Genomic DNA, 57,671 nt, shown 5'->3' with positions numbered 1-57,671 from the left:
AGGCCAAGCCGGCTCAGTGTCATACAATCACAGTTCAAACCCAAATCCCAAATGGCTTAGTGGCTATCTTGAATCAATCAAATCTAACTCTGTTAGCACAAGGTCAAGATTATAAGTTATGGATACCCCTACAGCTTGAATTAGATGAATTTGGTGGCTTGAGGCCCAATTTAGGCACGCCAGAGGTGATTGATGCCAATGGTCGGGATAGGAGTTGGCGAGTCAATATGCCCCTAGATGTGACTCTCTGGGATCACGCAGACAAGTTACAGGTGAATATTTTATCTCTTTCTTCGACGGGACTCATGGTGAGTATGCAAGATGTTAGCTATCCCACAGAGAGCTTGTTTGGCAAGGTGTTAAACTTGCACCTTCCTAATGAGATTCTAGTCGAGCTGGAGTTGGAGCCTGTAAGAGTCGATAGTCATATTTTTGGGGCAAGGTTTAAGTGCTTAGGTCAGGGACAAGACTCCATCAGGAAGTTCCTGTTTAACCTTCATCGCAGCCGAAATGCGAACTTGTATCGAGACATAGGCTTGGAGCCTTAAATTAATCTGTATTGATCCTGATAAGCCTGGCTCTAAGGGATAAAAAATCTGGCTCGATTGCGAGTAAAATGGAATATAGCGGCTTTGATTGATAAAATTTGACGGCTAAAAATAAAGCCACTGTCTCAGAGAGTTCAGTAGCTTGAGTATGCATCCTTGAGCACTATGTTTGTTTAACCACAACACTTCTTATATTTCTTAGCGCTACCACAGGGGCAAGGCTCATTCCTGTTGGGCGTTTTCTCGATTCGAGCCGTCACAGGCTTGTTTAAGATGCCATCTAGTTCGATGATATCTTCAACCCCATCGGCATTAACTTCTATGTTTGCCAATAAGCCATGCTGCTCAAGAATAGCCTCGACCTCTAATTTACGCTCATCTGAAACCACAGTTAAATTCAGTGGATTTTGACTGGTGCCAGATTTCTGGGTGCGTTTAGTGTTAAAGCCATAGCTTTCGTGCTTAGGTTTTGGAGTTTTACGCCCCATAAAGAAAAACTTATCTGACATGATTTGTTCCAGAGTTAACGGTTAGAAATGGGATAAAGCAGATTTGTGTGAGCTTATACTATAAATGCGCCTAGATTTCCAATTAATCCCTATTCTATAGCGAATTAAGAACAGCATTGAGCTGCTAAAACTTAACGTTTAGTCCAATAGTATAATTTTAGTGCAGAGATTAGCTGCGAATATTTTGCTCAGCAGTAACCCAAAGTAGCAGTCCGAGTGAAAGGATAACAGTTGCGCTAATGGGCTATGATATAGATGAAACCTTTCTTTCCTTGCTTAATGGGTACACCGTTGAAATGCAAAAAAATAGTCCATAAGAGACAAAGGAAAATAGGGAGTAGAAAGACTTTTGCCATTGTGTATCCTTCTGTATTGCAAGTCAGATTTCTAGATGCGGTAAGTATAATACTATATGACTGATTTTGAACAGGCTATTCGAAAACAAGCCGCGAAAGCGGCTTGTTTTAACAGAGGGATTGGCAGACTTAACTTCTTGCTTCTTGCTCTAGGGGCTTATCTTCTGTGGCGTAGAACATCTTTTCATCTAGTTGTCCTTCAGACTTGCCAATTACCACAGCTGTCATCATATCGCCTGTCACATTGGTGCAGGTACGCATCATATCGATAATACGATCAATGGCGGCGATAAAGGCGATACCTTCTAAGGGTAAACCCACAACACCCAGAGTCACAGATAACATGACCATGGCACTTCCTGGAACACCTGCCGTGCCTACAGAGGCTACAGTTGCAGTCACAGCGATAAGCATGTAATCGGTCATATCTAAGTGGATGCCATAGATTTGAGCGATAAATATAGCTGCAATGGCCGGATAAATACCGCCACAGCCGTCCATGTTCATGGTTGCGCCAAGGGGCAATACGAAAGAGGCGTAGCGTTTCGAAACACCCATAGACTCAGTGCTGCGAGTACTGGCTGGCAGAGTACCGAAGCTGGAAGCTGTGGTAAATGCAACAATTTGTGCAGGCAGGGCTTTGCGGAAAAACTGGATCGGGCTAAGTTTGGCGACAAATTTAATCAAGCCACCATAGACTAAGGTGATATGGATAAAGGCTGCGATATAGATGGCTGCGATGAACTTTCCTAAGGGCAGTAAGGTAGACAGACCATATTCACCCACGACCCAGGCCATCAAGCCAAAGACACCGATAGGAGTCAGTTTCAAGACCATACGGGTCAGTTGAAACATCACCTCAGCACCAGCTTCGAAAGTGCGTTTTAATGGCTCGGCCTTCTCACCGACCTTGTTGATGGCTATGCCTATCAAGGCGGCAAATATGATGATTTGCAGTACCTTACCTTCGGCCAGAGAAGCAAATGGGTTAATTGGGATCATGTCCAGCAAGACTTGTGCAAAGCCGGGGACATTGCGCTCTCTGACTTCAGTAGCAACCAGATCCATGCTGCCGCCCATGTCGATAAGTGAACCTACGGTTAACCCTATCAAGGAGGCTAAGGTACCGGTAAACATAAACATGGCCAATGTTTTAAAGCTTAAACGCTTCAAGCTTACCTGTGAGCCTAGCGCTGTGATGCTAACAACGATGGCACAAAATACCAAAGGTGCCACTAGCATCTTAATTGCACCTATGAATAGGTCGCCTAGAGGTTTAAGTATCGTGGCTGATTCGCCAAAGATAACACCTATCATTGCCCCTAAAAAAAAGCCTGCTAAGACTTTTTGCCAAAAGGGGATCTGTTTAATGGTTTGCCACATCATGTAATTCCAAGTGATTTTTATTATTAAGGTTCAAAAAGCCTCGAACACTAGCTTAAGCTTTTAAGAAAAAATTAGATCAGACAATTATCCGATGTCGCATTGTATAGACAGAGTGACTTGCAAAACAAACCGATTTCGTTATAACTTATTGTGATAATTAAGTTTGTTTTAATAACTTTAAGGGTTAACACTTGAGTAACATGGCTTTTTATCTCTTGGTTTATCACAAAATATCACGCTTTTTCATTAGGTAAGCTTTTATGACAGAGTTATGCTTGATGTTTAGTGCGGCGTTTATTGCCGCAACCTTGTTACCAGGTGGATCAGAAGTTTTACTGGTAGCTTTATTAAATAATGACACTTCGAACTGGTTGGCCCTAGTTATCCTTGCCAGTGTGGGAAATACATTAGGATCGATAACCAGCTATTATCTTGGGACTTTAGGTCGTTTTGCCCGCAGTCCACAGGAGATGGCTAAAGGAAAATACAAGCGTTCTGTGGGCCTCATCGAAAAATATGGTTATTGGGCCTTATTGTTAGCCTGGATGCCGGTTATCGGTGACCTTTTGTGTTTATTAGCAGGCTGGATGAAACTTCCCTTACTCAAATCGACTCTGATAATCTTAGTCGGTAAGAGTGTGCGTTATTTATTAGTCGCAGGGCTGACCTTGCACTGGTTATAACATGGACCATGTGTAACTTTAATTTTTATGCTTGCCGGTCTCGTCCTGCTGGGTTTATAAACGATACAAGATGTAGCTTGAGTTTATTAGTTGCCAGTCTTGTAGGTCTCGCCTTGCACTGGTTATAACATGGACCATGTGTAGCTTTAATTTTTATGCTTGCCGGTCTCGTCCTGGTGGGTTTATAAACGATACAAGATGTAGCTTGAGTTTATTAGTTGCCAGTCTTGTCGGTTTCGCCCTGCAGGGGTTATAAACGACGCAAGATGTAACTTGAATTTTATTGGTTGTTGGTCTCGCCTTGCATGGGTTATAAATATTGACCATGTGTAGCTTGAATTTTATGAGTTGCCAGCTGGGGTTATAAACGGACTCATGTGTGGATTAATTTTTTATTCGTTGTCGGTCTTACCCCGCATTGGCTATAAATAGCCTGCTTATGCTTCAGCACTTATGGGCTGAGATAGCACTGGATTGGTTTTAATATAACTTCAGATAATTTGATATTAAGGATTTTAAATTGAAAAAATGGATATTAGCAGCAGCCATTTCCGCTGCCTTAGCGGGTTGTGCCAGTCAGGAGTCACCATCAAATCTTCCTTCGGGAGTGACGCTATTAGAAACGGTTAAGCTGGCCGAGTCTGAGATAGGCATTCCTTACAAGAAGTTCCAGCTTGCCAATGGACTCATAGTCATTCTCCATCAGGACAAGTCAGATCCATTAGTCCATGTGGATGTGACCTATCATGTGGGCTCAGCCAGAGAGTTTGAGGGCCGTTCGGGTTTTGCTCACTTGTTTGAGCACATGATGTTTCAGGGCTCGCAGCATGTTGGTGACGAGCAGCATTTTAAAACCGTCACCGAAGCAGGTGGTACGCTTAATGGCACCACCAATACCGACAGAACAAATTATTTCGAGACAGTGCCCAGTAACCAGCTAGAAAAAATGCTTTGGCTCGAGTCTGATCGTATGGGTTTTTTCCTGCCGGCCTTAACGGAAGAGAAGTTCGAAGTTCAGCGTGAGACAGTTAAGAACGAGAGAGCCCAGCGCATAGATAATCAGCCTTACGGGCGTATGGGGGAGAAATTTAATCAAGCTTTCTATCCTCAAACTCATCAGTACTCTTGGCCTGTCATAGGTTGGCCGGATGATCTGGAACGAGCCAGTCTCGATGATGTGAAGCACTTCTTCCAACGCTGGTATGGTCCCAACAATGCCACTCTTACCATAGGTGGTGATTTTGAAGAATTCCAGACCTTGGCTTGGGTTAACAAATATTTTGGTGAGATCCCCGCAGGTCCAGCAGTTAAATCAGCTGAGAAGCACTTAGTGACCTTAGACAAGACTCGCTATATCTCAATGGAAGATAAGGTTCATCTTCCCTTGCTACGCATCTCTTTTCCAACGGTTTACGCCCGCCATAAGGATGAGGCAGCCCTAGATCTACTGTCTAATATCTTAGGGGGTGGCAAGACCTCAATTTTTTACAAGAATCTAGTCAAAGATGGCTTCGCGGTTCAGGCTGGTGTGAGTCACCCTTGTCAGGAGTTGGCCTGTCAGTTCTCCATGTACGCCTTGGCAAATCCTGCCAAAGGAGGCAATTTAGCCGACATAGAGAAGCTAATGATGCAATCTATAGCCGAATTTGAGCTGCGCGGTGTTACCGATGACGACCTGAAAAAGGTCAAAGTGCAGTTCGAAGCCGGGACTGTTTTCGGTTTGCAGAGTGTCTCGGGCAAGGTTGCTACCTTAGCCTTTAACCAGACATTTTCCGGTAACCCAGACATGATCTCAGCGGATCTTAAGCGCTATGCCAGTGTGACTAAGGCCGATGTGATGCGTGTGTTTGAAAAGTATATTAAGAACAAACCTATGGTGGTCATGAGCGTGGTCCCCGAGGGACAAATGCAACTGATTGCCCACGAAGATACGTTCACGCCTCCAGCGTTATCTGTATCTACCACTGCGGTAGATGGTGTGGCTGCACATGAGCAAATCGTTTCAGACTTCGATCGCACAGTAATGCCAGATGTGGGAGCTGCACCTGTACTTAAAGTGCCAACATTGTGGACTGGAAAATTGGCTAATAATATCCAGGTCATGGGCACCGAGAGTGAGGAAACTCCAACGGTGGAGCTTATCATCTATCTTAATGGTGGCCATAGATTAGTGCCTGTCGAGGAGGCTGGGCTTGCGGGATTAACCGCTGCCATGCTCAATGAATCGAGTATGAAGCACAGCTCAGAAGAGCTTGCTCAAGCATTAGAGATGCTAGGCAGTAGCGTCAGCTTCGGTTCCAGTGCTTATCAGAGTTATGTGAAAGTCTCGAGTCTGACTTCTCACCTAGATGAGACTCTGGCAATCGTGGAGGAGCGTTTATTTGAGCCGGCCTTTAAGGCCGAAGATTTCGACCGACTCAAACAGCAGCAGTTGCAGAGCCTGCAGCACATGATGTCTGATCCTAACTTCTTGGCCAATACGGCCTTCGATAGTTTGATGTATGGCAGCCATAGTCCTTTGGGAGTGAGCGGTAGCGGTACATTAGAGTCAGTGTCTTCATTAACCTTAGATGATGTTAAAGCTTTCTATCAAAAGCAGTATCGAGCCGGCAATGCACAAATTATTGCGGTGAGTGATCTGAGTGAATCTGAAATTATGCTTAAGTTGGCTGGCCTTAGTCATTGGAAAGGCGAAGCGACTCCTCTGCCTAAATTGGCCGATTTACCTAAACTTCAGGGAGGCAAAATCTATATCTTAGATAAGCCCGGCGCGGCTCAATCTGTGATAAAAATTGGTAAGCGTGCGCTGCCCTATGATGCAACGGGAGAGTATTTTAAATCTTATCTGATGAATTATGCTTTAGGTGGTGCATTCAATAGCCGTATTAACCTTAATCTACGTGAAGATAAAGGATATACCTATGGTGCCCGTAGCTACTTTGCCGGTGGCATTGAACAGGGTGTTTTTAAAGCCCAAGCCAGTGTGCGAACGGATGTCACATCCAAGGCTTTGGTGGAATTCTTTAATGAGATAACCAAGTACAGCCAGTCGGGAATGACAGATGAAGAGGTGGCATTTATGCGAGCCTCAATTTCCCAAGGTAATGCACTGGATTATGAGACGCCCTATCAAAAAGCGGGCTTTATGCGCCGCATACAGCGTTATCAACTCGATGCAAGCTTCACCGAGCAACAGACCAAGATCACCAATTCAATCACCAAAGATGAATTGAATAAGCTGGCTAGAAAACAGTTAGATCTAAATAGTATGCTGGTATTGGTCGTGGGTGATAAAGCGTCAATCGAGGCGAATATTAAAGCACTCGGTTATCCAGTGGAAAATTTAGAGTTGTAATTGCTGAATTAGGCCATATATCTAGTAGTGAGTCGCGACATCTTGTTAGCACGGATGTCGCTGCTTTATGGCTTAGAAAAGATGACTTGCCTGAGGGAGTAAAGCGCCGTCGATTGTGTCAATGAAACAACATGCACAGTTAGCGGAACTGTTCCTGACAAGCCAAAATGATGACAAAAAATTAGAGAATAAAATATTGAACTCTTTCAATGCATTGATCGAACATCTCTCTGACTCTGAGGGGCGTAAAGCACTACAGGGGATGCAACGCGGCATCGAACGCGAAGCATTAAGAATAGGTGCTTCAGGCTCTCTGGCGACAGATGCTCATCCCATAGCACTAGGTGCTGCGCTCACACATTCCAGAATAACCACTGACTATAGTGAATCTCTGCTTGAATTTATCACTCCTGTTTTCAGCGATGTTGATGACCTGCTTGAAGATTTGACCTATACCCACGCATTTACGGTGCAAAACCTGCCTCAGCAAGGTCTATGGCCCGTGAGCATGCCCTGTTATGTCCCTGATGTGAACCAGATCCCTATTGCAAAATACGGTAGCTCAAATTCAGGGCAGATGAAGAGTTTATATCGTAAGGGACTCACCTATCGATACGGCGCTCAGATGCAGATTATTTCTGGGGTTCATTTTAACTTCTCCGTATCTCAGTCACTTTGGGATAACTTGTATCTTTTAAGCGATCAGCTGGGGTCAAAAACCGACTTTATTTCAGAGTCCTACCTAGGGCTCATTCGTAACTATCGGCGCCTGGTTTGGGTATTGCCTTATCTTTTTGGCGCTTCCCCGGCCTTGTGTAGTTCCTTCATAAAAGATCAGCAAACAGATATAGAGTTTGAAAAAATAGGCAAGGGGACTCTGTACCTTCCCTATGCAACCTCATTGAGAATGAGTGACCTTGGCTACACCAACAAGGAACAAGACAAATTAAGCATCAGCTATGATTCACTAGATAAGTTTCTAGAAGGAATGCAAAACGCCATCAATATGCCTTCGTCTAATTTTGAGAAAATAGGCGTTAAGGTCGATGGAGAGTTTAGACAGCTTAATGCTAATGTGCTGCAGATAGAGAATGAATTCTATTCACCAATCAGAGCAAAGCGAGTCACTCTCGATGGTGAGAAACCTTCACAGGCGTTGGCGCGAGCCGGAGTCGAATATATTGAAGTACGCGCCTTAGATGTTAATCCATACAGCGCGATAGGCATAGAAGCATCTCAAGTGCGCTTCTTAGATATGTTCCTTCTTTATTGCTTGTTGAGCGACTCTCCCTTATCCGCTGAGGACGAAGAAGCCGAAATATCCGCTAACTTGAATCGCGTCATTCTGGAAGGGCGCAAGCCGGGTCTAGAATTAAGCAATAATGGACATTCAGTCCTTATGACCGATTGGATGAAGCAGATTTTTTCATCTTTAAGCTCCATTGCCGAGCTGTTGGACAGTGATGGCGAAAATCATTACCGTCAGGCATTAGATACCTGGCTAGCCGCGGTCAAGAATCCTGATTTAACCCTGTCTGGAAGGGTGATGTCTAACTTGCAGGAGAGTCAAAGTGATCATGGTTTGTGGGTCAAGAGCTTAGCCAAGCAATATCATAAGATGTTGAGTGAATATGAGCTGCCCGAGCAGGTTAGCAGTCGATACCGACAGGCTGCGTTAGACTCCTTATCCAAGCAAGCTAAGATGGAAGCCGAGTCTACTCAGAGTTTTGAGGCATTTCTGGAAGATTACTTCCAAGATGAAACCCAGGTAAAATCAGTACCTAAGGTCGCTATCCCTTCATAAATAGTAAACCCACAGGCTAAAGGATTTTTAGCTTGTGGGTTTGATCTTGTGCGTCGACATTTAATGATGAATTAGATAAAACTTTTCCTTGAGAGTGAAGATTTGAAACCATTACTCCTTCTATGTTCCATGTTTATGTTACTTTCCGGCTGCGCCTCACAGTCAGATCGTGGTCTGGAATGTGGTGTCGTCTCAGGTTATCTCGACCCAGATTTGAGTCAAGACCTCTATAGAGCCGTCGTGACGCATTTAGACGGCAAGCCCGTCATCTCTAAACCGAATTACTACCTTTCTACAGGTGAACATACCTTTACCTTTGCTGAATTGATCAGTGCACCATCTCTGAAGGTTAAGTTAGCCGCCAGGATGCCTAAAGACCTAGTGATCAGAGTCGAGGCTAATCGCAGATATCATTTTGCCGCTAAATTTAATACCAATAAAAATTATCGTGGCAATGACTCTAAATTTTGGCAACCGGTTATTTGGCTTGAAGAAGCCCATGAGTGTGAATTACCAGTGAACTAACCTGTAATAAAAGGTTAATGCCGGACACTTTTCAACAAGGTTAATTGCTTCTTTTATCTAAGGATGTGACACTAACGTTTTGATTAATCCCACGACTTATTAAGTCCAGTCTGCATTACACATGGTATCCGCACATATGAAAGGATTTTCGGTTTTAACAGCAGCTTTTTTAGCATTATTACTTTCAGGTTGCGCCACGGCTCCGCCGGAAAATCCTGAAAACCTGTGTTCCATCTACCAGGAGAATCGCGACTGGTATAGCGCCGCACAGAAAACTCAAGAAAAGTGGGGCGTACCTGTTCATGTCCCCCTGGCCATGATGTATCAGGAGAGCTCCTTTAAGCACAATGCTGCGCCACCTATGCAGTATTTTCTCGGCTTCATTCCCATTGGACGTGCCAGTGATGCCTACGGCTATGCCCAGGCTAAGACCATGACTTGGGATGATTATGTCAAAGAGACTGGTAATTATTGGTCTAGTCGCAGTGATTTCGATGACGCCATGGATTTTATGGGCTGGTTTATCTATAAAACCAATAAAATTAATGGGGTCTCTAAGTGGGATGCTAGGAATCAGTATCTGAACTATCACGAAGGCTGGGGCGGCTATAAGCGCAAGAGTTATAACCAAAAAGCCTGGTTGGTAAAAGTGGCCGATAAAGTGGATGCCAGATCTAGACGCTACGCAGCACAATACCAGACCTGTAAAAAAGATCTCGACTCCTCTTGGCTATGGCGTTTATTTTTTGGCTAAGACAGTTGCCGAACCCAGAGTTTGGCACAGTTTGGCATAATGCAGGCACAGCCTGAAAATATAGCCTGAGATATTAAACTCATAGTTCGACATAAAAATGGCTTGTGTAATTCGGTTACAGAAGCCATTTTTTTAAGCTCATTTTTTATCGTTACTTTTCGTCTTTCAGGTAGATCTTTTGAGCCGGGATCCAGTGACCTCTGCTATTAGAAAATGTCATAGAAGCTCATAACTTCATTGTTACCTAACGCTTCCCAGCAGGGCAGGCGGCTAATAACAGCTAAGTTAACGTATTCAGTCAATCAAATAACTAATCCAGCCAAATAAGTTCATTAAAAGGATACTTAGAACTTGTTATCTGACGACACAATTGTTTGCTACACACAATTGTTTGCTACACACAATTGTGTTTTTGTTATTAGTCAGTAGGCATTAGTTATTTGCAGTGAGGATCAAGCTGGGTGATAATTAGGGACAGGTTTGGGGGAGCCATTTACTCCAAGTGTATTATTTCATTATAATACACCGATAATTATAACTAATTCTAAGCTATACCCTACATAAGGATTAAAAATGAGCAAACCATTCGTTGCTGTCTTGATGGGATCTGATTCTGATTTACCCACTATGCAAGTTACCCTAGAGGTGCTTAAGGGCTTTGGTATTCGATTCGAAGCTAAGGTGACTTCGGCTCACCGTACTCCCGCTGCGACTCACGCCTATGTGCATGATGCAGAAGAACGCGGTTGTAAGGTGTTCATTTGTGCCGCCGGTCTGGCTGCCCACTTGGCCGGTGCTGTTGCCGGTATAACAACCCGTCCAGTGATTGGAGTCCCTGTGGACTGTGGTCCACTTCAAGGTCATGATGCTCTTCTATCTACTGTGATGATGCCTGGCGGCGTACCTGTTGCCACTGTGGCTATCGGCAGCGCTGGTGCCAAAAATGCGGGTTACTTAGCGGCACAAATGCTAGCCGTGGGTGATGACGATTTGGCCATAGCGGTAAAAGAGGAACGTGCTAAGTCAGCTGCTGCAGTTGAAGCTAAAGATGCTAAGTTGCAAGAGAAATTGGCTAACTTCTAAGCCTATCAGCAAGCGCTGAGCGCTTGCTGATATAGTTTGACTAAACGTCACTGAGTCTCAAGGCTGAGTGGCGTTTTTTTATGTTTATAAATCGGTTTATAAATCGGTTCGTTTCTCTATCTTATCTAAAATAACCCTTTTAGCTTTTGTCTGCGTTTATAAGATTATTAACAGATAAAAGGACAGGGTCATGGCTTATTCAAAAGCAGAACCAGCTCAAGATTCAACATCTCACTGTGCAGTTTACTTCCCTTCGAAACTGAAAAGTGTGCAAGGGTTTGGATTATCACTCATCTCGGTTTCGCTATTATTGGCCTTGACGGCTTGCGGTGAACAGCAAACTGCTGCAGAAAAAGAGCGTGAATCTGTGGCTAAGCAAGAGATTACCGAAGCTAGAGATGTCGAGCTTAAAACGTCTGAAGGCAACGCCCCACAGAGCCTGCCGATGAGGGTGCAAGCCAATGATGCCATGATTGAGCATAGAACATTGGCCGAGCAAGCCATCTCAGATGATAAATCTGCCGACATGTCTATTGATGTATCGAGTCGCTCCTATGAGGCTGGTAAGCAGGCGAGTGAGCGCATGATTAAGATGAAATCTTTGAGCCGCAATCATATCATGGGGCAGATGAGTGCTCCGGGTTTACCAGCGTTTAGAGAAGCGAGCAGTAGCGATAATTTTAAGCGCCAGACAGCCAATGGCATCATGGTGGCGGGGGAAATTCCGGTATCTACTTTCTCAATCGATACCGATACCGGCAGCTATACCACACTGAGACGTTGGATAAATCAGGGACGCTTGCCAGAGAAGGGTACGGTTAGAGTCGAGGAGATGATCAATTATTTTAATTATCAATATTCTACTCCCTCTACAGTCGAGCAGCCATTCAGTGTCAATACCGAGCTGGCACCGTCTCCTTACAATGACCATAAGATGTTGCTCAGGATTGGTCTCAAGGGATATGAAGTCGATAAGTCCCAGCTGGGAGCAAGCAACTTAGTCTTCCTGCTCGATGTCTCCGGCTCGATGAATTCGCGAGATAAGCTGCCACTGCTAAAGACATCATTAAAGATGTTATCCCAGCAACTGAGTGAGCAAGATCATGTCTCCATCGTTGTCTATGCTGGCGCATCGGGTGTGGTGCTCGACGGGGTAAAAGGCAATGACATTTATGCAATCAACCAGGCATTGAATAATCTTAAGGCCGGGGGCTCGACCAATGGAGGCGCCGGGATCCAGCAGGCCTATGGACTCGCCCAGAAACATTTCATTCAAGGTGGTGTCAATCGGGTGATCTTGGCTACCGATGGTGATTTTAATGTGGGCACGACAGACCATCAGGCCTTGATGGACCTGATAGCTAGCAAACGTGACCAAGGTATAGCACTAACGACCTTAGGGTTTGGCCAAGGAAACTATAACGATCACCTGATGGAGCAACTTGCCGATAAGGGCAATGGTCATTATGCCTACATAGATACCCTCAATGAGGCGCGTAAGGTGCTGGTGGATGAGCTGAGTTCGACCCTATTGACCATAGCCAAAGATGTGAAGATTCAAGTGGAGTTTAATCCGGCAATTGTCTCCGAATATCGTTTAATAGGTTATGAAAATCGAACCCTCAATCGTGAAGACTTTAATAATGATAAGGTCGATGCGGGCGAGATAGGCGCGGGCCACAGGGTCACAGCTCTCTATGAGATAAGCTATGTCGATAGCCCGAATCAGGCCAACGACAAGCTCAGATATGGTTATGATGCTGCCACAGGTGTGGAAAAATACAGCCGGGATGAGATAGCCTTTCTCAAGTTGAGATATAAACCTATAGGGGAAGATACCAGCCGTTTGATCTCATATGCTATCAAACGGAACTCAGGGATTAACACCTTAGCTCAGGCAAGCGATGATTATAGATTTTCCGCCGCGGTAGCCGGACTCGGTCAATTGATTAATCACAATCTCTATACCCATGATCTGAGCTATTCCAAGATGATCGAACTGGCTAAATCTGCAATGGGCCAAGATGCGTTTGGTTATCGTCATGAGTTTGTGCAGCTCGCTAAAACTGCTCGCCTTTTGGCTGGGCAAGAGGCTGTTGTTGAAGGTGAAAACATCTCTAGGGTCATTATTCCCAAGGATCTCATGCCTAAACCTTTGCTGGAGGTTCAACCAAAATACATAGCGCCTCACATAAAATCTGCCGAATATCAGCTTGAGATAGACAAAGGTGTTCAGGGGGTGCAAACTTTCCGTGACTAGTTTATCTATAGTCTCTCTTTCGATAGGTTTAGGATCGAAGGAAGAGGCGTTTCAGCAGGAGAGGTGTGTGGCACAAGCGTTAGGGCAAGATAAAGCGACAGAGACGGAAATAGATCAGTGTTTAATGCTGAACTATGCCAAAGGAGACACCTCGGCATTTGAAACTCTCTATCTAAAACATAAGGGTGGCTTGTATCGTTATTTTGTCCGCCAGATAGGGGATAAACAGCTTGCAGAAGACCTCTATCAGGAGACGTGGGGGCGGATCATCAAATCCGCATCCAGCTATCAGGCCGATGCTAAATTTACTACCTGGCTCTATCGGATAGCGCATAACTTGCTTATCGATCACGTCAGGGCGGTAAAACCTGTGGATCTGTTTAGCGAAACATTCGCCGAAGAGCAAGACGGCGAAGCGTTTCTTCCCAGTGATCAGATGTCACCGGACAGGGCGATGGAAGATAGTGCCAAGGCTAACCTGCTTAAACGTTGCATAGCATTATTGCCTACGGTGCAGAAAGAAGCCTTGTTATTGAATATGGAGGCGGGCTTTACCGCCGGTGCCATTGCAGACATAGTCGGCGTGACGCTCGAAGCGACCAAGAGTCGTATTCGCTATGCAAACCAAGGTCTGAAAGCCTGTGTGATGAATAAGTGGCAGGAGGTTCAAAATGAAAGATGATCAACACCATAAGCCTGCTACAGAGCAAGCTGAGGAATTCGATATTGAGCTGCAGACTTGGTATAAGTTGCAGGCCAAAGAGGAACCTAGCAGAGAACTCGATGAAACCATTATAAAAATGGCCAAAGAGTCGAGCGCCGTGAGTAATAAAGTTTCAACTGAAAACAGTCAGCATAAGGCGCAATTGACCGGTGATAAACGTGCTGACAACGTGGTGAGAGTGGATAAAAGTTTTTGGCGAAACAATAGATGGGCATTGTCATCGGCGGCTTCCGTGATGCTGGTGGTCACTGTGATCATGTTAAATCCTCATAGCTCTCAAATAAGTTTATCCGATGATATCCCCATGATGATGGAGATGATTGAGCCTAGACTGGCTGATGCAGTCGATGACGATATTTTTGAAGCTAGTCACAGTGCCAATATGAAGAGTGAGTCATTAGGCTCAGATTATAGTGCAAGCTTTGAAGCTAGTAACAGTGACAGTATGAAGAGTGAATCATTAGGCTCAGGTGTTAGCGATGGTGCAAGATTTGAAGGTAATATTGAAGGTAATAAAAGTGCCAATATGAAGAGTGCACTCAGGCAAGCACCAAGAGCGCAGAGCGCCGCTATGCCAGCATCGGCTCCGAAGTTTACTGGGGCTGACGAGGCGAAAATGAAGCAGGCGGGTGAAGTCTATCGCACTGAATATCGCAATGGTCATGGCACTGAACACAGTGCTAAGCTAGGCGCCGAGGCTCCGAGTAAACTGACATTGCCGAACAAGACGTCAGATGAGCAGACATCATCAAGCCATGCTTCATCAAACGATGTTTCATCAAACTATGCTTCACCAAATCAAGCTTCATTAAAAAGTGCGCTATCAAGTAATGGCTTACCTAATAAGAGTGTGCCACAACGAGAGGCCGTAGTGAGTGCCAAACAGGCATTGAATCATCTGCAACATTTAATCGATTCGAAGCAGTGGGCTGAGGCTGAGAAGCTAGCTACCAAGATTGCCAAGCAATATCCTCGTCTCAAAGAGGTTGAGCATCCTCAGCATCAAAGGTGGAATGAGTTTAAGGCTGAAATAATCGAACACTAGCTGGCAGTAGTCGTTCAGCATATTCCATTCCTCTGTGATTTAAGAGGATAAAGGCAGTTATCCATATGATAGCTGCCTTTTTTTGTGGGTATCTTTCTGTTTGTGCGAACGTCCCATCCCCCATGTGATTTAAGAGGATAAGTATTAGTGAGGATAAAGACAGATTTCGATATGTTAGCTGTCTTGACTAGTTCGCATACTTGCTAATCATTTCAGTTCATCACATGCCATTTCCTCTGTTATTTAACCGGCTAGCTGTGGTTACTCGCTTGTACACACTTGCTAATGATTTGGGTGCTAGTTTTTACTGTTTGATTGATAAAAGTTTGCTACCTTGTTTACCTTGGAAATTATATTAATAATAAATACGAGTTAATCATGAAACTTCGCTTTTCTGTTGCCTGTACCTTGATAGCGCTTGGCAGCCTTAGTTCTTTGTCGGCTTTTTCAGCAGATACCATTCATCCTGGTTATTTTCGCGCCCCAGCACTGAGCGGTAATACCTTAGTGTTTACCGCCGAGGGCGATCTCTGGACCAAGAAACTCGATCAGGTCCAGGCGCAAAGGTTGACCAGTTTACCGGCACAAGAGTTAGGGGCTAGTGTATCGAAAGATGGCAACTGGGTAGCCTATGTGGCTAACTACGAAGGCAGTAGCGAAGTTTATGTTATCCCTATCACAGGTGGTCAGGCAAAGAGGATCAGTTTCGAAAATAGCCGAGTGCGAGTTCAGGGCTGGACGGCGGATGGTCAGGTCTTGTATGGCACGGATAATGCCTTAGGTCCTGCCAACTATTGGGTGCTCAGAAGTGTTAACCCTGAGACCTTAGAGACTCAAGACCTGCCTCTTGCCGATGCCATCGAAGGCACTATCGATGATAAAGGCGAGTATCTGTATTTCACTCGTTTTGGCTTACAGGCTACCGGTGACAACGCCAAGGTTTATCGCGGCGGTGCTAAAGGTGAGCTTTGGCGTTTCAAATTGGGTTCTAAGGTCGAAGCTCAGCGCTTAACATCGGATCATACCGGCTCAGTGCGCCAACCTATGCTCTGGGATAATCGCCTCTATTTCATCAGTGACAGCGATGGCAATGACAATATCTGGTCGATGACATTAGCTGGCAAAGATTTTAAGCAGCATACTCAATTTACCGATTGGCAGGTACGCGGTGCACGCATAGATAATGGTCGCATAGTGTTTCAGCAGGGCGCCGATATTAAGCTCTATGATATCGCAGCCAATAGCAGCCACACATTAGATATCAAGCTAGTGTCAGATTTTCCACAGCGCCGTGAACATTGGGTCAACGACCCGATGAAATATGCCACTTCGACTCGTCTTTCACCTTCTGGGAATAAGGTCGTGATAACGGCAAGAAGTCATGTGGCCGTAGCGGGCACTGATGGTTCACGTCTGGTGGAAATCGCACTCCCTGGTAACAGTCGCATCCGCAATGCTGTGATGAGTCCTGATGGGAAATGGGTCTATGGCATCAGCGATGCCTCCGGTGAACAAGAGATCTGGCGCTTCCCCGCCGATGGTGGCAATGGTGCTAAACAGTTAACCGATAATGGACATACCTTGCGTATGTCGCTCAGTGTGTCACCAGATGGAAGATACATTGCCAGTGATGATTATGACGGTAACATCTGGTTACTGGATCTGAGAAATAATCGACACAAGAAGATCATCACCCGAGGTGAGGGGCTGGGCCCTTATGCCGATATTGTCTGGTCCGGTGACAGTCGATTTATGGCTTTAACTAAGTCAGAAATCGGTAAATCCAGACCAAAAATAGTGCTTTACTCGTTAGCTAAACAGCGTGCTGAGACCCTGACCAGTGACAAGTATGAATCATATTCCCCCGCGTTTAGTACCGATGGTAACTGGCTCTATTTCCTCTCCGATAGGCAGTTTAATTCTACACCTACCTCGCCCTGGGGCGATCGTAATTTAGGCCCCATGTTCGACAAACGCAGTCAAATATTTGCCTTGGCACTAGATAAAAATGCCAGGTTTGCTTTTCAAAAACCTAATGAATTACTTAAGCCTGAAGCTGATGATAAAGACAAAAAATCATCGAATAAGGTGACAGTCGACTGGAGTGGCCTGAGCCAGAGACTGTGGCAGGTCCCAGTCCCATCTGGTAACTATTCAGCATTGACGGCGAACAAGGATGGCCTCTATTTTCTTGACCGCGCCGTTACTCGTGGCAGTAAGCCCAGCCTGAAACGGCTGAAATACGATCCTCTAAGCCCTAAAGTAGAAACATTTGCTAAAGATGTTGCCAGTTACAGCTTGTCGGCAGCGGGTGATAAGTTATTTCTTCGCCAGTCTAATCATGGCGGCAAAGATATGCTCATTGTCGATGCCGGTGATAAATTGCCTAAAGAACTGACCAATGCCAAGGTGCAAATACAACAATGGCAGCTGGCCATAGAGCCAAGGCTTGAATGGCAACAGATGTTTGAAGATGCCTGGTTAATGCACAGAGACTCTTTCTACGATAAGAAGATGCGTGGCCTAGACTGGCAGGCGACCAAGGCGAAATACCAGCCTATGGTTGATAGACTCACGGATAGACACGAACTCAACGATCTGTTTAAGCAGATGATGGGAGAGCTAGACTCTCTTCACTCTCAGGTTCGCGGTGGCGATCTGGATAAAGATAAGCAGATGGCTAAAGCCGCCAGTTTAGGTGCGCGTCTCGAGCAGACGAAAGCCGGGGTTAAGATCACTCATATTTATCAGAATGATCCCGAGTTACCCGCTCAAGCAGCGCCACTGGCTAAGGTGAGTGTCGATGCCGAAGTAGGGGACATAATCGTAGCCATCAATGGCAAGAAGGTAACCAATGTTGCCGATGTGACCCATTTCCTGAGAAATCAGGCGAAGAAGCAGGTATTACTCCAACTTAAACGTGGCAATAAACAGCATAAAACCATAGTCAAGCCAGTGACGATTCGCAGTGATGCCAAGCTTAGATACTTAGACTGGGTTAACCATAACGGCATTAAGGTGAGTGACACGAGTGAAGGTAAAATTGGTTACCTGCACCTCTATGCCATGGGCAGTGGTGATATTGCCAGCTTCGCCCGTGAGTTTTACGCCAACTATGAGAAAGAAGGTTTGATCATAGATGTGCGTCGTAATCGTGGCGGTAATATCGACAGCTGGATCATCGAAAAATTACTGCGCCGTACTTGGGCATTTTGGCAACCGACTCGTGGCACACCAAATGCGAATATGCAGCAGACTTTCCGTGGCCATTTGGTTGTCTTGACCGATGAGCTCACCTATTCAGATGGTGAGACCTTCTCTGCCGGCATCAAGGCCCTAGGCATAGCGCCTCTTATCGGTAAACAGACTGCGGGGGCGGGTGTCTGGCTGTCGGGACGCAACTCATTGACGGACAAAGGTATGGCACGCGTCGCCGAGTATCCTCAATATGCTATGGACGGTCGTTGGATCCTCGAAGGCCGGGGAGTGAGCCCAGATATTGAGGTGGATAACTTACCCTATGCCACCTTTACCGGCCACGACGCTCAGCTTGAGAAGGCTATTTCATACCTTAAAGATGAGCTGGTGCAGAAGCCTATAAAGCCACTAAAGGCATTGCCGCTGCCAGGAAAAGGCATGGCCGATGACATTAGTAGTAAGTAATAATTGAGTAATTAAGGGATCGTTAAATAAAATTAATTAGTTAAAGATATATGGATAATGCATATTGATGCTTATCCAAGATCTTTTTTATGACAGGCATGGCTTATGTCTGTTTCGGTTCTCTCACCAAGGCCGAAATTTTTAGGAGGTTATCAGCCAAGCAGTTCCCAGGCTGGTAGCTTCCGATTTTCTTTTCTCTGCTATTTCTCTCTTCATTTCAGTCTTAAGCATGTCTAAATTGACTTGATTGGTATTATTGAGCAGAGCGCTCATATCCTACGCTCTACTCTTTACTGATTAGCCCTAGTGATTAAGGCTATTTAGCCTCATAGATAAGCTTATCTTGTTTAATGGTCTCCATGACCCGAATGTCCTTTACCTTGTCCATACTGTCGCCGGCAGCGACTGTGATGGGGTTCTTATCTAAGATCACAAAATCTGCCAGTAGCCCAGGTTTTATCATTCCTTTGCGATCCTCTTCAAACACCTGATAAGCGGGGCCTGTTGTCAAACCTTGCAGTGCCGTGTAAGCATCCACTCTTTGCTCTGCACCGATGACTTGTCCAGTCCTTGAAGTTCGTGACATGGCTGTCCACATGACGAACATAGGGTCTAGCGGGGTGACATTAAAGTCGGTGTGATTGGAGTAAATTAGGCCAAGTTCGGTGGCGGACTTTATCGGGCTGATGAAGTTGGCAGCTTCTTTGCCTATGTTCTTGATATGCACATCTCCCCAGAAGAAGGTGTGGTTAGTGAAGTATGAAGGCGTCATGCCTAGATCTTTATATTTTTGTAGATGCTCGGGGCGTTGGAACTGTGAATGTATGACTGTGGTTCTTCTGTCGTCTTTGGCGGTGATCCCCGCTTTTTCCACCGCAGTTATCACCTCATCTATGGTCGCGTCGCCGTTGGCGTGGACGAACACTTGAATCTTGTTATCCAGCGCTCTCTTCACCAGAGTATCGAACTCTGCTTCTGGTAAGGTGGGTTCACCTTTCCAGTTTTCCTGTCCGTCGGGTCCACCTGTGAGGTAGGGATGACTCACATAGGCCGTTTTTCCTTGAGGCGAACCATCTTGAACAAACTTTACTCCTTGGAATTTTAGTTTATTGGTATATTCGCCGAAGGGGAACTCAGGCTTGTTGAGCCATTCATCCATCTCGAGGAAAAGTGGCAGGGAGACGATATCCAGATAGATCTTTCCTTTTGCGGCCGCTTCTTGCAAGAAGCGCATGTCTTTGACATGGGTCGCTCCCTCTTGTGCATGAGTGTAACCTTCGCTGGCATACATCTGTTGCGCCTGGTCCATCAGGGCGAACATGTCTGATTTACTCGGTTGGGGCATCTTGGAAAACACAGGTAGATAAGCGGTTTCCATCAATAATCCAGCTGGCTCTTGTGAGCCTTCTACCCTAGCGATGACGCCGCCTGGTGGTGTAGGCGTCGATGCATCTATGCCAGCCCATTCAAAGGCCTTAGAGTTGAGTACGGCACCATGGCCTGAAACATGGATGATCATGACCTTATGATTAGGAAGCGCCGCATCCAGATCGGTTTTTAGTACATGGCGCTGCTCAGCAAGTCCTTCATTATCATAGCCCCAGCCTACTACCCATTCTCCTTCGGGGATTTTATTGTCTTGCTGATATTGTTTGAGCTTAGCCTGTAGGCTAGGAATATCTGTGATTTTCCCAACAGGGGGCAAGGCGACATTGACCTGTTTAACCATCTGCAGAGCGAACATGAAGTGACCATGGGGATCGATAAACCCTGGCAACATGGTCTTGCCATTAAGGTCTATGACGCGAGTCGAATCTCCCTTAAATTGGCTGATACTTTCCAGGGAACCAACCGCTTGAATTTTACCATTACGCACAGTAACGGCTTCGACATAGTTAGGCTTATCACCATCCATGGTGAGTATTTCGCCATTCTTATACAAGGTATCGGCAAATAGCACAGCTTTTGAGGGCATGGCTTGTTTATCTGCCGAGTTAGTCTGTGTAACTGTTTTTTGTCCACAAGCCGATAAACTGAGTCCTAGCATGACGGCAAATAGGGTAGGGAGCTTTAAATTCATCATCTTTGATCCGTGATTTATTAAATTGGCTAGAAATTTCTCATGTCCATTCTCTTTTTACAAGTGATTTACGAGTGATTTACAAGTGAGTTAACCAGCAATGTTTACGCATGACTCTTTGTGGGGAGCTGGAGTCTTGGCATAACATCTTGTTCAGTACCTATACTTGTTATTTAAGCTAGTTATCTAAGCCGGTTATTCAGCTTTCAGTTCGCTGGTAATAGGAGATATTAGCTTGAAGAAAACCAGCAAGGTTAGCGCTTGTGAATAGTATTTTTAGCAGGTTTAAAAGTAAGGTTATAGGAGAAAAGATGAGTGCTCAACATCAAGACACATCAGATTGGTTTACTCGAGGTGCCGTCGATGCGGTAATTAAAATTGCGGTTATCTTCTTGGTAGCGATCTGGTGTTTTGAGATCATAAAACCTTTCATCATGCCCATAGTTTGGGGCGGGATTATTGCGGTCACACTTTTCCCCTTGGTGTCTCAATTATCGAAAAAATCCAGCCTGAGTTTAGCTCGCGCAAGCGCACTAGTGACCTTAGTGTCTTTGGCCCTACTGCTTATTCCAGCATTTCTGTTCTCTGGTGCTCTGGTCAGCAGTACTCAAGATTTTATTGGTGAGATTCAGCAAGGCACTTTGGTTATTCCCCCGCCTAAAGAATCGGTGGCGGAGCTGCCTCTGATAGGTAATAAACTCTATAGTTTCTGGGACCAGTCTTCGACTAATTTAGCCAGTGTCATTAAGACCCACTCTGTAGAGATTAAAGCTGTTCTGGCTAAAGCCGTCTCTGCCTTGGGTGGTTTTGGTATGACAGTGTTGCAGTTTGTTATCTCCATCATCATTGCCGGTGTGCTTATGACCAATGCTAAGGGGGCCAGTGAGGTATGCCAGAAAATAGCCATCAGATTAGCGGGTTCATACGGTAAAGAGTTGACGAAACTCTCGGTGGCGACGGTGCGCAGCGTGGTACAAGGGGTTATTGGGGTCGCCTTTATTCAATCGATTCTCTCCGGCATTGGCATGGGAGTCGTGGGTGTGCCCGCCACAGGTATCTGGATGTTGGTTGTGCTGCTTCTGGCTATCGTTCAACTGCCTCCCATCTTGATTTTGGCCCCCATCATGGTGTATGTATTCTCGGTCGAGTCCACCTCAGTGGCTATCATGTTTATGGTATGGGGCATCTTAGTCAGTGCCAGTGACGCCATACTTAAGCCTATGTTGATGGGGCGTGGTGTCGATATTCCTATGCTGGTTATTTTACTCGGCGCCATAGGTGGCATGCTGATGTCTGGCGTTGTTGGCCTGTTTGTTGGGGCTGTGGTGATGGGGCTGGGATATAAGTTGTTTATTGCCTGGATAGACGCGGAGCCTGAAACGGTGAAAACGAACCAAACGTCCTCTGGCGAAGCAGAGGATCTATGAAAATAACCAGCTTAAGTTTTAATAGATGACTTCAATCTCGGTGGATAAACTATTGGCTATAAAGCAATTAGCATGTGCCTTCTGATGAATCTTGCTCAAGACTTCTTCACTCACCTCAAGATCCGTATCGAAGATAACCACAGGTTTTAAGATGATTTTTGAGATGGCGATCTTCCCCGCCTCATTTTTACCGAGTTCAGCTGTCGCGACATCTTTATAGCTCAACACCTTTAACCGTTTGAGGTGAGCAATAGTGAGAAAAGTCAGCATATGACATGAGCTCAAAGCGCCAAGTAATTGTTCTTCTGGATTAACCTTAGTGTCGCAGCCCTTGTACTCTGGAGCCGATGACGCTGGTATTATTTGGCCGCTGCCAAAGTGGATCCTGTGGTCTCGACAAAAATCCCCATCGTCTATGGGGCGGTTATCTGATTCCCAGTCCACTTCCAAGGTGAAAGCCATATTATTTCCTACTCATGTTTTTAAGCTGTAATGCCTGCAGGTTAGCATGATTGCTATTTATAAAGCGCTTTTGAGGTAAAAGCCTGAGTCGTACATTAACCAGGTTGAACCATGACTGAACTCAATCATAATTAAGCCAATGCTAGCTCATAGTTTAAATTGCTTATGTAGCTATCAAGTAGCCCTGGCTAGCGACTAAAGCTGACACCATGAATATGGCTAAAAATTTAGTGCGGTAACTGAGTGTCAGGATAACTAAAAGTCCTGCCACAGAAAGTACCCCGGTAAAGAATATGGTTCCATAAGCCATGCCATGTTCACTGACACTCAGATAGTAACTTAAGGCAAGGGTGAGCCATCCAGACCAATATAAGCTTCTGCTCTGCAGCGGCGTTGGAGCTTGTTTAAAGATGTCTCGAAAGTTGGAAAACATGGCTAAGGCCAAACAGCCGAAGGCAAGATAGCTAATGCATAAGGTACTGACAATCATTAAGTAAGATAGCATGTTTATGCACCTCCTCTTGTCTTGGTCATCAATGTATTATCTTCCCTAGACCTCTGGATGCTAGCTTGTTTAGTCTTGCTTAACTGACTTATTTTTTCTAATCGAGTTAAGGCAAAAAATAAACCTAATCCGATTAAAATCGATAAGCTGTCGAATCCAACCAATGCCCATTGGTGACTGACAATATTGCTAAACAAGTTACTCGGTGACGTCATAGCATTGAGCACAGGTATAGAGGTAAATCCAAGTCCACCAAGGCCTAAAACCAAGCGCCAGCTGCTTAAGCTTCGATTAAAGCAGGCTAATATGCCGACTAAGCCTAAGGTGATAAAGAAACTATTGGCTTCCCATTGTGCTCTTTCTAACATGCCTACAGGCAGTAAGCGATTAGCGAAGAAGAAAACGCTTGTCCCAAGAGGCAAGCCGGCAATGAAGGTGAGGTTGAGTCCTTCTACGAGGCGCAGGCCTAGACTGGCAGCCACTCCTTTTTTGATTTTTTTCTGTTGCTTCTGGCGTATTTTCACCGCCCAGAGTAAGGCTCCTGTGGCTATCATGGCACAACCCATTAAACCGCAGACAAAGAAGAAACCACGTAAAATATAATCGGCAAAACGAACCGTATGCAGTGCCATCAAAGTATCAAGGGTAGCTTGTGTGGCCGACTCTTCCTGTGGTGTCATGGTGAGTAATTCACCGGTTACCCCGCTGAAGACTATTTGGGTTCGCTTATCTGTGACTAATTGCTCGTTGTTACGATAAAAGCTGATGCGGCTATTAGTGTCATAGGGAGAGGAGATGACCACTTGCTTGATAGGGGCATCTCCCCAGTAGCGCTTAACCTGAGGTAGTAATGTCGCCGCCGAGAGTAACTGAGCCGGTTCGCCTGTAGGTTTAGCCTCTATGCGGCTTGGATTTAAATCGGCACGAAATGCCTGAGAATCGCCATCATAATTTGCCACCACGCCCCAGGGCATATACATAAACATCAGGGTGATGAGTCCTGTATAGGTGATCATCAGATGATAGGGTAGGGCTAATACTGAGCTGACATTGTGGGCATCTAGCCATGAACGGCTGCCCTTGTTTCGCCTGAAGTTGAAGAAGTCTTTGAAGATACGCTTGTGGATCACTATCCCGCTGATCAAAGCGATAAGCATAAACATGGTACAGAAACCCACTATCCAGCGAGCCCACTGGCCTGGCATATAATGCAGGTTGAAGTGCAATCTATAGAAGAAATCACCACCCTTTGACTCTCGCCCGTCGCTAATCATCCTTGTGCCATCGGCACTGACAATATGCTGGGTAAATTGTCCTCGTCTTTGTTCTGGCTCTGGTTGAGTCTGCCAGCCGTAGCTCAGATAGGGCTTACGCTCTGTGGGCAGATAGATACGCCAATCCCGGGCATTGGGAGCTTGTGTATTTAGATACTCCTGACCTGCGACAAGCTGGTTTGCAAGCTTGCTTTCTTGATAATTCTGCATGACACCTGAATGCAGTTCAGGTTTAGTCCAAAGAGATATTTCATGACGAAAATAGCTGATACTGCCAGTAAAAAAGACAAAGAGTAATACCCAGCAAACGAGTAGACCTACCCAAGTGTGCAGCCAGGTCATGGTGCGGAAAAAAGTATCTTTCATTATTAACTCAGTAGAGAAATGGTGACGTAGAAGGAGCTGCTCACTATGAGTAATTCTAACCAGACTTGAGTTAAAGATTTTACACAGAAGGCGCGGATGGCTGCACAGGCATAAATGGCGAAGGAGAGCATAGTGGCGACTAAGGTTGCATCAACAGGGGAAAGTGGCAATAACACAGAGAGGAGTCCGCAAGCACTCGCGGCAACCAGATACCCGCCGAATATGCTTGCCAGCACTCGAGAAAGTAAGGCTGTTTGTGCTGGATAATGGCTTAACACTTTTTGCATGATAGTTAATTGCTTAACTTGAGAGTCTGTCACTTTTTGGCTGTCCGTTTAACCTGCTAGAAAACAGGTAGATCAAATGGTGGTCAGGATTTTACATCAGGAGTGTAAATCTGGTAACTGTTTTCATTCTCATTTGCGTTTAAATTTACATAGTGAGAACTGCTTCTCATTTTCGGCGTATGACATAAATGATTCGGTGTGAAGAAAAATTAATCATCATAGGGAGCGAGTATGGTTTATGCTTAATTTTAGTGGGTCAATTATCAGTCTTTTGAGTGATGAAAATATCAACGTTTTGTTTGTTTTTATGACATTTATCTTAGTTTTGTGTTTATTTTAGTCATTGGATATAGCCGAGGCTTGCATTTGTCTAACATCAGGAGTAAATATTAAGACAGCTGGTTTGGAACTGTTTTTGGTGATTAATCACGTGTGATAAGCATACCTTATAGGTGCCTTGTCATACCTGCCCATTGGCACTTTCATCTTTAAACGTTCACTTACTACAATGGTAATAGTTAGGATGGATATAGGGCTACCAGGTCTGTATGAGTATGAAACTACTCTATTAACCGAGTTAGTAATAACTTGCTAGCGTAAATTTTTAAATTAATTTTATGTTAGCCCTTGAGATGTTGAATCTCAGACCCCAGTTCTATTATTAGAAGTAATTCTTAAAAGGAAAACCTATGAAAATAAATCTTTCTGGTCACCACGTAGATGTTACAGATTCAATCAAAGAACATTTGAACGAAAAGTTTTCCAAAATAGCCACTCATTTCCCGACACTAATCTCGTTAGATGTCACCATCTCTAAAGAGCATGGCGAGTATCAGGTTGAGTTGCGCACTAATTATGAAGGTAGTCGAATCTCTGCATCGGGGACAAACGATGTCATGTATCCGGCTATAGCGATTACCAAGAAGAAGCTCGAGGCTGCGCTCAAGCACCGTAAGGGTCAGCTTAAAGCTGATAAACATGAGAAGCCAGTAAGTACTACGCCAGAAATTGCTCATGAAATAATCCAAGAGATGAAGCTAGTTTAAGGCTATTTTCTTGCAGAGAATAGACGCTGATATAGAAGCCACCTAGGGTGGCTTTTTTGTATTCAGGCTGTAGGTTTTAAAACTTTAACACCCAGGGTAACTAGTTAGCTCTCGCAAGGCAGTAAGAGAATGCTGCAGAAATTGCTCATGAGGCTGCTTATGAACGAGTCAAGAGATGAAGCTGGTTTAAGACCATTTCCTTGTAGGTATAGAAGTTGATATAGCAGTTGATGTAGAAGCCACCTTAGGGTGGCTTTTTTGTATTCAGGCTTTAGGTTTTAAAACTTTAACACCCAGGGTAACTAGTTAGCTCTCGCAAGGCAGTAAGAGAATGCTGCAGAAATTGCTCATGAGGCTGCTTATGAAGTGAGTCAAGAGATGAAGCTGGTTTAAGGCTCACTTTAAGATTTAAGATAAAAAGAAAGCCATCATAGAGATGGCTTTATTCTGGTTAGATCTTTTGGTTAAGCTATTTGCTTAGCGCAGGTTTAAAATCTAATGCTTAACGGGAAACAGCTTACCCTCGAATACTGTGCCATACACTTGGATATCCTTGAGGCTATCCAGTTCAACCTTGTAAGGGTTTTGTTCTAGTATGGTGAAGTTGGCTATTTTTCCTGTCTTGATGCTTCCTAGAGACTCTTCCATCTGCCATGAGTAGGCTGCCTCTATAGTAATACCGCGTAGAGCCGCGTCACGGGATAGACTCAGGTCTTTACGCAGTGTGTTGCCATCGTTGGTATGTCTGGTTGCCGCGCTCCAAGCAAGATAGAGAGGGTCTGATGGTGCTATGGGCAGATCAGAATGCAGAGATACTGGGATCTGCTCCTTCTCTATTGTCGCTAGTCTCACCATTGAGTGAGCGCGCTGCTCACCTAAGCCAAGCTCACCGAACTTATCGCCGAAGCCTGTGACATAGTAAGGGTTCACACTGATGATGACTCCGAGTTTCTTGAGTTCACGTACCTGCTCATCGGTAGAGTTAGCAAAGTGGACTAAGGTGAACCTGTGATCTTCTCGGGGAAACTCGGCCTGACGTTTCTTGAGAATTTTAATCAGCTCTTCGACGCCTAAGTCGCCGTTAACATGAACATGGATCTGATAGCCTTTCTCCCAAAATATCTTAGTGATGGCATCGACCTCTTCCGGGGTCTGGATCCATTCACCATGGTGACCGTCAAGATAGCCATCTTTCATCTGCATTAGCTGAGAGATGATGGCACCATCCATCATGATTTTCACTTGTTTATCGAAAAAACGAACCTTAGTGCTGCTGCCGAACATCTTAGTGGTCTTCTCGACCTCGGCGGCGACCCCTTCTTTGCCTGAGCGGTAGAAGGCTAGCTTGCTCTCTGGGGTGAAGAAGGAATACATAGGCGTAGTTTCAGCGCCCAAGATTGCCTTGTAAAGTTCCACCGCATTAGGTGGGATAAAGGCTCCAGGCTCGTTGTAAGCTGTGACTCCTCGCATATGTAATAGGGTAACCATCTGCTTCAGACCGGATATCATGCGCTCGGCACTGGCAAGATCGGCGTAGATTTTCGGCAGTAGGTACACCATGAAACCAGACTCGTAGAAATGTCCCTTCTCAAGGTTGACCTGTTTTGCCACGGCGGCCCCGGATTTGTCGATATCTGCCTGAGTGATCTTGAGGCGGGAGATCATGGCCGAGTTTAGGTAAAATTCATGGGCAGATCTATGCCATATGGCCATGGGCCGAGACGATGAGATCTTATCTAGCATATCTCGGTCGATATCACCGTGAAAATAACCGTTATAACCCCAGCTCCATAGAATGTCTTGTTGGTCTGCTGTCACGCCGCTGGCCTTATCTTCGGCCTGCATATTAGCCTCAAGATGGGTCAAGGCCTTGATGTAACTTAGGTGATCCGACACCGCGGGCCAGGTTTTATTGGGTAATTTCCACTCTTCCGGTGCTATGACTGGCATGCTTAGGGTAAGTGCAGCCAGTACTGGGTGCAGGTGTTGCTCGATAAAACCTGGCATCAAGGTTTTACCCGCCAGATCCATGGTGCGCGAAGCCGGAAATTGTTTGAGGGCGTCACTCTTATCGCCGACAAATAGAATTTTGCCTTTATCACTGGCGACTACGGCCTCGGCGGTGGGCTGAGATCTTTCCATGGTGACAATGTCGCCGCCATAGTAAGTGGTGTATTGCGACTTAGTTTGGCCATTATCAGCGGCGAAAGTACTCAAAGAAAACAGGCTGGCACCGGCCATAATCAGAGCCATTACCAGAGGTGTTTTCTTCATCTTGTTAGCAGTTGTCATAGTTTGACCTTAAAGAGAGAGGGGGGAGCTGGGAGACAAGCTGGCAGTGCCAGTTTAGCTCCCTAGAGGGCTTACCAAGAGTATTGAATACCCACAGAAACTGTGGTGTCAGTATCCGGAGCTAGATCGACTCCCCGATAGATAAAGTCATAGTGCTTCTGATGCTCGAATCTGGCATTGACCCAGAGCTTGCCGTCATCTGTGATAGGGGCGCCGACTCTGAATTGCAACTTGACATAGGTTGCCTCACTGCCGCCATCTCCATCTGCGGTAAAGTATTCTGGCAGCAAGGTGACGTAGGCGCCGTTATCGGCGATCTGTCTGCGCACGATAGGCATAAAATAGAGTCCGGTGAACTTATCTGATCCAAGGTTGAACATGCCATCCTTGCCCATATCACCGTTGAACACATAGTTGAGTTGCGGCATAAACATCCACTTACCCATGCGGTAGGTAGAGACTATACCGGCCGAATCGAAGCTGTAGCCAAATTTGCCGTTATCATTATTTACCGCAGCCATATTGCGGCTGAGGCCGAAATAGTTCCAGCCGACAGATAATTCCTTGGTTACCGACCATTGTTGAGAAAATTGGCCACGGATTTGTAATAGGTCATCGCCATAGGGAAGGCCTGGATTGTCAGACTTAGAGCCGTTGAGCTTGCCAAATACACCTTCGACAAAGCCAAAGTAGGTGCTGTTACCGAGTCTACCCATGGCATAGGTATCAAACATTAGGTTTTGACTGGAGACAGTTTTTGAGTCATCACCATTGCTGGTGGTAGACACACTTGATTGTTGTTGAAAATAGGTCGAGCTGTGCACGAAGTAACTTTGCCAGAATGGTGATTCGTCTTGTTGTTTTTCCCCAGCATATACGCCAAAAGAGAGGGGTCCAGCTAGAGCGGCCATGATCATCATTTTATTTTTATAGTTCATTTTTTTAATTCGCCTTTCACACTTGGGTGATGTTTTTCTAATATCGAACCGATGAATTAATCTAATAGAAACAAATGGATCAAAGCAATAACATGGCCAAAAGAGCTAAACGTATGGCCGCAAGTATCAAAAAAGTAGGCAAATACTTGCATTCTTGTTTAAAACATTCCTCAAAAATATAACAGTTGTCTAATTCGGGAAAATGTTTGACCTGTTCGGGAAAATGTTATCGGTGGATTCTCATATTCTAGAGACAAGGTCAATTCGGGGGTTTTTCCTGAGTTGCAGATTTAGAAATCATGAAGGAAATACCGAATGAATAATTCAGATTGCAGTGATTTATGGAAAGAAAGTGTTAACGACAAACTCGTATCACTTTCAGAGGCAGCGGCCAAGATAAAGTCAGGCCATAAACTTTATGTTGGTGGTTATCTGTCTGTGCCCGTCAGCTTTTTATTGGAGCTGGAGAAAACTGCTCTGGAGTTGGACAACGCCGAGATATATGCTGGCTTGCTAACCTATCCCTACAAATTTCTTCAAGCCGAGTATATTGGTCACTTGACCTACCGTACTCTGTTTATGGGCCCATTGGAGCGTAAGTTCCAGAACAAGGGTAATGTAGAGACGATTCCTTATCACCTGTCTAATGTGGATGAGATCCTTAAGAGTGTCGGTGCAAATGTCGCAGTTGTCGAAGTGACGCCACCGAACAGCGAAGGATATGTGAGCATGGGTGCCTGTGGCGGCATAGGCAACAAGGGCGTGATCGAAAGCGCTGAGCTAGTGATTGGAGTGATTAATAAACATCAACCCTTCATTGGCAACGCCGATAACCTAGTGCATATCGACCGTTTCGATTTCCTAACCGAAGGTCATCATCCTATTGCTGGCCCTAAGGCTGCAGCTCCATCTGATATCGAAGTTGAGATTGCTAAGCACATCCTACCTTATGTGAAAGATGGTGCGACCATACAGATTGGCATCGGCAATATCTCTAATGCTGTTGGCATGGGTCTGAAGAGCAAATCAAACCTTGGTATTCATACCGAGATGTTCACCGAGTCTATGTATGAGCTGTGTAAGAGCGGCACCATAGATGGCAGCAAGAAGAATCACAAACCTAATAAGATAGTCGCAGCCTTCGCAGCTGGCTCTCAGGATCTACTGGATTTTATCGACAACAACCCTCAGGTTGAGATTGGTGATATCTGTGAGGTCAATGACCCTAACGAGATTGGCAAGAATGATAACTTCGTGTCTATCAATACTTGCATCATGACAGATCTTACTGGTCAGGTTGCTTCAGAAGGCGTTGGCCATACCCAGATCTCAGGTTCTGGTGGCCAGGTTGATTTCGTCCGCGGTGCAAAATTATCCAAGGGTGGCATCTCTATCATAGCCTTAGCTTCTAGCCACAAGGGTAAGACGGGTCCAGAATCTACCATATGTTTGGCGCTTCCTCATGGCACGCCAGTCACTACATTAAGAAACGATGCCCAGCTGATCGTCACCGAATACGGTGTTGCCGATCTGCGTGGTCTATCTACTAAGCAAAGAGCTAAAGCCCTAATCGGTATCGCTCATCCGGATTTCAGGGAAGAGTTAGCGCAGCAAGCCAGCCAGTGTGGCTTATAACTTCCCAATTCATATAGGAATACAGATATGTTCCAAGGTCAATATTTTCAACTGGTCCCTCGAGACCAATTCGCCGAGCTGATTTTTGATTCTCAGACCGACGGTGTTAACACCTTAAACCGTGCGGCGCTAGAAGAGCTAGAGCAAGCGATAGCTATCATTGCCGCAACAGACATCAGCGGCCTGATCATACGTTCAGGTAAGGCGCTGTTTAGTGCTGGCGCCGATGTAAAAGCATTCAGAGACTTGTTTAATGAGTCTGATGAGACTGTCGATGAATACCTTAGTTGGGTTCACGGCATCTACAACAGTCTTGAGGCGTTGCCAATCCCTAAAGTTGCACTGCTTAACGGCGTTGCAGCTGGCGGTGGAGTCGAGCTATCTCTGTTGGCTGAGTATCGCTTAGGCACCAAAGATATCAAGCTAAGCTTGCCTGAAGTTAAACTTGGCATCATGCCTGGTTGGGGCGGTATGACCCGTCTACCTAGAGTTCTAGGTCTGGATACTTCTCTTGAGTGGTTGACCACTGGCAAGACATTCAGAGCTGATAAAGCCTTAACTCATCATTTCATCGATGGGATTATCGACAGCGAAAAATTTGATCCACTAGAGCAAGCTGAAGCGTTATTGAAGTCTTGTATCGACGGCGATCTAGATTGGAAAGTGAGACAGACAGAGAAGCAGTCGCCATTGACCTTGAGTCAGTACGAGCTTGAGATGTCTCTTAGTGTTGCTGGTGGCATGGTTGCTAAAGTTGCCGGTAAACATTACCCAGCTCCTAGAATCATGCTAGAAGTGATTAAAGAAGCTGCTGGCTGTGAACTTGATGCCGCATTGGCAATCGAGCGTCGCGGTATCATCAAGTGTATCAGAAGCGGTGTGGCTGATGCTCTAGTGTCTTTCTTCCTTAGCGATATGGCCGTTAAAGCCAAGAGCAAGAAGTTAGCCAAGCAGGCTAAGGCCTACAGTGATTCAGACATTAATGAAGTTGGCGTTATTGGCGCTGGCATCATGGGCGGCGGCATTGCTTATGTCACGGCTGACAGAGGCATGTCGGTTGTTCTGAAAGATATTAATAAAGCTGGATTGGCTTTAGGCTTGAGTGAAGCTAACAAGTTGCTGGCTAAGCAAGTTGAGAAGCGTAGAAAGACGCCGATTGAGATGGGTAATACCTTGAATCGCATCGTACCTACTCTACATAATGCTCCCTTGGCTAGCACAGATTTAGTCATCGAGGCAGTCGTTGAGAACCCAGTCGTTAAGGCTAAGGTACTTGCTGAACTCGAAGAGCTTGCTCCTAATGCAATCATAGCGTCGAATACTTCGACTCTTGAGATTTCTGGACTTGCTAAGTCGCTAAAACGCCCTGAAAACTTCTGTGGTATTCACTTCTTCAATCCAGTGCACAAGATGCCATTGGTTGAAGTCATCAAGGGTGAGAAAACCAGCGATGAGACCTTGGCTAAGGCAGTGAGCTATGTGAACAAGCTTGGTAAGACACCTATCGTAGTCAACGATTGCGCAGGTTTCTTGGTTAACCGATGCCTGACTCCTTATTTCCATGCCTTCAATCAGTTAATGACCGATGGTGGTCAGCTAGCTGTTATTGATAAGGTAATGAGTAAAGGCTTTGGTTGGCCTATGGGACCGGCTCTGTTACTTGACGTGATTGGCCTAGATACAGCTGCACATTGTATTGATGTGATGGCTGAAGCTTTCCCAGAACGCATGTACAAGCCTGAGATCAACTTGATTCAGACCTTGGCTGACCGCAAAGACTTTGGTCAAAAAACTGGTCAAGGTTTCTATCGTCACAGTGCCGATAGACGAGGCCGTATTAAGCCTAGCAATTGTCCTGAGTCAAATGAATTGATCGAAAGTATGGTCAAGCCTACCCAGGAATTTGATGCAGAAACGATCACTATGCGCATGATGTTGCCTATGATGTTTGAAGCCATTCGTTGTTTAGATGAAGGCGTTGTAGCATCGGCTCAAGAAGCGGATATCGCTTTGGTTTATGGTACAGGATTCCCTCCATTCAGAGGTGGTATCTTCTACTACATGGATCAGATTGGTGCCCAAGGTCTATTAGACCTAGCTGAGCGCTATCAAGATCTTGGAGCCTTATATCACGCGCCAGAAAGCCTGATCGAACGAGCCAAGTCTAACCGTAAATTTTACGCCTAATAGGAGCAAGAAAATGAGAGATGTAGTTATTATCGATGCAGTTCGAACTCCTATGGGACGTTCAAAGAAAGGGGTTTTCCGTCATACCCGTGCCGACGACCTGTCAGCTCACTTGATGAAAGCCATACTTAAGCGTCAGCCTAATCTTGATGCCGCTCAGATTGACGATGTTATTTGGGGCTGTGTACAGCAGACCGAAGAGCAAGGTGTTAACTTGGCAAGAAATGCGTCACTGCTAGCCGGATTACCGCCAGAAGTACCAGCCACAACAGTCAATCGTCTGTGTGGTTCATCTATGGATGCGCTGCATATGGCAACGCGTGCTATTAAGGCTGAAGACGCAGATATTATCTTGGTTGGTGGTGTTGAGCATATGGGTCATATCCCTATGACCAAAGGGCTCAATTTCAACCCGAGCAATGATAAGGTCATGGCTCAAGCATCAGCTATGATGGGCCTAACTGCCGAAGCGTTAAGTAAGCTGCACAATGTAAGCCGTGAAGCTCAAGATGCTCTGGCTGAGCGCTCTCACAGACTCGCTCATAAGGCGACGTTGGAAGGCAAGTTTGACAACGAGATTGTGCCAACTTTAGGTCACGATGTCTCTGGCAGACTTATCTTAGTTAAGCATGATGAAGTCATTCGTCCTGAAACAACTATGGAATCTTTGGCTAAGCTGCGTCCAGCCTTCGATCCTATAGCTGGTACAGTCACAGCTGGTACATCTTCGGCTCTGTCTGATGGTGCATCTTGTCTTTTGGTAATGAGTGCAGAGAAAGCGAAAGAACTAGGACTAACACCTAGAGCTAAAGTTATCTCGGCAACTACTGCCGGTTTGCCTGCTGCTATCATGGGTTTCGGTCCAGTACCAGCGAGTCAAAAAGCCTTAGCTAAGGCCGGTTTGACCATAGATGATATCGATTTTGCTGAAGTCAATGAAGCCTTCGCGGCTCAGGCTATTCCCTGCCTAAAAGAACTAGGTTTGTGGGATGTGGTTGAAGAGAAAGTAAACCTACACGGTGGCGCTATTTCACTGGGCCATCCATTAGGTTGTTCTGGTGCTCGTATCGTCGGTTCTCTGATTAACATCATGGAGCAAAGAGATGGTCGTTATGGCCTAGCGACTATGTGTATCGGTATGGGACAAGGAATCGCAACTATTATCGAAAGAGTTTAAAGAATTAATCATTCTTAGATTTATCGGTAATATTTGATCCACCCTCATAAAAATGCCGCCTGATTATCAGGCGGCATTTTTTTTGCCATTTTGGCGGATATGCTCCCCTCAAAAAAGACAGAAAATACCAATCTCACTAAATAGCCGCTCAACACGAAATCCACTCAAACAGACTTAATAACTTCAGCGCCTAATCAAGACTCTCAAAGCATTTAAGCCTATGCCAATCTAAGTGGTTAGCCTAAGCACTAAAGAGACCTTGTTGAGCTTCCTAGGACGCGTAAACATACTCTGTGAGCGACTTGCTGGCTCTTTTATTATCACAAGTGACACTATCTCGCTTCTTATCAGTCAGATGAGAAGCGTATCTCAAATTAGCCTGTCTAGAGACAGCGAGAAAGCGAGACAGCGAGAACAAGCTCTGATCTTCTCTCGCAGCCAACTTGTTGGCCTTCTCGAAGCGAAGCGACCTCGGAACTCGCAGAAGGCGAGATAGCGAGGCAGAGAGGTCGCGAGATTAGATTAAGCTCAAAAAAATGGGACTCTAGATTGAGTCCCATTATTTTATCATCAAGAATTTAAACCCAGAGTCCATATTATCTGGGTCAAATCACGTTCCTTAAGGTTTTATCCCTAAAAAATGACACTTTTCATTTCTACACCAGCTGAGAGTGCGGTCGGAGTGATGGGGCGCTTGAGTTGAAGCATAAGCGGCTCATCGCGTTTGTAGACGTCATGATAGAAGGTGAGTTTCCCCTTACTCGAAGCTGCGGTCCAATACATGATGAGAATGTCCATAGGCTCATCCAGGTAGAGTTTTTGAGTCTCACCCAGGGCGAATGTTTTCTTGAGCAGCTCATCTGCGCTGGGTTGGGTTAAGGGGGATTGTAATGGTTCAGAGCGGGGGGCTACAGAGACCTGATCTGTGCTCAGGTTATTGAGCTGGGACTCTTCCCGACGCTTGGCCAGTTTGTTGTTCTGTATCTGCAGATTTTTTTCCAGGGTGGCGGGCCTGTTTTCATTCAAGAGCTTTTCAGCCAACTCCAGTGGATTTTTGATGCGAATACAACCATGGCTGAAAGCTCTGTCGGTAAGCGAGAAGAGATATTTGGTTGGGGTATCATGTAAGTAGATGGCATCTCGGTTAGGAAATATAAACTTAACTTGACCCAATGCATTGTTTTTCCATGGCTTTTGAACGAACCAATATTTGAATTTTTCTGGATCTACCTCTTGCCAGTCGATAGCTAATATATCGACTTTTTTACCCGAGCTGTCCTTAAGCATGTAGTGTTGTTTATCTATATAGCTAGGATCACGCTTAATTTTATTGATGAGACCAGGGTTAATACTGCGGGGTACAGTCCAAGTAGGATTTACAACTAAGTAACTAATTCTAGATTTAAAGATTGGTGTCTTGGAGCTTATTTTGCCTATGACTATGTCGGTTTGCCAATCGAGTTGTCCATCTTTATACATCCAGAGTTCATAACCAGCTAAGTTGATGATGATGTACTCTTGGCTGAGATCCGACGATAGCCATCTGGCTCGTTCCATATTGATGCGGATTTGATCGGCTCGATAGGCGAAGGGCACGTTGAGTGAGTTAATGGTTCCCTTACCGATAATACCATCGGCCTGCAGGCTATGGCTGCTCTGGTAGGCTCTGACTGCGCCGACAAACTCATGGCTATAATTGCTGATATCTGCCTGAGGGGAGAGGTAGTTTAGTTGAATCAATCTATCGGCAATCAAGGCCAGCGTGGGCGTAACGCTGCCGGCTTTGATTAGGCCCTGATATTTTATATTGGGGAAGTCTGCTGTATCGGCCAATAGTCGATATTTTTTCAGTGCAGATTTTAATTGAGTATAGGCGTCCAATTGAGGCGAAAGACTAAGCAGTCTCTGGGCGACATCTCGTTGATCTACATGGCGATTGAGCTCGGCTACAATTGTATCGAGTTTGATGATGGACTCATCATAGTTCCAAGTTTTCTCTAAGGTGCTTGGGTTTACCTTGCCATTGATCAGATGGGTGGCATAGGTAATGACAGCATCGGTCAACAGGATATCAAACTCTGCGACCTGATAAGGGTCATTCCAGTCATTTAGCGCCTGAGTTTGGTAGAGTGACATCAGTGCCTGGTAGTGATAGTCCTCTTTGTATAACCCCTCATCGTCGGCACCTTTAATAGCCTCCAGTATCGAGGCTGCATAGTCTTTATCCTGCCACAGATCTAGGTATTGTCTTTGTTGATATAGGTGTGAGGTTAAATAGGGACTGATGATGGCCTGCTCACCGACATTTGAGACCCTACCAAGTAACATAGGCTCGATTATGTGCTCAATAATACCATCTTGGGTTTCAATGATGTGCTGTGAATTTGGAGCAGTATCAATAACCTGTGCTTGTTCAGAGGCGGAAGCATGTATAGGCAAGCCGAGTATAAGCAGCAAGGTGAATGAGGTTAGGTTTTTCATATAGTGTTTTTCTTTCCATGAAAGCAGACTTTTAAGCGATAAAATCACATAGGTTTTTATTTTTAGAAGCAAAGTTAACGTTACGTCATTCTTATTAAGCAGTCAAAAAATCCACTCGATAACTTGACTGATTTCACATCGCCTTATCTTTATCCTTAATAAAGCTTGATTGTTTTGCATACAGGTTATTGGCGGCTATGTCTCTAAATCGGCGCAGGAACCCAAGTTAAAACAAGCATCCCGCTCTCTATCCCATGGGTTATTTTATGCCATAGCGTGATTAATCCAAGTGTGATGACTCGTCTAAGGGAGATGGTATAGATAGAATATTTTTCGAATGCCAGGCTATCTAGATAGGCTAAATTGATCTAATTATTGGGGTAAATTGTATGGTTTGGTGTGTATTATCGAATTTTTTACCACTAGACACGGCTAAACATGAAACTAATTCGCCATTACAGCGTAAAGCCTAGTAATTAACTTACCAAAGTCTGTATAATCTGCGCCAAATATAACCTATTGTCCATGCTCCTTAAGTGAGCAGTCTCTTAAAAAAGAGCGGCTAATTGTTCTCGACAGTCCTTCGGACTAGAAAGTGTCTTAGTCAATAACAAGATAGGGTAAATTATCTCTGTGACCTGCGGAATTTAATCAATGCAAAACCACACCAAATTACATGATATCGGCGTTATTGGACTGGGTGTTATGGGCAAGAACCTTGCACTCAACATTGCCGATAATCAATACAGTGTCGCCGCGTTTGATCTCGACTCAGACAAGGTGCAAGGTGTTGTGCAACAAGAGAAATCTGATCGCATAACCAGCAAGCAAACTCAAGTACCTCTACGTATCAATGGCTGTAATAATCTTTCTGAAATGTTATCTAGCCTCGAAAAACCGCGTATCTTGGTGCTCTCTGTACCAGCAGGTGCCCCTGTAGATGGTGTGTGTAAAGCACTCATCGACGCGGGTATCGAATCTGATGATATCGTTATCGATACTGGCAATAGCTTGTGGACCGACACCGTCGAGCGCGAAGCGCGTTACTCCAAGCAATTTATCTTCTTTAGCTGCGCCGTATCCGGCGGTGAGATGGGCGCACGTTTCGGTCCGTCATTGATGCCAAGCGGTGATATCAAGGCCTGGGACAGAATTAAGCCTATATGGGAAGCGATTGCGGCTAAAGTCGATGCTGAAACCGGCTTACCCATAGAGCGTCAGGAGCCAGGTAATCCTGTGACTGAAGGCGAGCCATGTACCACTTATATTGGCCCAGCAGGTTCTGGTCATTATGTGAAAATGGTGCATAACGGTATCGAATACGCCGATATGCAGCTTATCTGTGAAGCTTATCAGTTACTCAGTGATGGTTTTGCCATGACAACGACTGAGATTGCCGACCTGTTTAATAAATGGAACCAAGGCAGCCTTAATAGCTACTTGATGGAGATCAGCGCCGAAGTCTTGAGACAGGCAGATCCCATTTCCGGTAAGCCTCTAGTTTCGATGATCCTCGACAAGGCTGGGCAGAAGGGCACAGGACTCTGGACTGCGGTAAGCAGCTTGCAGATAGGTTGTCCGGCCCCTACGATTGCCGAAGCCGTCTATGCCCGCGCTATCAGTACCCAGAAAGATCAAAGATTCAAATTGAGTCAATTGCTAAAAGGTCCTGAGGCTGCAAAGCCAACAGCTGAAGAGCGTGATAGCTTTATCGCACAGCTTGAAAATGCCCTCTATTGCGCCAAAATTGCCTGTTATGCCCAAGGCTTCCAGCTGATGGCCATGGCGGCGAAAGACAAGGGATGGAACTTAGATTTTGCCGAAATAGCCAAAATCTGGCGTGCCGGTTGTATTATCCGAGCAAGGTTCCTGCAATCTATCACTCAAGCCTATCAGGCAGCAGCTATTGATGGAATTGAGTTAGACAACTTGCTGATGGCTGATGCCTTCTGTATTGCCTTGTCTGAGAAACAACTGGACTGGCGTAAAGCTGTATCGGCAGCGGTAATGAAAGGTATTCCTGTGCCTTGTATCAGTTCGGCTCTGGCCTATTACGACAGTTATCGTTGTGAAACCTTGCCAGCTAGCCTGCTGCAGGGACAGAGAGACTTCTTCGGTGCCCACACTTTTGAGCGTACCGATAAACCAGCGGGTGAGAAGTATCACCTGAACTGGAGTCATGCCGACAGAGACTTGATTAAGGTCTAACTCTGCTAACTTAGCGAGTTTTACTCTTAGCTAAAAAAGGCTTCCAATTGGAAGCCTTTTTTGTGGGCGTTAGCAACTAACAGCTAACAGCAATGGTGCTTAAAAATCTGCCTCTATGCTAAAACTCATGGCTTCACCTGTTGTTGGGTGATTGAGAGCTAATAGCTCGGCATGGAGATGCAGGCGTTGGCTCTTTTTACCATAGAGGTCGTCACCGACAATCGGCATGTTCAGGCCTTTAGGGTGGGCGCTATGAACCCTAAGTTGATGAGTACGCCCCGTCTTGGGATAGAGGTGCACTTTAGTGAGTCCGTCGCGCCTAGAAATGACCTGCCATTTAGTCTCTGCTGGTTTGCCGTGTTCGAAGCAGACTAGTTGCCTGGGTCTATCATCAAAATCGCCGCGAAGGGGTAAACTTATTATGCCCTCATCTTGGCTTAACTCACCGGTTAACAGGGCGACATAACGTTTCTTGACTGTGCGAGTGATAAATTGCTTCTGCAAGCTTTTATTGGCCGCCTTGTTGAGGGCGATCACCATCAAGCCTGAGGTGGACATGTCGAGTCTGTGGACGATGAGCGGGCCTGTGGCCTCAGGGTAAAGCTGCTTAATTCGTGAATACACTGAGTCATCTATGTTTCTACCGGGAACAGACAGGAACTCGGCGGGCTTGTTGATCACCAAGATATCTCTATCTTGATAGATGATATCGAGCAGCTTACCTTCGGCAGGATTGATCAGCAGCGGGTTTTCATCGGTAGCTAGACCCTCAAGCATATGTCCCAAGATAGGCTGACATTTTCCCTGACAGGCTCCGTAGAAGTTCTTATGCTGCCTTATTTCAGATTTTGGTGCTTCTCCCCACCAAAACTCGGCCATGGCGAGTGGGGTCATGCCATGTTTAAAGGCGAAATGTAATAACTTAGGCGCGGCGCACTCGCCTGAGCCTGCTGGGGGGACCTTATGTATGGTGCCCTTAAAGATATCACCTAAGCTTCTGTGCTCACTCTTTATGTTTAAGAAGCGATACTCATCAAACAAACGTTGTTGCAGGGCGGCGGACATGGTTTTACGTTTAAGCTTTAAGGCCGACAGATGTTCGTTTAATTGGCCATGTACCAATCTGGCATTGGCCAGTCGCTCATCCCAATAGACGTTTAACTCTTTCAGCCGGTTCTTATCCTGCACGCTCTCTCTACTCATCTGAATACCGAGTTGTTTGAGGGCGTCTTCATCGAGGGACTCACCCGCCAAACGTTGAGATTTTCTGTGTTTACGATTTTCAATCATAGAGGCGCGATGGGCGGCAATTTGCTGTTCAGCGAGCTGAGTTTCATCGGCTAATACAGTTTGTGAACGTGCCAGGTCTGGATCGCGGTTAACTTCGGTGATTTCAGCGTTTATCAGGTTTATCTTGTCTTGTTCGGGAATAAAAAATCCGTCTTTAGCCAACATATCAAATACTGGTGGAACCAAGTGTGGCAGCAAGTTTTGATCGGCTATCTTGCCGGAAAAAGCCGACAGGTAACCTAGCTCACCCTGTTCATTTTTCACCAGGAGTACACCGAACATCTTGCCTAAGCCATCAGCGCCATGGACATTGAGGCCAGAGCCTTTAGCTTCATGTAAACCAAAGTTGTGTTGCCAGTCAGTCTGGGTTTCTAGGTGTTGCTGTAACTCGCTAGCGGCCAACAGGCACAGAGGGTGAGGCTCATAATAAAATGGAAAGGTAAAAAGTTCCGGAAGAGTAAATTCTGCGGTTGACGCTTTAAATGAGGTAAAACAATGTTCTGGAGAATGCATCTGCTTGTCTTTTTAGTAAACGGCTACTTATAAACCAATAGTCTTGAACGTTTAGCGCTTGAAGCTCAAGTCTCATCTGGACTCATGGGGGCATCTGGCGATAAATGTCGATAAAAAATGAGCTGGGGATTTTAACCTTTCACAAGCAAGAGATCACCTAGCAATGGATAAATTGCTGTTTTTTTATTTGGGTTCGTTTGAGTATTTTGTTCTTGGCTAGCTTATTTGAAAGCCTGGCTGTCATTTTAATCTAACGCCTGCCAAGCGAGATATGGGCAGATGATTGGCTAGTGTGTTTATAACTTTTATATTCATTGTAACCTAGCGCCTGTCCGGCGAGGTATGTGCACTCTTTACTTCTCGTAGGTTCTACGAGACGGTGAATATGGCGCAGACATGCGCTTATGAACGAGAGGCACGGATGCCGAACTGGCCCTTAGATAGGATATCATTCAAGCACTTCCCTGTGGTCTCTGCAAAAAGTCCTTTTTTGGGAAGCTCGCAGCCGCATCGACACTTGATTATTCACAAGCAGTTTCTCTCTAGTTAAGTTCTTTTCGTCGGGATAAAACACAAAAAAATATGCCTGCCCTGCGTTTATTGATTGGTTTATTGATTGGTTTATAGGCAAGTAGAGTATTGATGATTTTTGATAGTTTCGGTATGTTACTGATTAATAATGGGTGGCTCTAACTTTTTGCCAGGCAGTCTAACTCGAAGTCAGTCCAGTTGGCCTGTCGATTATTGAAACGTTATAAATCTAAAGGAGTTCAATTGTGGTTTCTGGTGTGATCGGCGGCATTATTGCTGTGATGATTTGTACGTTTATATCTTCGAAAGTCGGTAATAAATCCGTAGATGGCCAATTAAAATTTGGCTTGTTTATTTCGGGATTAGCTTGGACATGCACGGTAATATCATTAGCTTGTGTATATGTACTTTTCTTTACGGAATACAACGAAGAGCGAGATTTTTGGGCTCTAATTGGATTGATTGGTGGTTTCGGGATCTGTGCTATTTATTCATTCGGTGAAGCATATAAAGTTCATGGGAAGTTTGACGAGCAATCAATTGAATTTCATACACCTTGGACAGGTTCTAAAAATGAGAGATGGGAAAATCTTGAATTTATTAAATTTAATTCTCAAGGGAATTGGTACCTTTTAAAGTTTAAAAGTGGTGCAAAAATTAGATTGTCAGCCTTACTTGGTGGCCATAGGCTTGCCCTAGAGCACCTAAAGTCTCTAGGCCACGACTTCTAACTAGCCTAGCAAGACACAATTGCAAGGATATCACTGTGCAAAGGAAACGGCATAAGCAGTTGTGCCAGCACTTGGTTCACTTATTATTGGGGTGATATGGGGATTCAATTATGAAGATGGTGTATTCAAACGAAAATAGTTTTCTGGTGAACAATGTGAAAAATCTCATCGAAGCACAAGGCATAAGTACATTTATCAAAAATGAATTTGCCCAGGGAGCTGTAGGTGAAATCTCAGCCTTAGATTCTTGGCCTGAGCTTTGGGTTAACAATGATGCCGATTTTGAGTCTGCCACTGAAATATTGGCGTCTTCACAGACTTGCATCAAGGGTGAGGACTGGGTCTGTAAAAGCTGTGCAGAGAAAAATGCCCCATCTTTTGAAATCTGCTGGAATTGTCAGTGTGAAAACTCATAATAACCAGTTCACCATACACTTGGCTGGTTCCGCTCCGAGTCTCATTGTAGCCAGCGATTAAAAGCCCACCTTTGATGTTGCAATATGATTAACTCTGGTATCCCTAGTTAATCCTGGGCGCAATCAAAACTAATTTTAACGATATTCTTGTCGGCGCCATTGAATTTATTACTATCAAAAGGTATGCCTGTGCTGGCGTTCGCTATCTTTCTTTGAGTAAGAGTTGTTGCGGAGGGGGTTATATTTGCACTAATAAAAGTGTTTATTAGCTTGGTGCTTGGTACTGTGTACCTAGTTGTGTCAAAAGGCTTTTAAAAATCATTGATACTTTACTCATCACTCAATGTTCCAGAGAAATATTTACAATATTGTCATTGAAGGAAGCTGCAAGATGGCAAGTTGTTACTAGTAAGGCAATGAGGTATTTGCAGTCTATTTAGAATGGATGTTTTGCTTGTTTTTTGACGAGGAAAATAAAGGCCATCGATAAATCTTGATGGCCATCTAGTGCTTAATGAGCTAGAGAACTACTTGAACCTTTCTTCGCTGCCTTGGCTGCTTTCTTCTCTTTTGCTGTTAAAAGCGGTTTCTTTTTGACATTCTTTTTACTGTCTTGACCTTTACTCATGATGCTTTCCTTTTGAGGTAAACTCTTAAACCTAAAGTTAGTTTGAGCCAACCTAAGGGCTGTGGGCTGTGGTTACGTAGTGGCCTTTATTCTCAAGCTAGAGGTCAATACATAACAATATCAGTATGCCTCTACAGAAGATCAATTGATAGGAATAGCTTACATTAGCGGGTCGGTATATGCATTCTTGTATCTTATTTGCACATACTAGCTAGCACGGAATATCAATCAGGCGAGTTAGAGAATTTTTCAACCAAAAGGGTAGGCTTCTCCAGTCTCTAAATAGAGCGGAAACTTTTTCATCATTCGGGAAAATAGCGGCCGGTTTAAATGGTCTTTTAACCACTGTCTAAGTAGCGGGTAGGGAGATTGCAAATACCAATGGCGATCGACTCGGGCAAACTGACGCACGAAGGGCAGTAGTGCAAAATCAAGTAAACTTAGGCTGTCGCCCATTAGGTATTGATGCTGTGACAGGCGTAGCTCTAATGCTTGTATAAATGACTCGCACTGTGTTCTTAAATCGGCTTCTGTGTCTATATGGTAGCGTTTGGCATCTTTATATTGCTCGAGTAATGGCTTGAACACCTTATCGTTATACCTGATCAATTCGAGCATAGCGGGTAGCGCTTCAGGTCTTTGGCTTAACAGTAGATCATCAGGGTCGTTTATATTCAGTGCCCAAAGCATGATATCCACACTTTCATCTATGATTCTTGGCGGTTTGGTTTTGTCTGAGCTCTCGGCCTTAAGCTCAACCTCTACCTCGCTTCCTTTCACAATCTCATCGTTATTCTCTATCACATCTTCAAGCACCAGTACTGGCACTGTGCCCTTGGGAGAGAAAGCTAGCATCTCCTCGGGTTTGTTTTTAGTGACTACGGCTTTGAGCATCACCTTTTGTTTTGCCAGTAACAAGCCTAAGCGGGCTCGCATGGCATAGGGGCAGTGCTGCAGTGAATAGAGAGTAGGTAAGGGGAGCTGGCTCATAGGGTGTTATCGCTTCTATTGGCTCTTTAAGGATTAAGAAAGAAACAGACTGACTAAAGCAAGAGCAGCCCATCTAGAAAAACAGATAGGCTACTCATTCTAAAATATTACAGGATCGATTACAGACCTTGCTTATATTGAGCATGTGTCGACACTGTCACCATAGAATCTAGCTGTATCTTTGCGTCTTCACTGCCCTGTAGCAGGTTTTCAAAATGTTCAATAAGCTGAATCTTATCCAGCTTGGCTTTAGAGCCTGAGCCGATATCGGTCAGGTCGATAAAGAACTCATCGAACAGATTAGAGTAATCTTGGATCACATCTAAGTTTAAGAACTGCTCGTCGTTATAGATACTCGGGTAACCGCCTTTTTGCTTATCGACGGCAAATGAGATCCCTTTGACATTGGTTATCGTGGTGGCTTTCTCACATTTGAGCATACAGCCATCTTCGATACTCGGCTTGTTACAACCTACAGTCTGTTGGAAGAAACATTGGCGACTGGTCATCATCAAAATGGGATGATAGATGCTGTAGAGCAACTTAAATCCTGGTGGACGCTTTAAGTTTCTTATCTGCATACGATTAATTTCGTTAGAGATAAAGGCACCAGAACAGTTCAAGTCTTCTTGAAGGGTGTTAAGGGCATAGGAGTTAGTGGTATTTAAAAATGGTCCAGCAATCCACTCTATTCCCATCTCGAAGGCCTTATAGGCAACGCCGGTGTTATTACTGACGATATGTGCAGGCTTAACTTCTTCGAGAATTCTCACGGCTTCGAGATAGTCTTTGCCGATCAGTACCGCCGGGAACCAAGGGATGAATCTTGGATTACGCTTCAATAGCTCAATATATTTATCGCAGTTTTTCTTAAAGCTCTCAGGTAACTTAAAGTAGATGTCGGCATCGGTAACATCGCCGAGGTGAGCATCTTTCTCGTCACTGATCAGCAAAGAAAGGCCTGGCTTATCGTCTACCTTGGCATGCTGTTGCAGTTTTGGTAGCTCGACGGGGGAGATCACATCCACCGAGTTATTGAGTAAAAATGCTAATCTATTTTTAAGCGCCGTCAGGTCTTTAAATGGAATGCTCAGACCTGTAGATAACCCACTAAAATCATATTCTTGTATAATATAATCAGCATTATTGAAACTTCTGAAACGTTTCTCCAGTGCTTCTTTATCTAATGGCGATTTATCCGAGGCTCGCATCATAGAGTCTGATTGCACCGAGAATGTTTCGACTCGATTACCTCCTTCGACCTGAGTCGAAATAGTCTCGACACTTGCCTGTATAACTAACGGCTGATCTTGCTGTCCACAGAAGCGTAAACTGAGTAGCATCTTGTCGATATTAAGATATTGGATCTTATCTTCAAGTGTGGCACCCAGCTCATTTTTATCGGTTTTTAGAGTGTGTTTTACTGCTTGAATCTGCACCACTGAGATGGGCGTTGTGTTTTGATACCGCGTGATTAACACTGTTATCGCGAGGGTTATCGATAAACATATCTTTAGTGAGATTACCCTTCAAGAATGAGTTGGTAAAATCACGGTTAAAGACCTTGTAAAGGTTAGTGTCATCTTCCAGTAGCTTGCCTGTCTCAACAAACTGGTTGATCTGCTTGCGCCAGCTATCGACGACAGTATAAACATAGTGTGCGCCCTTAATTCGGCCTTCAATCTTAAGTGAGTCGACCTGAGCATCGACTAGCTCGGGTAGATCAAAATAGGCTGAATTATCTTTTAGATTCAAAGGGAATTTATTGCCTGCAGCCGTCTCTTCATATTCATCACGACAAGCCTGACTACAACGGCCTCGGTTACCTGAATTACCTACACTGACTGAGCTCGAATAACACTGGCCAGAGAAGGCGATACAAAGGGAGCCGTGAACAAAGACTTCGGTCAACATATCATGTTCATGAGCCAGGGCTGTGAGTGATTTTATCTCACCTAAGTTCAATTCTCTTGATAGGTTGACGCGAGATGCACCGACTCTGCTGAGGAAGTGAATCTGACCTTCGTTGTGGGTGGTTAGCTGAGTCGATGCGTGAATGTCTAAGCTTGGGAAGTGCTTCTTAACCAGATTAAACAGACCGAGATCTTGAACTATAATGCCATCTAAACTGGTGTTGACCAGTTGATTCAATAACTTAAATAGCGCCGGGAGTTCATGCTCCAATATCACCACGTTTAAAGTCAGGAAGACTTCACATTCATACTGATGAGCTAGCCTTAAGATGCCACAGAGATCATCAAATGAAAGGTTGGCGGCCCGGTTACGGGCATTAAATGTGTCTAAACCACAATATACGGCGTTGGCACCGGCCACAATAGCGGCCTTTATCGCTTCAACATCACCGCCAGGCGCTAACAACTCAATTTTTCTACTCATCTCAGACTGACTCACTCAATTATTCGATTATCATTTTTTGAGGGGCGATTTTACCCGCATCCCGCCAGCATTGCCATACATTAGGTTTTGATGGATTAGTTAGCTAAACACTCTTGGGGATTTCGACATCTTATTTATTAACCGCATCAGCTTGTTAAGTTGAATTTTCGTCATGTTTGTCTTAGTTATTTGATTTGATCAGTTTGAATGATTAGCTTAAGCCTGAATCCCCAAAGTCGATTAAAAGACAGTAATAGAAGGTAAGTTTTTATGACCCATGAGATCAATTTTCAACAAACACTAACTCACGATGAACAGCAAATATTGTGGGACGGAATAGAGCAAGCCATTAGCGCCAAAGTGGGCAAAACCGGTCGACATGATCTGTGTTTTTTATTACGAGATGACCAGGGCGAAATATTGGGCGGGGTACAAGGTAATTGTGATAATTGGGGCTGGCTGTGGATCGATTCACTCTGGGTGAGCGAGTCATTGAGAGGGCAAGGATTGGGCAAGAAATTACTATATATGATTGAAGATAAAGCCATAGCGCTCGAGTGTACTCACTCTCATCTAACCAGTTTTACCTTTCAGGCTGCGGATTTTTACAAGAATCTTGGTTATTCGGTATTTGGTGAGTTAGAGAATTATCCTCTGGGACACAGTAGATGCTGGTTGAAGAAAGAGCTGGTAACTTTATCAATGTAACTGTGAAGCCTGGCACTTTACTAGGAGCGCTCTCCATTCCTTTCTCAAGATGGATATATGCTATATCATGTCGCGCTATTTTCAATGATAAGTAGAGTGATCAGGTTTGCAAACATTAGCAGCACTTAAAAATGGACAGTTAACATCGACGATACGTTTACAGTTAGCCGAAAATCTAACTGAATTTCCCCGAGAGATCTTTGATTTAGCTGATACTTTAGAAGTGCTGGATCTTTCTAATAATGGCTTATCCAGTTTACCCGATGACTTTGGCCGGCTGACACAGCTCAGAATTCTTTTCCTGTCAAACAATCAATTTGAAACCTTACCTAAGGTGTTAGCCGATTGTCCTAAGCTTGAGATGATAGGTTTTAAGGCGAATAAAATTCGCACTGTCGACGAAGATGCCTTGCCGGTTCAGACTCGCTGGTTAATCTTAACCGATAATAAAATCGAGGCATTACCTGATTCTATGGGGCAACTGTATCGCCTGCAGAAGCTCGCCCTGGCGGGGAATCGTCTCTCGTCGCTGCCTGAGTCTATGGCTAATTGTAAAAATCTAGAATTAGTACGTTTATCGGCAAACCAACTTACTCATCTTCCCGATTGGTTATTGCAATTACCTAAGCTAGCTTGGTTAGCATTCGCTGGTAATCCTCTGGATAATAATGCTTCAATTAGCGAGCCTTCGATGGTCAAGGCTATGCTCACGGTTAAGATGACAGATATCGACTTAGCCGAGCAACTCGGTGAGGGCGCATCCGGTGTCATCTATAAAGGTCAGTGGAATCACCAGCCTGTTAGCTTACATGGCACGCCTGATACTATCGCGGTAAAACTGTTTAAGGGTGAGGTCACTAGTGATGGTTATCCTGCCGATGAACTAGCCTGTTGTTTGCAGGCTGGTGAGCATACAAACCTTATTAAAGTCATCTCTCAGATAAACGAGCAAGAGCATCTGGGTCTGGTGATGGAATTGATCCCGCCGAGTTTCTTTAACTTAGGTCTGCCACCCTCTCTGGTAACTTGTACACGAGATACCTTCGAATCCGGGACTCAGTTTAGCGTGTCACAAATCGCTAAAATTTTACAGCAGATGGCGGCGACTATGACACATCTGCACCGTCAAGCTGTGAGTCATGGGGATCTCTATGCCCACAACACCATGATTAATAGTGATGCTGAGATGCTATTTGGTGATTTTGGTGCCTCGTCGGAATTATCTGTGCTACCTGAGCGACAAAGAGAGGCGATGCAAGCCATAGAAGTTAGAGCCTTTGGCTGTCTACTGGACGATCTCTTGTCCGTTAATGCGAAACACTTAAACGATGAAGCCGAGAAATCGGGCCAGCAAGCGCTCTTGTCTGGGTTAGTACAAATCAGAGACAGCTGCTTAGATGATGAGTTTGCACTTCGTCCCAGATTCTTCGAAATTAGCGACAAGCTAGCGTCAGTTGTTTTGCAGCCAGTGACTGAAGCCCAGCTGTAAACTAGCTAGTTTAACTTCTGTGTGTCAGTGAACGATAGCCAAATACGACAAGGTGAGCCAGCAAAAGCCCTGTAAAGCTGATACAAAAGAACACCAGGGCGATGGACTCGACTCTATAGGGAGTATCCCAATAGAGTCCCCACCATAGTGGCCAACTCAATGCCGATAGCAAGCTGAGTTGCCACATACAGGATTTACAACGCCCCAGCTTTTGCGCAAAAACTGACGACTCATACTCGTTACAGGCCATCTATCTCAATCCTACTTATTAAGCAATAGTGGCGCTTAAAGCGCCGCTATCGAGCAGACGTTTGTCATCATGACGTTAAACCAAGAATAAACCGATACTAAATAAGCCACTGAAAATCATGGTGAGCTTAGCTGTGCGGCCGAGCAATGGGTTTAACGCCTCTCCTGAGGTCACACTAAAATCACTGTTCAACTTACGTGCTATTACCAGTGATAGGCCGGCTAGTAGCACAGGGGCGCCTGGCAGGAAACCGAGAAAGAAACTGCCAATAATGAGTGCGAAAGGTAGGTAGACCAAGGTTTGATAGAGCACGCGAGCCTGTCCCTCGCCAATGCGTACAGCTAAGGTTTGTTTGCCCACTTTTGCGTCAGTAGTCATATCTCGGGTGTTATTGACCAGCATTATCGCCGCATTTAAGCAGCCTATGGCAGCGCCCAATATCCAGGCTGCCGTGCTGGTTTCACCCGCTTGCAGAAAATAACTGCCAACCACTGCTACCAGACCAAAAAAGACAAAGGCTGCTACCTCTCCTAAACCATGGGATGCCAGCGGGTATGGCCCTGCGCTATAACCAAGAGCACCACCAATGGCGGCAACCGCAAGCAGTGCAATGGGCCAACCTCCGTGGAAGATGAGATAAGAGCCAACAATAAGCGCCAGTACTAGGCTGAGCACCATGGCATTGCGGACTTTTTCCGGTGAGATCAAACCAGCTTGAGTCACACGCACAGGCCCTAACCTTTCTTCGGTATCGACACCCGTCTTAAAGTCGAAGTAGTCATTGGCTAAGTTAACCGCAACTTGCAATAAAATGGCACATAGCATGGAAGTACAGGCGATTAACCAGCTGAACTGTTCTAATTCGAGGGCTAATATGTTTCCTACCAAGAGTGGCCCAATCGCCGCCGGCAGAGTATTAGGCCTTATGGCCAAAATCCAAGGGTTCATTTATTCTATTCTTAAGGGGAACATCTAGGCTGCAGATGCTCACTGGTTATTAATCGTCATATCATATCAAGTTTCATGACCACGATGAAGTGAACCTAATCTATGACCTAGTTTGGACCTAGTTTGGCTTAAATACCAAACTTAGGGATCTATGCATAAAAAGGAATCATATTTTGTTATCGGCTTCAAAGAAATGAGCCGACAGATATGCTTTTATACTTAAGTTGACTCCCTAGCTTGATAAGCATTTTAAGCCGAAGAGAGTCAGGCTAGTTTACTGATTGTCATGCTTCTTTTTAGGGTATTTATTGAGGAGGATTTTCCATGCGTTTTGATGAGCGAGTTGCTGTGATCACTGGAGCGGGATCTGGGTTAGGTCGAGCCTATGCCCTTGCCTTAGCCGAGCGTGGTGCCAAGGTGGTATTAATTGACTCGGGTGCTCAGGATGAAGACAAGACTGGAGTCGAAAGTTCCGGGCTAGAAAGCTGCCATCAAGATGTGCTTGCCCTGGGTGAGCAATCTATGCGGTTTACTCTAGATGTCAGCGACTTCGTTGGGGTCAAACTGGCAGTGACGGAGATTATAGCTCAATGGGGGCGTATCGATATTTTAGTCAACAACGCCGGCATTCATTCTCCCTGCGATTTTGACCATTTAACGGTGGACATGTGGCAGCATCAGCTAAATGTCGATCTTAATGGTAGCTTCTACATGACCAAGGCGATATGGCCTCAGATGAAACGGCAAGGCTATGGCAGGGTAGTCATGAGCTGTGCAGCCAGTGGTTTATATGGCGATATGCATGAAACCTCATACAGTGCCAGCAAGATGGGTTTGATAGGATTAGTCAACAGCCTCTATCTCGAAGGAATTGATCACAATATCAAGGTTAACAGCTTAACCCCTCATGCCTTAACTTCGATGACAGAAAAACGACTGGCTTCTTCGGTACAAGCTCTGTTTTCTAAATCATCCATTACCGCAAGCATGATGTTTCTCTGTGGTGCCAAAGCGCCTACTGGCCAGCATTTACTCACTGCGGCAGGCAGTGTCAGTCATGGTCAATTTACCGAATTTAAGCCCTGCTATTTTCCTGCCGGCTCATGTAAGCCCGAGTCAATACTCAATAACTGGCAACAGATCCATCAGGCACAGCCTGCCAACCTACACCGAAGTGGTGAGGATCAAGTACTCGCCTGGGCCCAGCGAAGTGCGGGGGAGCGTCATATCGCTATCGAATGACTTGGGATATTTGAGGCTGGAATTTATTGCTTAGCCAGGTGTGAGTCTTGGATGAATCTATGATTAAGCGGTTATGTAACTTGGGTGTTATCTAGGGGTGATTTCCACTCCTGACTCAGTAAAATTCTGGCTGAACACTACTCGCTGAGTTAAGCTGTATGGCTGTTGATTACTAGTGTGAGGCATGCGATGAGCCAGGTATTAAATGATCTATTATCTCTACTCTCTTTAGAGCGAATCGAAGAGGGGCTATTTCGAGGACAGAGCCAAGATTTAGGCTTCGGTCATGTCTTTGGTGGTCAAGTGATGGGGCAGGCTTTGAGCGCGGCCAAAGAGACTGTACCGGCGTCGCGCCAGGTTCACTCTCTGCATTCATATTTTCTCCGTGCAGGAGATGAGAAACTGCCTATCGTTTATGATGTCGAAGTCATGCGTGATGGTGGCAGTTTCAGTGCAAGAAGAGTCAAGGCTATTCAGAAAGGTCGGCCCATTTTCCATATGACCTGCTCATTTCAGGAATATGAAGTCGGGCTTGATCATCAAGATATAATGCCTGATGTACCAGGTCCTGAAGGGCTACCGAACCAGCAAGATCTTGCCATGACACTCCAGGATAAAGTGCCACCTAAAATGCTGGAAAAATTTATGGATGATGCACCGATTGAGATGCGTCTCGTCGATGCTTGTAATCCTATGATATCGACAATCACAGAGCCTAAGCGCTATGTATGGCTCAGAGCAAGTGGGGAAGTGCCAAAAGACTTTTCGGTCAACGAATACTTGTTGGCCTATGCGTCGGACTTTAACTTTTTGGTCACGGCTGCGCAGCCACACGGGGTCTCTTTTCTGACTCCTGGTATGCGTATGGCGACGATCGATCATTCTATCTGGTTTCATCGTCCATTGGATTTGAATGACTGGTTGCTTTATTGCATCGAGAGTCCTAGCGCCAGTGGTGGCAGAGGCTTCGTTAGGGGGCAATTTTTTAATCAGAAAGGTGAGCTAGTGGCATCTTCGACCCAAGAAGGTTTAATGCGTATGGCTTCGCCCAAATAGCGGAGCCGATACAGGGAATTATTTACGGCTATAATGGGCCGTATATTGAAATAAGGGTTTTAAAATGTTGGTAATGTTGAAAAGAACCATAATATTATTGGTTTGTGTCTTATCGCTCTCGGCCTGTGTGACAGTAGAGCCGGTGCCGCCTGTTATCGTTAATGGTGCCGCCGGATATTTGGAGAAGATCAATCTGCCCATGGGGAGCAAGATCACCATAGCCATAGTCGATCTGGATACTCAGGGAGTTATCATTGCCCAGAAAAGTTTCGATATTGCCAGAGCACCAGTACCGTTTAAATTCATCTTACCTCCTGAAAGCGTTAGGGAAGATGTAAACTACGGCGCCGTAGCCATGATCGTGTATCAAGGACAGGTGATTTTTCAGACATATGACAGATTCCCTGTTATCAATAATGGTAAATACACCACAGAAGTATTGATGAAAGCGGTAAGACAATAAAATTGGATTGGTTTTAATCGAATCTTTAAAAGGGGCGTTAGCCCCTTTTTTTGTGGCTGGAATTTGAGAGTCTAGCTGATGAGAGCATAATACTAATGGCTATTAGTATTGGAATAAGCGATTTGTACATATTGTTACTTGATTGTTAATATTGTATGCAATACTCTGGAGTGAGTCCTTTCACATGGAGTGTCTTATGCGATTTATTGGTAGTCATCAAATCATTAAGAATAGCGGATTAGCTAACAGCCTTGAGTGTAATAATAGCCTTGAGCGAGATAATAGCCCTAAGTGGGCTAGCAGCAATGAACTTAATGACAAAACGGGTCTCTTAGCCGGCTTGAAGTCCAAGATCACTTTTGAGGATGTTCATGCATTGTTATTGTTTTTCACCGCAATGACATTCTTGTTTATTGGTTTATTTATCGCCCCTTGATTGAGGCTTTCCTTAATTGAGGAACAGCTTGATTGAGAAGTCCCTTAATTGAAAAGTCTTAGATCAACTTGCAAGGCCGAGAGCTAGTAGGCCCAACAAGCTAGAATGATGAGAAGCTCTGCTGTCTGGCAGAAAACAAGTATTCTGGTGTTAATCTCAGGCATAGATTAGTATTTATCATCTATTCCTTTAAGCGAAATGTGCGTGAGTATAAGACTAAACCTGGAACTAAACCTGGAGCTAAAGCTGAGACTCGAGCAATGGCTGAAACAGGATCCCATCAGAATGCAAGCCATAGAGTTTGCGGTTAAGCTAGATCTGCCTCAGTGGTTATTGGCGGCAGGATTTGTACGCAATCTGGTATGGGACAGGCTACACGGTGGATTAAACTCAGCTATTAATGATATAGATCTTATCTATTTTGATGCCGATGACCTCAGTGAGAGTCGAGAGAGAGCTTATCAAAAGCAACTCGAGTCATGGGCGCCTCATCTGCCTTGGTCTGTTAAGAATCAGGCGAGAATGCATATTAGAAACTGTGATGCAGCCTACACTAGCTGTGAACATGCCATGTCCTTCTGGCCCGAGTGTGAGACGGCCATAGGTATCCATGTATCTAGAGATAATAGCCAGTTCGATTTATTTGCCCCCTTTGGTTTGGAATCTCTGTTCGACTTAAAGTTAACCCACAACCCGAAACGTGAGCTATCACTTTTTAACGCAAGAAAAGACCAGAAAGCCTGGTTAACTCGTTACCCTAAATTACAACTAGCCTAATTATCCCCCCTTAATACGTTTCATTAAAAACTCTTATTCTCGACTGCCGATTAATACCAAAATAAAATAATATAAAAATATGTTCATCAAATTATAAGCTGCATTTTCAAGGCTTGTTATTGAAGCGTGACATTGATCACCTTAGGCTAAGTATAAATTGGGCCTAGGTACGCTTGTTGATTTGGATCAATTCTTAATAGGCTTAGATCTGTCAGGATGCTGTCAAATGTAAGAAGCATGATAATAAAAAGTGACATTCGCCTTATATTAATGGAGTAGTATGATGAAAAAAAGTATCGTTTCTGGATTGATCGCGGCCGCTTTACTGGCTACGGGTTTCACCGCTTCTGTTGCGGCTCATCAAGAGGGTGACATTATCATTCGTGCGGGTGCTGTCGTTGTCGCACCTAACGAGTCCAGTGACCAGGTAGCAAGCTTCGGTGAATTCGGAGTGAGCAGTAATACTCAATTGGGACTTAACTTCGGCTATATGTTGACCGATAACCTAGGTGTTGAGTTGTTGGCGGCGACGCCATTTAGTCACGATATTTCTCTGCATGGTGTCGGCAAGATAGCCGAGACTAAGCAACTACCGCCTACCTTAGTGTTGCAATACTATTTTGGTAATGCTGAGTCTAAGCTACGTCCTTATATAGGTGGGGGAGTTAACTTCACTAACTTCTATGATAATGAATTCACTAACGATCTAAATGGGGCGCTATCGGATCTGAGTATGAGCAGTTCATGGGGGCTGGCAGCTCAGGTTGGTGTCGATTATCAAGTGAATAAAAACTGGTTGGTGAATGCTTCTGTCTGGTACGCACAAATCAGCACTGACGTGAAATTTAATCTTGCAGATACACCAGTCACCATCGAAACAGATATTGACCCTTGGGTGTACATGGTGAGTGTTGGTTATACCTTCTAATCCAGTTTAGTAAAGCGACAGAAAGGAGCCTATTGGCTCCTTTATTATTTCACACTTCTTATTTCACACTTCGAAAACCAACAAGAAAACTGAAAACCAAGTGAAACAGAAAACGAAAATCAAGACCAAGCCCAAGCCCAAGATACCCAAGATAGTCTTCGGGCTTACATAGGTAGCTGAGTCAATTATTCATCTTTTACAGCAAGCTTGTTCAGCGTGCTTATTGCGCTCTTTCACTGTCATGACACCGCTCTTATCACCCACCTGAGCCATAGCACTAGGCTTGGCCGAGTTTAGATAATAATGGATGTCTTGGCTGTATACTTTGGCTGTATATAGGTTATGTGCTTGTTGGGGTTGTGGCCGTCTTGGTCGTGATTAGCTTGTATAGGGTTAAATTTGCCTTGCAGTGATTAGCACTGGCTATCTTTCTTTAGAGTAACCAGTGTTTGGGTTATATATAGTTATATACTCGCATGCAGAGGACTTTTTAATAATCTGAAAGTCTAGTCGCTAGCAGAGTCCATATTAAGGCTCGAGCATAGAGTTACTAATCCAATGAATCGCCGCCATTGCCTTGCTATAGTGCAATGCATCCCAACATCTTTAGTTATGAGGTTCGCAGACATGTCTCAATTGAATCGTACCGGTATTGTCATCGCTCTAATCGTATTTATTATGTGTATCTGGGCCAACTTATTTAACGGCTTAGCATTTAGTTTTGCCTGGGGATTAGGCGTGCCTGAGTTTCTGGCATTTTGCATATCTGGCAGCATCATTACAGCACTCGTTGTCTTGGGATATATTATGGGCAAGTTTATCTCTACCAAGACATTCAATTTAACAAGAAGATAAGTGTTACTAATTAATTGTTTACTATATATAGAATAATGGGTGTCTTGATTATTTGCTAACTGTCAAAGATGGCTAGAATAAAGAACAAGAATGGGTGGCTAGGTTAAAGAACACCCGAACGAGAGGCTGGGTGAATAGAGCCTATGAATGAGAAGCATGGAAGTTGAACTGGCTGTTGTATATGGACATATTTTGCCGAACTGGCCGTTAAACAAGGACTTTGTTTGATTTGGAAGAGCTTCCACGGACGGCTCTTATGAAATCAACAGCCGGCGACTCGCAGAACCTTGTCAAAGTAAGAGCGTACAAAAGCCCGCTGCAGGCTATAAGTAACAATGAAAGTACGACCTTCAAAAAATTATCATACGCCAAAGGGGCTGGATTCCCGCCCACAAGCATTGCGGGGAAGACGAGTATTGAATTGCAGCGTGTCGCAGAATCTTGTCAAAGTAAAGAGTGCACATCCCGCCGCTGGGAAGCGATAGATAACAATGAAGGAACGACCTTCAAACACACTCCAATACCAACTCAGCCAAATGAACCCACACAGAAAATTTCATCCAGCTTAATTCGAAGCCTGCTCACATTGACCGACTATGGTTATATTATGCCAATGTATGTGGTCTGCTCTAGTTTTAAGCGCATAGTAGAACGATATTCGAATCAGGTATTTTACAATAGACATATGGACATCCAGAAGTCTTAATGTATTATTAGGAGATAGGCGATGAAAAACGGATTGAAACTTGTTTTAGCTCTATTCATGTCGGTGCTGGTGTTAGCGGGCTGCGCAACACCTAATGCTATGGTCGAGATTCAGGGAGAGGTTTTGTACCAGCAGCCCATGGCCTTGGCACAAGATGCCGTGTTAAGGGTTCAGGTAAAGGATATCTCCTTGATGGGGGCGCCAGTAGTGGTTATGGCCGAGATAGAGATAAGTGCTGTAACGTCTCCGGCTCCGTTTCATTTTTTGATAAACAGAGATCAATTTGAAGCGGGTCATAGCTATGAAATAGGGGCAAGTATTCACCTCGATGACAAGCTGATGTTTATCAATACTCAAGCGTACAACATAAATGTAGGCTCAACAGAGCCTATGTCTGTCATGGTAGAAAAAGTGGCTCGCTAAGCTGATTGCTGATTTAGGCGCATTTTTCTACTACTTGGTTAATCAAACGATAGAGGATGAGGCGCTGTATGCCGGTTAAAATTCCCGATAATCTGCCCGCGGCAGGGATTCTAGAGTCAGAAAATATTTTCGTCATGTCCGAGACCCGGGCCGCGAATCAGGACATTCGCCCGATGAAAGTGCTGATCTTGAACCTGATGCCCAATAAGATCGAGACAGAGACTCAGTTACTGCGTTTATTGGGTAACACACCACTGCAGGTGGATGTGGATTTACTGCGGATCCACGATAAAGAATCTAAGCATACTTCAATCGATCATATGAATAATTTCTATCGGGATTTTAAGGCGATTAGCCATAAAAACTACGATGGCTTAATCATCACAGGTGCGCCTCTGGGTCAGATCGAGTTTGAAGAGGTGACCTATTGGGATCATATTCGTGAAATTATCGACTGGTCCCAACGTCATGTTACCTCGGTCCTTTTTCTATGTTGGGCTGCTCATGCGGCACTCTATCACCTGTATGGCTTGAATAGGAAACTGCTCAAGACGAAACGTGCAGGGGTATTCCTTCATCAGCGCACCAGTCAACATTTGCCTCTATTACGTGGTTTCGATGATGAGTTCTTGGCGCCTCATTCCCGCTTTGCTCAGATGGATATCGATGAGCTCAAAGCCCATCCCGGCCTGCAAGTATTAACTGAATCCGATGAGGCCGGCGCTTATATGGTGCTGAGTAGTAATAGTCGAAACTTGTTTGTGATGGGTCATCCCGAGTATCAGAAGTTGACGCTAAAAGATGAGTATTTTCGTGATCTAGGCGCAGGACTTA

General features: G+C 44.9%; 45 protein-coding genes and 2 pseudogenes (2 of these 47 cut by a window edge). 31 read left to right on the top strand and 16 right to left on the bottom strand.

Features of this window, described 5'->3' with window-relative positions; all coding sequences use genetic code 11:
• On the top strand, nucleotides 1-548 hold the 3' portion of the coding sequence (locus tag SVI_RS14850; protein WP_041419997.1) for a hypothetical protein. 61 nt of this gene lie to the left of the window's left edge; only the last 548 of its 609 coding nucleotides appear in the window; its start codon lies beyond the left edge, outside the window; the stop codon is at nucleotides 546-548.
• Nucleotides 549-721: 173 nt separating this feature from the next.
• On the opposite strand, the gene SVI_RS14845 is transcribed toward SVI_RS14850, so the two are convergent.
• The 3 genes and pseudogenes from SVI_RS14845 to SVI_RS14835 form a co-directional block, all read right to left on the bottom strand.
• A complete protein-coding gene (locus tag SVI_RS14845) occupies nucleotides 722-1,057 on the bottom strand; it encodes a PBPRA1643 family SWIM/SEC-C metal-binding motif protein (RefSeq protein ID WP_013052424.1) in 336 nt (111 codons plus the stop codon).
• A 169-nt stretch (nucleotides 1,058-1,226) separates the two neighbouring features.
• Nucleotides 1,227-1,413: pseudogene (locus SVI_RS14840) on the bottom strand (hypothetical protein).
• Between the two features lie 129 nt (nucleotides 1,414-1,542).
• The gene (locus SVI_RS14835) at nucleotides 1,543-2,799 is read right to left on the bottom strand and encodes a dicarboxylate/amino acid:cation symporter (RefSeq protein ID WP_013052423.1); all 1,257 of its coding nucleotides are present in this window, start codon (nucleotides 2,797-2,799) and stop codon (nucleotides 1,543-1,545) included.
• Nucleotides 2,800-3,059: 260 nt separating this feature from the next.
• Here SVI_RS14835 and SVI_RS14830 point away from each other — a divergent pair, with 260 nt between their 5' ends.
• From SVI_RS14830 to SVI_RS14785, 10 genes are all read left to right on the top strand, one after another.
• A complete protein-coding gene (locus tag SVI_RS14830) occupies nucleotides 3,060-3,482 on the top strand; it encodes a YqaA family protein (protein ID WP_013052422.1) in 423 nt (140 codons plus the stop codon).
• Between the two features lie 520 nt (nucleotides 3,483-4,002).
• Nucleotides 4,003-6,837 (top strand): M16 family metallopeptidase, encoded by a 2,835-nt coding sequence (locus tag SVI_RS14825; protein WP_013052421.1) that lies wholly within the window; start codon nucleotides 4,003-4,005, stop codon nucleotides 6,835-6,837.
• A gap of 121 nt (nucleotides 6,838-6,958) precedes the next feature.
• Nucleotides 6,959-8,641, top strand: a complete 1,683-nt coding sequence (gene gshA, locus SVI_RS14820) for a glutamate--cysteine ligase (protein ID WP_049791111.1) — start codon at nucleotides 6,959-6,961, stop codon at nucleotides 8,639-8,641.
• 102 nt (nucleotides 8,642-8,743) lie between these two features.
• Complete coding sequence (locus tag SVI_RS14815; RefSeq protein WP_013052419.1) at nucleotides 8,744-9,166, top strand: hypothetical protein; 423 nt, start codon at nucleotides 8,744-8,746, stop codon at nucleotides 9,164-9,166.
• A 136-nt stretch (nucleotides 9,167-9,302) separates the two neighbouring features.
• A complete protein-coding gene (locus tag SVI_RS14810; RefSeq protein WP_041419996.1) occupies nucleotides 9,303-9,920 on the top strand; it encodes a transglycosylase SLT domain-containing protein in 618 nt (205 codons plus the stop codon).
• 573 nt (nucleotides 9,921-10,493) lie between these two features.
• Nucleotides 10,494-11,003 carry a 5-(carboxyamino)imidazole ribonucleotide mutase gene (gene purE / locus SVI_RS14805; protein WP_013052416.1) on the top strand — a complete coding sequence of 170 codons (510 nt, stop codon included), beginning with the start codon at nucleotides 10,494-10,496 and terminating at the stop codon, nucleotides 11,001-11,003.
• Nucleotides 11,004-11,193: 190 nt separating this feature from the next.
• Nucleotides 11,194-13,263 (top strand): vWA domain-containing protein, encoded by a 2,070-nt coding sequence (locus SVI_RS14800; protein WP_013052415.1) that lies wholly within the window; start codon nucleotides 11,194-11,196, stop codon nucleotides 13,261-13,263.
• 67 nt (nucleotides 13,264-13,330) lie between these two features.
• Nucleotides 13,331-13,945 (top strand): sigma-70 family RNA polymerase sigma factor, encoded by a 615-nt coding sequence (locus SVI_RS14795; RefSeq protein ID WP_013052414.1) that lies wholly within the window; start codon nucleotides 13,331-13,333, stop codon nucleotides 13,943-13,945.
• Nucleotides 13,935-15,032 carry a hypothetical protein gene (locus tag SVI_RS14790; protein WP_013052413.1) on the top strand — a complete coding sequence of 366 codons (1,098 nt, stop codon included), beginning with the start codon at nucleotides 13,935-13,937 and terminating at the stop codon, nucleotides 15,030-15,032. The genes SVI_RS14795 and SVI_RS14790 overlap by 11 nt, the downstream gene beginning before the upstream one ends.
• A 378-nt stretch (nucleotides 15,033-15,410) precedes the next feature.
• Nucleotides 15,411-18,695, top strand: a complete 3,285-nt coding sequence (locus tag SVI_RS14785) for a S41 family peptidase (RefSeq protein WP_013052412.1) — start codon at nucleotides 15,411-15,413, stop codon at nucleotides 18,693-18,695.
• A 316-nt stretch (nucleotides 18,696-19,011) separates the two neighbouring features.
• On the opposite strand, the gene SVI_RS14780 is transcribed toward SVI_RS14785, so the two are convergent.
• Nucleotides 19,012-20,778 (bottom strand): amidohydrolase, encoded by a 1,767-nt coding sequence (locus tag SVI_RS14780; protein ID WP_049791109.1) that lies wholly within the window; start codon nucleotides 20,776-20,778, stop codon nucleotides 19,012-19,014.
• 308 nt (nucleotides 20,779-21,086) lie between these two features.
• Here SVI_RS14780 and SVI_RS14775 point away from each other — a divergent pair, with 308 nt between their 5' ends.
• Nucleotides 21,087-22,202, top strand: coding sequence for an AI-2E family transporter (locus SVI_RS14775; RefSeq protein ID WP_013052409.1), 1,116 nt, complete (start codon nucleotides 21,087-21,089; stop codon nucleotides 22,200-22,202).
• A gap of 18 nt (nucleotides 22,203-22,220) precedes the next feature.
• Here the strand turns inward: SVI_RS14775 and SVI_RS14770 are convergent, their stop codons facing one another.
• The 4 genes from SVI_RS14770 to SVI_RS14755 all read right to left on the bottom strand — a co-directional run bounded on the left by SVI_RS14770 (nucleotide 22,221) and on the right by SVI_RS14755 (nucleotide 25,096).
• Entirely contained in the window at nucleotides 22,221-22,664 is a 444-nt protein-coding gene (locus SVI_RS14770) for an OsmC family protein (protein WP_013052408.1), read from the bottom strand.
• A 163-nt stretch (nucleotides 22,665-22,827) separates the two neighbouring features.
• Nucleotides 22,828-23,169 (bottom strand): DUF3325 domain-containing protein, encoded by a 342-nt coding sequence (locus tag SVI_RS14765; RefSeq protein WP_013052407.1) that lies wholly within the window; start codon nucleotides 23,167-23,169, stop codon nucleotides 22,828-22,830.
• A 2-nt stretch (nucleotides 23,170-23,171) separates the two neighbouring features.
• A complete protein-coding gene (locus SVI_RS14760) occupies nucleotides 23,172-24,809 on the bottom strand; it encodes a PepSY-associated TM helix domain-containing protein (RefSeq protein WP_013052406.1) in 1,638 nt (545 codons plus the stop codon).
• A 2-nt stretch (nucleotides 24,810-24,811) separates the two neighbouring features.
• Complete coding sequence (locus SVI_RS14755) at nucleotides 24,812-25,096, bottom strand: hypothetical protein (RefSeq protein ID WP_231847731.1); 285 nt, start codon at nucleotides 25,094-25,096, stop codon at nucleotides 24,812-24,814.
• Nucleotides 25,097-25,785: 689 nt separating this feature from the next.
• Between SVI_RS14755 and hpf the strand changes: the two genes are divergently transcribed.
• Nucleotides 25,786-26,142, top strand: a complete 357-nt coding sequence (hpf, locus tag SVI_RS14750; RefSeq protein ID WP_013052404.1) for a ribosome hibernation-promoting factor, HPF/YfiA family — start codon at nucleotides 25,786-25,788, stop codon at nucleotides 26,140-26,142.
• 495 nt (nucleotides 26,143-26,637) lie between these two features.
• Here hpf and SVI_RS14745 read toward each other — a convergent pair whose 3' ends face one another.
• Nucleotides 26,638-28,434, bottom strand: coding sequence for an amidohydrolase (locus tag SVI_RS14745; RefSeq protein WP_013052403.1), 1,797 nt, complete (start codon nucleotides 28,432-28,434; stop codon nucleotides 26,638-26,640).
• 71 nt (nucleotides 28,435-28,505) lie between these two features.
• Nucleotides 28,506-29,372, bottom strand: coding sequence for a hypothetical protein (locus SVI_RS14740; RefSeq protein ID WP_013052402.1), 867 nt, complete (start codon nucleotides 29,370-29,372; stop codon nucleotides 28,506-28,508).
• 315 nt (nucleotides 29,373-29,687) lie between these two features.
• Between SVI_RS14740 and SVI_RS14735 the strand changes: the two genes are divergently transcribed.
• From SVI_RS14735 to fadA, 3 genes are read left to right on the top strand one after another with little or no spacing between them, the layout of a single operon-like run.
• On the top strand, nucleotides 29,688-31,007 hold the full coding sequence (locus SVI_RS14735; RefSeq protein WP_013052401.1) for an acetyl-CoA hydrolase/transferase family protein: 1,320 nt from the start codon (nucleotides 29,688-29,690) through the stop codon (nucleotides 31,005-31,007).
• Nucleotides 31,008-31,034: 27 nt separating this feature from the next.
• A complete protein-coding gene (fadB, locus tag SVI_RS14730; protein ID WP_013052400.1) occupies nucleotides 31,035-33,194 on the top strand; it encodes a fatty acid oxidation complex subunit alpha FadB in 2,160 nt (719 codons plus the stop codon).
• A gap of 13 nt (nucleotides 33,195-33,207) precedes the next feature.
• Nucleotides 33,208-34,371 carry an acetyl-CoA C-acyltransferase FadA gene (gene fadA / locus SVI_RS14725; protein WP_013052399.1) on the top strand — a complete coding sequence of 388 codons (1,164 nt, stop codon included), beginning with the start codon at nucleotides 33,208-33,210 and terminating at the stop codon, nucleotides 34,369-34,371.
• A 633-nt stretch (nucleotides 34,372-35,004) separates the two neighbouring features.
• On the opposite strand, the gene SVI_RS14720 is transcribed toward fadA, so the two are convergent.
• A complete protein-coding gene (locus SVI_RS14720; protein WP_013052397.1) occupies nucleotides 35,005-36,852 on the bottom strand; it encodes a L,D-transpeptidase family protein in 1,848 nt (615 codons plus the stop codon).
• Nucleotides 36,853-37,506: 654 nt separating this feature from the next.
• Here SVI_RS14720 and gndA point away from each other — a divergent pair.
• A complete protein-coding gene (gene gndA, locus SVI_RS14715; RefSeq protein WP_013052396.1) occupies nucleotides 37,507-39,060 on the top strand; it encodes an NADP-dependent phosphogluconate dehydrogenase in 1,554 nt (517 codons plus the stop codon).
• Between the two features lie 99 nt (nucleotides 39,061-39,159).
• Here the strand turns inward: gndA and SVI_RS14710 are convergent, their stop codons facing one another.
• A complete protein-coding gene (locus tag SVI_RS14710) occupies nucleotides 39,160-40,863 on the bottom strand; it encodes an RluA family pseudouridine synthase (protein ID WP_013052395.1) in 1,704 nt (567 codons plus the stop codon).
• 776 nt (nucleotides 40,864-41,639) lie between these two features.
• On the opposite strand from SVI_RS14710, the gene SVI_RS21710 reads away from it, so the two are divergent.
• Complete coding sequence (locus SVI_RS21710) at nucleotides 41,640-42,125, top strand: hypothetical protein (RefSeq protein WP_013052394.1); 486 nt, start codon at nucleotides 41,640-41,642, stop codon at nucleotides 42,123-42,125.
• A gap of 110 nt (nucleotides 42,126-42,235) precedes the next feature.
• Complete coding sequence (locus tag SVI_RS14700; protein WP_013052393.1) at nucleotides 42,236-42,541, top strand: putative signal transducing protein; 306 nt, start codon at nucleotides 42,236-42,238, stop codon at nucleotides 42,539-42,541.
• A gap of 877 nt (nucleotides 42,542-43,418) precedes the next feature.
• Here the strand turns inward: SVI_RS14700 and SVI_RS14695 are convergent.
• Together SVI_RS14695 and SVI_RS14690 are read right to left on the bottom strand one after the other, a co-directional pair.
• Complete coding sequence (locus SVI_RS14695; protein ID WP_013052391.1) at nucleotides 43,419-44,159, bottom strand: glutathione S-transferase; 741 nt, start codon at nucleotides 44,157-44,159, stop codon at nucleotides 43,419-43,421.
• 119 nt (nucleotides 44,160-44,278) lie between these two features.
• Nucleotides 44,279-46,556 (bottom strand): annotated as a pseudogene (locus tag SVI_RS14690) (peptidase U32 family protein).
• Between the two features lie 270 nt (nucleotides 46,557-46,826).
• On the opposite strand from SVI_RS14690, the gene SVI_RS14685 reads away from it, so the two are divergent.
• On the top strand, nucleotides 46,827-47,264 hold the full coding sequence (locus tag SVI_RS14685) for a GNAT family N-acetyltransferase (RefSeq protein ID WP_013052388.1): 438 nt from the start codon (nucleotides 46,827-46,829) through the stop codon (nucleotides 47,262-47,264).
• Between the two features lie 106 nt (nucleotides 47,265-47,370).
• The gene (locus SVI_RS14680) at nucleotides 47,371-48,753 is read left to right on the top strand and encodes a leucine-rich repeat-containing protein kinase family protein (protein ID WP_013052387.1); all 1,383 of its coding nucleotides are present in this window, start codon (nucleotides 47,371-47,373) and stop codon (nucleotides 48,751-48,753) included.
• A 10-nt stretch (nucleotides 48,754-48,763) separates the two neighbouring features.
• Here the strand turns inward: SVI_RS14680 and SVI_RS14675 are convergent, their stop codons facing one another.
• Both SVI_RS14675 and SVI_RS14670 read right to left on the bottom strand, forming a co-directional pair.
• On the bottom strand, nucleotides 48,764-49,003 hold the full coding sequence (locus SVI_RS14675; RefSeq protein WP_013052386.1) for a DUF3624 domain-containing protein: 240 nt from the start codon (nucleotides 49,001-49,003) through the stop codon (nucleotides 48,764-48,766).
• Between the two features lie 75 nt (nucleotides 49,004-49,078).
• Complete coding sequence (locus tag SVI_RS14670; protein WP_013052385.1) at nucleotides 49,079-49,951, bottom strand: 1,4-dihydroxy-2-naphthoate polyprenyltransferase; 873 nt, start codon at nucleotides 49,949-49,951, stop codon at nucleotides 49,079-49,081.
• 324 nt (nucleotides 49,952-50,275) lie between these two features.
• On the opposite strand from SVI_RS14670, the gene SVI_RS14665 reads away from it, so the two are divergent.
• The 10 genes from SVI_RS14665 to metA form a co-directional block, all read left to right on the top strand.
• Nucleotides 50,276-51,193 (top strand): SDR family NAD(P)-dependent oxidoreductase, encoded by a 918-nt coding sequence (locus tag SVI_RS14665; protein WP_013052384.1) that lies wholly within the window; start codon nucleotides 50,276-50,278, stop codon nucleotides 51,191-51,193.
• A 189-nt stretch (nucleotides 51,194-51,382) separates the two neighbouring features.
• The gene (tesB, locus tag SVI_RS14660; RefSeq protein WP_013052383.1) at nucleotides 51,383-52,249 is read left to right on the top strand and encodes an acyl-CoA thioesterase II; all 867 of its coding nucleotides are present in this window, start codon (nucleotides 51,383-51,385) and stop codon (nucleotides 52,247-52,249) included.
• Nucleotides 52,250-52,313: 64 nt separating this feature from the next.
• Nucleotides 52,314-52,712, top strand: coding sequence for a YbaY family lipoprotein (locus SVI_RS14655; RefSeq protein WP_013052382.1), 399 nt, complete (start codon nucleotides 52,314-52,316; stop codon nucleotides 52,710-52,712).
• 196 nt (nucleotides 52,713-52,908) lie between these two features.
• Nucleotides 52,909-53,148, top strand: a complete 240-nt coding sequence (locus SVI_RS14650) for a hypothetical protein (RefSeq protein WP_041419994.1) — start codon at nucleotides 52,909-52,911, stop codon at nucleotides 53,146-53,148.
• A gap of 198 nt (nucleotides 53,149-53,346) precedes the next feature.
• Entirely contained in the window at nucleotides 53,347-53,925 is a 579-nt protein-coding gene (locus tag SVI_RS14645) for a nucleotidyltransferase family protein (protein ID WP_013052380.1), read from the top strand.
• 280 nt (nucleotides 53,926-54,205) lie between these two features.
• Entirely contained in the window at nucleotides 54,206-54,853 is a 648-nt protein-coding gene (gene ompW / locus SVI_RS14640; RefSeq protein ID WP_041419992.1) for an outer membrane protein OmpW, read from the top strand.
• 627 nt (nucleotides 54,854-55,480) lie between these two features.
• On the top strand, nucleotides 55,481-55,708 hold the full coding sequence (locus SVI_RS14635) for a hypothetical protein (RefSeq protein ID WP_041419991.1): 228 nt from the start codon (nucleotides 55,481-55,483) through the stop codon (nucleotides 55,706-55,708).
• Nucleotides 55,709-55,964: 256 nt separating this feature from the next.
• A complete protein-coding gene (locus SVI_RS21705) occupies nucleotides 55,965-56,414 on the top strand; it encodes a hypothetical protein (RefSeq protein ID WP_013052377.1) in 450 nt (149 codons plus the stop codon).
• 21 nt (nucleotides 56,415-56,435) lie between these two features.
• Entirely contained in the window at nucleotides 56,436-56,837 is a 402-nt protein-coding gene (locus SVI_RS14625; protein WP_041419990.1) for a YbaY family lipoprotein, read from the top strand.
• 68 nt (nucleotides 56,838-56,905) lie between these two features.
• Nucleotides 56,906-57,671, top strand: the 5' portion of a protein-coding gene (gene metA / locus SVI_RS14620; protein ID WP_041419989.1) for a homoserine O-acetyltransferase MetA. The gene runs 185 nt beyond the window's last position; the window shows 766 of its 951 coding nt (coding positions 1-766); it begins with the start codon at nucleotides 56,906-56,908; its stop codon lies off the right edge, out of view.

Origin of the sequence: Shewanella violacea DSS12 (assembly GCF_000091325.1) — a bacterium.
GTDB lineage: Bacteria > Pseudomonadota > Gammaproteobacteria > Enterobacterales > Shewanellaceae > Shewanella > Shewanella violacea.
This window is presented reverse-complemented; position numbering and strand designations above follow the sequence as displayed.

Coding starts and splice junctions, on each gene's coding strand:
- SVI_RS14845 (WP_013052424.1), bottom strand. CDS start 1,057: ATGTCAGATAAGTTTTTCTTTATGGGGCGTAAAACTCCAAAACCTAAG.
- SVI_RS14835 (WP_013052423.1), bottom strand. CDS start 2,799: ATGATGTGGCAAACCATTAAACAGATCCCCTTTTGGCAAAAAGTCTTA.
- SVI_RS14830 (WP_013052422.1), top strand. CDS start 3,060: ATGACAGAGTTATGCTTGATGTTTAGTGCGGCGTTTATTGCCGCAACC.
- gshA (WP_049791111.1), top strand. CDS start 6,959: ATGAAACAACATGCACAGTTAGCGGAACTGTTCCTGACAAGCCAAAAT.
- SVI_RS14810 (WP_041419996.1), top strand. CDS start 9,303: ATGAAAGGATTTTCGGTTTTAACAGCAGCTTTTTTAGCATTATTACTT.
- purE (WP_013052416.1), top strand. CDS start 10,494: ATGAGCAAACCATTCGTTGCTGTCTTGATGGGATCTGATTCTGATTTA.
- SVI_RS14800 (WP_013052415.1), top strand. CDS start 11,194: ATGGCTTATTCAAAAGCAGAACCAGCTCAAGATTCAACATCTCACTGT.
- SVI_RS14790 (WP_013052413.1), top strand. CDS start 13,935: ATGAAAGATGATCAACACCATAAGCCTGCTACAGAGCAAGCTGAGGAA.
- SVI_RS14785 (WP_013052412.1), top strand. CDS start 15,411: ATGAAACTTCGCTTTTCTGTTGCCTGTACCTTGATAGCGCTTGGCAGC.
- SVI_RS14780 (WP_049791109.1), bottom strand. CDS start 20,778: ATGATGAATTTAAAGCTCCCTACCCTATTTGCCGTCATGCTAGGACTC.
- SVI_RS14775 (WP_013052409.1), top strand. CDS start 21,087: ATGAGTGCTCAACATCAAGACACATCAGATTGGTTTACTCGAGGTGCC.
- SVI_RS14770 (WP_013052408.1), bottom strand. CDS start 22,664: ATGGCTTTCACCTTGGAAGTGGACTGGGAATCAGATAACCGCCCCATA.
- SVI_RS14765 (WP_013052407.1), bottom strand. CDS start 23,169: ATGCTATCTTACTTAATGATTGTCAGTACCTTATGCATTAGCTATCTT.
- SVI_RS14760 (WP_013052406.1), bottom strand. CDS start 24,809: ATGAAAGATACTTTTTTCCGCACCATGACCTGGCTGCACACTTGGGTA.
- SVI_RS14755 (WP_231847731.1), bottom strand. CDS start 25,096: ATGCAAAAAGTGTTAAGCCATTATCCAGCACAAACAGCCTTACTTTCT.
- hpf (WP_013052404.1), top strand. CDS start 25,786: ATGAAAATAAATCTTTCTGGTCACCACGTAGATGTTACAGATTCAATC.
- SVI_RS14745 (WP_013052403.1), bottom strand. CDS start 28,434: ATGACAACTGCTAACAAGATGAAGAAAACACCTCTGGTAATGGCTCTG.
- SVI_RS14740 (WP_013052402.1), bottom strand. CDS start 29,372: ATGAACTATAAAAATAAAATGATGATCATGGCCGCTCTAGCTGGACCC.
- SVI_RS14735 (WP_013052401.1), top strand. CDS start 29,688: ATGAATAATTCAGATTGCAGTGATTTATGGAAAGAAAGTGTTAACGAC.
- fadB (WP_013052400.1), top strand. CDS start 31,035: ATGTTCCAAGGTCAATATTTTCAACTGGTCCCTCGAGACCAATTCGCC.
- fadA (WP_013052399.1), top strand. CDS start 33,208: ATGAGAGATGTAGTTATTATCGATGCAGTTCGAACTCCTATGGGACGT.
- SVI_RS14720 (WP_013052397.1), bottom strand. CDS start 36,852: ATGAAAAACCTAACCTCATTCACCTTGCTGCTTATACTCGGCTTGCCT.
- gndA (WP_013052396.1), top strand. CDS start 37,507: ATGCAAAACCACACCAAATTACATGATATCGGCGTTATTGGACTGGGT.
- SVI_RS14710 (WP_013052395.1), bottom strand. CDS start 40,863: ATGCATTCTCCAGAACATTGTTTTACCTCATTTAAAGCGTCAACCGCA.
- SVI_RS14700 (WP_013052393.1), top strand. CDS start 42,236: ATGAAGATGGTGTATTCAAACGAAAATAGTTTTCTGGTGAACAATGTG.
- SVI_RS14695 (WP_013052391.1), bottom strand. CDS start 44,159: ATGAGCCAGCTCCCCTTACCTACTCTCTATTCACTGCAGCACTGCCCC.
- SVI_RS14685 (WP_013052388.1), top strand. CDS start 46,827: ATGACCCATGAGATCAATTTTCAACAAACACTAACTCACGATGAACAG.
- SVI_RS14675 (WP_013052386.1), bottom strand. CDS start 49,003: ATGGCCTGTAACGAGTATGAGTCGTCAGTTTTTGCGCAAAAGCTGGGG.
- SVI_RS14670 (WP_013052385.1), bottom strand. CDS start 49,951: ATGAACCCTTGGATTTTGGCCATAAGGCCTAATACTCTGCCGGCGGCG.
- SVI_RS14665 (WP_013052384.1), top strand. CDS start 50,276: ATGCGTTTTGATGAGCGAGTTGCTGTGATCACTGGAGCGGGATCTGGG.
- tesB (WP_013052383.1), top strand. CDS start 51,383: ATGAGCCAGGTATTAAATGATCTATTATCTCTACTCTCTTTAGAGCGA.
- SVI_RS14655 (WP_013052382.1), top strand. CDS start 52,314: ATGTTGGTAATGTTGAAAAGAACCATAATATTATTGGTTTGTGTCTTA.
- SVI_RS14650 (WP_041419994.1), top strand. CDS start 52,909: ATGCGATTTATTGGTAGTCATCAAATCATTAAGAATAGCGGATTAGCT.
- SVI_RS14645 (WP_013052380.1), top strand. CDS start 53,347: ATGTGCGTGAGTATAAGACTAAACCTGGAACTAAACCTGGAGCTAAAG.
- ompW (WP_041419992.1), top strand. CDS start 54,206: ATGATGAAAAAAAGTATCGTTTCTGGATTGATCGCGGCCGCTTTACTG.
- SVI_RS14635 (WP_041419991.1), top strand. CDS start 55,481: ATGTCTCAATTGAATCGTACCGGTATTGTCATCGCTCTAATCGTATTT.
- SVI_RS21705 (WP_013052377.1), top strand. CDS start 55,965: ATGAAATCAACAGCCGGCGACTCGCAGAACCTTGTCAAAGTAAGAGCG.
- SVI_RS14625 (WP_041419990.1), top strand. CDS start 56,436: ATGAAAAACGGATTGAAACTTGTTTTAGCTCTATTCATGTCGGTGCTG.